Source organism: Sodalis sp. RH22, from assembly GCF_047324165.1.
Lineage (GTDB): Bacteria > Pseudomonadota > Gammaproteobacteria > Enterobacterales > Enterobacteriaceae > Acerihabitans.
This window is the reverse complement of record NZ_CP178731.1, coordinates 4,947,382-5,005,052: the sequence shown is the minus strand read 5'-3', so window position 1 is coordinate 5,005,052 and position 57,671 is coordinate 4,947,382. Positions and strand designations below refer to the sequence as shown.

The window sequence follows — 57,671 nt, the reverse complement described above, 5'->3', positions numbered from 1 at the left end:
TTTGGTCTGTCTTTCGGGCCTGTGGTATTTACGGTAACCGGTCTTATCGTGCCAGGTGACTATTTTTTATTATTTTCAGCCTTACTGAACATTTTTCTGTCTGTCCAATACATGAAATATGTAGCACCGCCTGAGGCGGTGCTTTTTTATGCCTGATAACCGGCAATCATGAAGTGCGGCAGGGTTTGGTATTGTCCGGCTTGGCAAAAAACGGGCGCTTATTGCGCCTTCATCATTTCTTTGACATCGGAACTGTTGATTTGCTGCTCGGTGCCGTTGGCGTCTTGATAACCGATCATGCCGGTTTCATCATCAACCTTTGGTTTGCCGGACGTCACGATGGTGCGCCCGTCGTTGGTGTGCATAACATAGTTGCTTGAACATGCGCTTAGCGTCAGGGCAAACAAAAAAGCGGATAGCATTGCGGCTGTTTTCTTCATCGTTATCTCCTTGCAATCTCATTTTAAAAATAAAAAATCACCACTTAATTCTGTTATTAAGCTTCCAGGCAGGCAGGTATTTTGCTTACCTGATAATAATCAGCATAACAAGCATTGTTCATTTTTCCATAAAACCGGATTAAATCCTGTCACTTATCCCCTCCAGACGGCGATAATAGGATAAGTCTGTAGTTCTGCTTTGCCGAAACAAGGTGTATGAGGTAACCATGACCGAATTTGATTTTGCCGCCTTCCGCCGTCATTTCCCCGCGCTGGATAATGACGCGGTGTATCTGGACAGCGCCGCCACCGCCCTGAAGCCCGACGCGGTCATTGATGCCACCGACGCCTTTTATCGCCATGGCACCGGCAATGTCCATCGCAGCCAGTATCCCGGCGCCGTTTCGCTTACCGCCCGTTATGAGCAGGCGCGCCTCAAGGCCGCCGCCTGGATCGGCGCTCCGGCCGCCGGCATTATCTGGACCCGGGGCGCCACCGAGGCGATTAACCTGGTGGCGCAAAGTTATGCCCGGCCGCGCCTGCGGGCGGGTGACGAAATCCTGGTCAGCGAGGCCGAGCATCACGCCAATCTCATCCCCTGGCTGATGGTGGCGCAGCAGACCGGCGCGCGGGTGGTTCGATGGCCCCTGGGACGCGATTGGCTGCCGGACCCGGCGCAACTCGCCGGGCTGCTGAACGGCAAAACCCGTATCCTGGCCGTGACACAGATGTCGAACGTCACCGGCGCCTGCCCGGATCTGGCGGGCATCACCGCCCTGGTCCGCCGCTACCCGCAGGCGGCGATCGTGCTTGACGGCGCGCAGGGTGCGGTGCACCGTCCCCCCGACGTGCGGGACGCCGATATCGATTTCTACGTTTTTTCCGGCCATAAACTGTATGGCCCGACCGGCATCGGCGTGCTGTATGGCAAAACGGCGCTGCTGGAGGACATGCCGCCCTGGCAAGGGGGCGGCAAGATGCTGACCGCGGCGGGTTTTGACGGTTTTATTCCGCAGGCGGCGCCGCTGCGTTTTGAAGCGGGCACGCCCAATATCGCCGGCGTGCTTGGACTGGGCGCCGCGCTCGACTGGCTGCGCACGCAGGATCTGGCGGCCGCGGAGGAATACAGCGCCGGGCTGGCCGGCCTCGCCGCGCAACGTCTGTCCGCCCTGCCGGGTTTTCGCGCGTTCCGCGCACCGGGTTCCAGTGTGTTATCCTTTGTGTTTGCCGGTCTTCACCATCAGGATATCGCCATGATCCTGGCGCAGGACGGCATTGCCTTGCGCGCCGGGCAGCATTGCGCCCAGCCGCTGATGGCGGCGCTGGGCGTATCCGGCACCCTGCGCGCCTCTTTTGCGCCCTATAATACCCGCCATGACGTCGACCGGCTGGTCGCGTCGGTGGAAAAAGCCGTCTCCCTGCTGAGGGATTGATTCTGATGGGGATAACGTCATGACAGAACATCAAGCGGGCAGCCATCCTTTCGGCGGCGAGATCGCTATGCGGGAATTGACGCAACGCTTTGCCGGCTGCCGGACCTGGGAAGATCGCCTGCGGCAGATTATCCTGCTGGCCAAGGCGCTGCCGCCGCTGCCGGATACGCTGAAAACGCCGGCAACGATACTGACGGGCTGCGAAAACCGCGTCTGGCTCGGCCATCAGCGGCTGCGCGACGGTACGCTGCATTTTTATGCCGACAGCGACGGGCGCATCGTCAAGGGTCTGCTGGCCGTGGTGCTGGCCGGCAGCGAAGGCCAAACGCCGGAACAACTGTCCCACCGGGATCCCCTGGCGCCGTTTGACGACCTGGGGCTGCGCGCCGAGCTGAGCGTCAGCCGCGCCGGCGGGCTGGCGGCTATCGCCGGGCGGATCAACGCCATTGCCGAGAGCTATATTAAACGCTGACGCCCCGCGCCGCCCGGGCCAGCATTTTTTTTAGCGCATGGGATACGGCGATAAACCCGAAGCTGGCGGTGACCATGGTCGCCGCGCCAAAGCCGGAGGCGCAATCCATGCGCTTGGGCCCAACGGCGGTGGCAGGCGACGCGCACACCGAGCCGTCCGGCTGCGGATAGACCAAATGCTCGGTGGAGTAGACACAGTCTATGCCCAATTTGCCTTTACTGTTTTTTACCACGTTGAAATCATGCTTGAGCCGCTCGCGCAGTTTTGCCGCCAGCGGATCCTGGATGGTTTTCGCCAGATCGGCCACCGCGATGCGGGTGGGATCGATTTGCCCGCCCGCCCCGCCCACGGTGACCACCGGAATTTTATAACGACGGCAGTATGAGAGCAGCGCCGCTTTCGGCCGCACGCTGTCAATAGCATCGATAACATAGTCGAAGCCGCGATCGAGCAGGGCCGCGACGTTGTCGGCGGTAATAAAATCATCCACGCAGGTCACCACGCATTCCGGATTGATCGAGGCGATGCGCGCGGCCATGACCTCGGTTTTCGGCTGTCCCACCTGCTCGCGCAGCGCATGGATCTGGCGGTTGGTATTGGTGACGCACACATCATCCATATCGATAAGCGTAATGGCGCCGACGCCGGTGCGCGCCAACGCCTCCGCCGCCCATGAGCCCACGCCGCCGATGCCTATCACGCAGACATGGGCGCGGAAAAACACGTCCAGCGCCTGCCGGCCATACAGGCGGGCGGTGCCACCGAACCGCTGCAGATACGCGTCTGACTGGTACGCGTGTGAAGGGTGCCCGTTCATCTTGCTAACCTTATTGGCGGTGCCAATAGCATCTAATTATCGTAGGTAACCTGTACCTGGCCGGTGCTGGCCTGGGTTGTCAGGCCCTGGCTCTCGCCCGTGAATAACGGGGCGCTGTCCTGCGACCCTTTCAATACCCATACCCGGCCGTAGTGGTTGTAATAACCCGCCGCGTGGCCGGCCTCGGCGCCGATGCCCTGGTAGATATCAAAATGCTGTCCTTTTATGGCGCCGCCCACATCCAGGGCCACCATCAGGCGCATCTCATATTTACCGGTAAATTTGCCGGCGTTGTCCAGCAGGGGTACCTCCGCCAGCAGCGTGGTGCCGGCCGGGATCAGCGAGCGATCCGACGCCACCGAGGCCTTGGCCACCAGCGGCACGGCGCTGGCGCCTTTTACCGGCGCGAAGGGAACCGGCCTGAAGAACACATAGGACGGATTCTCTTCCAGCAGTTGCCGCACCTCGGTCTCGCTGTGGCGCGAGGCCCACTGGCGAATCGCCTGCATCGACATATCCTCGCGCGCCACTTCGCCGCGATCGATCAATATCTTACCGATGCTGCGGTAGGCGTGTCCGTTTTTACCGCCATAGCCAAAAAAGGTGAGCGGCCGGCCGTCGCCGTAATCCACATAGCCGCTGCCCTGCACTTCCATCATAAAATTATCCATCAGCGAATTACTGTAGGCGATGGCCAGGTTACGGCCGTCAAGCGCGCCCGCGTAGATGGCGGCGCGGTCGGGCAGGCGGTTCCTGCCCTTGGGCGGCATGCGGTACAGCGGATACTGAAATTCGCCCTGGGGCGTATAGCGGGCCTGAATCACCGGCGTGTAATAGCCGGTGAACTGTACATTGCCGTAATTATCCACCCCTTCCATCTGGTAGGCCTTGACGCCGAACTGGCTGAGCTGGCGGGTATCCGCGCCCGCCATGGCCCAGCGCTTGACGGCGTCGAAATTGGCGCTGTTGCGGCTATACAGGCCCGCGGCGGCGTATTGCGTTTCAGCCACCTGATCGGCGTAGTCCTTGGCATTAACCGGTCGCCCCTTGGCATTGGGTTCATTGACCAGCCCGAACGGCTGGGTAAGAAGACCATCTTTATACTGTTGTCCACGATCGGTGGGGCGCGACGAACAGCCGGCCAGAATGGCGAAAATCAGGCCAATGAAAAGATAGTGTGCCCATTGTTTGTTCATAACGTTCTCATGCCGGTTCCATTTGCCTATGTATCAACGGCGAACGATAGCAAAGGCGGTTCAATAGATAAATGCATTATTGCAAAAACAACCGTCTATTTTGCTTATAAAACAGGCAAAAAAGCGCCTCTTTAAACAAAAATCATTATAGCAGGCGATTAATCGCAAAAAGGGGTTGCATCAAAGGCTGTCCGGAGTATAGTGCGCTTCCACGGACGCGGGGTGGAGCAGCCTGGTAGCTCGTCGGGCTCATAACCCGAAGGTCGTCGGTTCAAATCCGGCCCCCGCAACCAATTAAGCAGTAAAAGTCATACGTTAAGAAAAGAATTAAAAAAAAGAGTAAAAGAAGCAAGCATCTGACTGCTCACAGATGTAGTATATCGGACGCGGGGTGGAGCAGCCTGGTAGCTCGTCGGGCTCATAACCCGAAGGTCGTCGGTTCAAATCCGGCCCCCGCAACCACTTCTTGAAAAATGACAGGCTAAAGCGCTTAACCCACTCTAAGGTGGGTTTTTTGTTGTCTGCATTACGCAAAACGCGCCGCCTCACCGGCCCGAGATCACCCCACCCGCCGCAAAATACGCCTTGATGCCCGCCAGGATGGCGTGCGCCACCTGCTGCTGGAAATGCGTGGTGCGCAGGCGCCGCTCCTCTTCCACATTGCTGATAAACGCGGTCTCCACCAGGATGGAGGGAATATCGGGCGCCTTGAGCACCGCAAAACCTGCCTGATCCACGCTGCGTTTATGCAGGTGCGCGATTTTCCCCAGATGTTGCAACACCGCCTTGCCGAATTTCAGGCTGTCGTTGATGGTGGCGGTCTGCACCAAATCAAACAAGGTATGATCCAGATAGCGGTCGCCGCTTTTGCCTACCCCGCCGATATCGTCCGCGGCGTTCTGGGTTTGCGCCAGGAAACGCGCGGCGGCGCTGGTGGCCCCTTTGGTGGACAGCGCGAACACCGACGCGCCGCGTGCCGCGCGGTTGGTAAACGCGTCGGCATGAATAGAGACGAACAGATCCGCGCGCTGTTTGCGCGCTTTCGCCACCCTGACCTTCAGCGGAATAAAGACATCCTCATTGCGCGTCATATAGACTTTCATATTGGGCTCACGGTCAATCAAGGCGCGCAGGTGGCGGGCAATCTTGAGCACCACATCCTTTTCGCGGGTGCGGAACTTGCCGATGGCGCCAGGATCCTCACCGCCATGGCCGGGGTCGAGCATGATGACAACCGGCCGGTCGCGCCCGGCTTTGCCGGCGCGCGGCGCCTGGGATTCGGGCGGCAGGCTGCGCGCCAGATCGCCCTGATTGTAGTCCTCCAGCAGCGCCAGCAGCGGATCGTCTTGCAGCGCGGAACGGCTGCCGGCCCGGGGATAGAGATCCATGATGAGACGATGTTTGAACCCGGCCACCGGTGGCAGGGCCAGGAAGCGCGCCTGGACCGGCTGCTTCAGTTCGATCACCATCCTGGCGGTGCGATCGTCAAACTGGCCGGCCCGTATCCGGCTGATGTAGGGGTCCTCTTCCCTGACCAATTGACCGGCGCCCTTCAGCACCGAATTAAGCTGGGCATCCTGGATATCCACCACCAGCCGATCGGGATTGCCAAGGACAAACTGGCGATAGCGCAAGGGGGACTGGGATTCAAGCGTAATGCGGGTATAACTGGCTGCGGGCCAGATGCGCACGGCCACTACCAGCGGCGCCGCCATTCCGATGCGACTGAGCGTTAACAGCCAGGTGGCGGCGGTTGCCTGCAGCAGCCGCCTGCGCCCCTTATTATGATGTGAATCCGGCATATCGCCCCAGGATAAAAGCTAATATAATGAAAAAGCAGTCATTTTTTCGAATGGCAAAAACTTTAGCGAATCCGCCGGTATCTGTCATCCTTAAAAGGCTCTATGCTTAGTGCTTCGGGGTTTATTTTCGATTCTTTACAAACAAGAATGGGGAAAAATGCTGCTTGCCAATACCCTATTTATAGAATAAAAATACACAAAATCAGAATAATCATTCACAGAGGATTTGCCGTGAAGGAACGTAGTACTGAACTGGTCCAAGGCTTTCGTCACTCAGTTCCCTATATCAATGCCCATCGGGGCAAGACGTTTGTCGTCATGTTAGGCGGCGAAGCCATCGAACATGAAAACTTCGCCAACATCGTTAATGATATCGGCCTCCTTCACAGCCTGGGCATCCGCCTGGTGCTGGTCTACGGCGCACGGCCGCAAATCGACGCCAATCTGTCGGTGCACCACCTGGAACCTATTTACCACAAGCACACCCGCGTCACCGACGCGTCGACCCTTGAACTGGTCAAGCAGGCGGCCGGCCTGCTGCAGCTGGATATTACCGCGCGGCTGTCCATGAGCCTGAACAATACGCCGCTGCAGGGGGCGCATATTAATGTGGTCAGCGGCAATTTTATCATTGCCCAGCCGCTCGGGGTGGACGACGGGGTGGACTACTGCCACAGCGGCCGCATCCGCCGTATCGACGACGAGGCGATACATCGCCAGCTGGACAGCGGCGCTATCGTGCTGCTCGGCCCGGTGGCGGTGTCGGTAACCGGCGAGAGCTTTAACCTGACCTCGGAAGAAGTGGCCACCCAGCTGGCTATCAAACTGAAAGCGGAAAAGATTATCGGCTTTTGTTCTTCGCAAGGGGTGTGTGACGATAAGGGCGAGATAATATCCGAACTGTTTCCCAATGAGGCCCAGCTGCGTATCGACGCGCTGGAAAAAAAAGGCGATTACCATTCCGGCACGGTGCGCTTTTTGCGCGGTGCGGTGAAAGCCTGCCGCAGCGGCGTGCGCCGTTGCCATCTGATCAGCTATCAGGATGACGGCGCGCTGGTGCAGGAACTGTTCTCCCGCGAAGGCATCGGCACCCAGATCGTGATGGAAAGCGCGGAACAGGTGCGGCGCGCGACCATTAACGATATCGGCGGCATCCTGGAATTGATACGCCCGCTGGAGCAGCAGGGCATCCTGGTGCGCCGGTCCCGCGAACAGCTGGAAATGGAAATCGATAAATTCACCATTATCGAACGGGACAACCTGACCATTGCCTGCGCCGCCCTTTACCCCTTTCCGGAAGAACAGCTGGGGGAGATGGCCTGCGTGGCCGTGCATCCCGATTACCGCAGCTCGTCGCGCGGCGAAATGCTGTTGCAGCGTATTACGCAACAGGCGCGCCAGATGGGGCTGAAAAAGCTGTTTGTACTGACGACGCGCAGCATTCACTGGTTCCAGGAGCGCGGTTTTACCCCGGCGGAAGTGGAAGTGCTGCCGCAGCAGAAGCAGGCGCTGTATAACTACCATCGCCGTTCAAAAATCCTGGTGGCGGACCTCACCGGCCAGTAACCGGGCTGCGCCGGCGAGCATTCCCGGGACGCCCGCCGGCTACCGCGTGCGCCGGCAAGCCTGCCGGCGGCCTACCCCTTTAACAGCAATTCCCGCAGGCCGCTGCGCCGCTCGGTCGGCGTGGCGATGGCCTGGCTTATCACCTCGTCGTTGGCATAGACCGACAGCCGCTCGCGGGCGCGGGTAATGGCCGTATAGACCAGCTCGCGGGTTAGCACCGGCAGAAACTGGTTGGGCAGCACCAGCGCCGTATGGATAAACTCCGACCCCTGGGATTTATGCACCGTCATGGCAAAAGCGGTTTCATGATCGGGCAGACGGCTTAGCGGCACCGCCTTGATGGTGCCGTCAGGCAGCGGGAAGCAGACCCGCAGCGCCGACTGCGCATCCGGCAGCATAATACCGATATCGCCGTTATACAGTCCAAGGGACGGCGCATTGCGGGTGATCATCAGCGGCCGTCCCGCATACCCCCTGCCGGCGGCATCCGCCTGGCGCTTAATCAACCCCGCCTGGGCCAGCGCCTGTTCAATCCGCGCGTTAAGGCCGGCGACGCCGAAGGGCCCTTCGCGCAGCGCGCACAGCAGGCGGTAGCGGTCAAATGCCGCTAACACCGCGCCCGCCCCGGCGCCGTCCCGCACCAGCCGCAGGTAATCACGATAGCCCGCGACGCACCCGTCGAGCAGGCGCAGATAGTCTTCGCCGTCGCGTATCGGCGCGTAGGCCACGTCCTCATCACGCCCGGCTTTCAGCAACGCCAGCGCCCCCCGGCCATCGCCGTTGTTAACGGTATTGGCCAGACGGCCGATGCCGGATCCCGCGTCAAAGCGGTAGCTTTTACGCAGCAGGCACAGGCTGTCCCCCGTCTGGTGTCCCGCCACGGGCGTACCCGCCGGCACCTCGCAGCCGGTAAGCCGCCGCAGCTGCGCATTACGCCCGGGACTATAGCCGTTCTCCGCCAGAAAGCAGATGTCGCCCAGCACCGCCCCCGCTTCCACCGACGCCAGTTGGCAACGATCGCCTAAAAAAACCACCCGCGCCTGCGGCGGCAGCGCGGCGATCAGGCTGGCCATCATCGGCAGATCGACCATCGAGGCTTCGTCGACAATCAGGATATCCACATGCAGCGGATTATCCTGATGGTAACGCATGCGCTGGCTGTTGGGCTGCGCGCCCAGCAGCCGGTGCAGCGTCACGGCTTCCGCGGGGAACAGCCGCCGCTGCCGTTCGTCAAGGCCGAGCGCCGCCAGCGCCGCGCCAAGGGACTCGCTCAGGCGCGCCGCCGCTTTCCCGGTGGGCGCCGCTAGCTGGATACGCAGACGGGCATCGCCGCCCAGCACCACCATGGCGGCCAGCATTTTCGCCACCGTCGAGGTTTTACCGGTGCCCGGGCCGCCGGAAATCAGCGCCACCGGATGGGTGATAGCCACCGCCGCCGCCACTTTTTGCCAGTCCACCTCGTCGGCGCCGGCCGGGAAAAACCGGTCCAGCACCCGCCTGATAAGCGCTTCATCCCCAGCGGGCATGGGCCGGATGGCGTTAAAAAAATGCGCGACCCGCCGTTCATTTTGCCACATGCGCTGCAAATACAACCGGCCCTGATCTAATACCAGGGGGGTGGGCCTGGAACCGTCGCTGACCGCCGGCGACGCGTTCAGCAAACGCGGCCACTCGTCCGGCGAGGGCTTGCCGGCAAGGCGCCAGGCATGCTCGGCCAGTTGCGGATGCCGGCCGTTGAACAGGCCGCCGGGCTGCAATAGCGTCAACGGCAGGCAAACATGTCCGGCGCCGGCGTCGGCGCTCAGGCAGGCGCAAGCCAGCAGCAGCGCCGGCTCATCCGCGCTCGCCAGCATGCGGGCAAACTGGATATCCAGCGGCCGCCAAAGCCGCAGTAATTGCGCCTGCTCGATCACAACGTCCATTAAATCGCCTTATACTCGCTGGTGACCGCCGCGCCCTGGCTGAATAATGTATCCAGGCCGTCAATCAGGGCCGGTTCAGGGCGGCAGTAAAATATGCCGTTGCCGGGATTATCGGCCGCGACGCCGCGCAGGAACAGATAAAAGACTCCGCCAAAATGGCGGCGATAATCATAATCCGCCAGGCGATGGCGCAGGTAACGGTGCAACGCCAGGGTATAAAGCTGGTATTGCAGATCGTAGCGATGCTCGGCCATGGCCTGCGCCATCGCCTCGGGCGTATAGGCGGCATCGTCTTCGCCCAGCCAGTTGGATTTGTAGTCCAGCAGGTAATAACGGTCCTGCCAGCAAAAAACCAGGTCGATAAACCCCTTCAGCATTCCCCGCACCTGGGGAAAATCCAGCGGCGGGCAGCGCGCGGACAACGGATCGTAGCGTTTGCACAGCATATCCAGCGCGCCGGCGGTCACCGTGGCGTCGATCGGCAGGTAAAACTGCAGCTCCGCCTGTTTCCGCCCCGGCGCCAGCCGGGAGAGCGTAATGCCGGAGGCGCCGAGCGGCGCGTTTAATACCCGGTCCATCCACTGCCCGATAACCGGTCGCCAAATGTCGCTGATGCCGTTTTGCGCCAGTTGTCCGCTGAGCCAATCCTCATCAAGCGGCCGGGTAAAATCGAGCGATTCAAACAGGGCGTGCAGGAAGGTGCCGGGGGAGGCGCCGCGCGCAAAGGTATGGGGCGACAGCTCGGGTTCGGCGTCCTGACGGCGTTCGCCCACCGCGTCGACGTCCAGCCGGGGCAGCAGTTCCATCAGCCCCGGTCCGCCGCCGTGCTGTTGCAGGCCGGAATAACTGGTGACGCGCCAATTGTCCTGCGCGCGCGGCTGAAAGCGCCGGGCGGCGAGGCTATGCCGCGCCGTCACGGCCGGTTGCCAGGGGCGCCCCTGCGGCTGGGTAATCACGTCCAGGACGATATCCGCTGCGCACAGCTGCTCAAGCCGCGCCCGCAGGACGGCGCCGTCGCCGGGCTCGCCCTGCTGTATCAGGTAGCCCAACGCGCTTTGATGCACATCGGTATCGCCGTTTTTGGCACGGGAGCCGCGAAACAGCGGCGCGATACCGATGCAACATTGATAAATGGAACGGGTCAGCGCCACGTACAGCAGGCGCAGGTCTTCCGCCAACCGCTCTTCCTCCGCGAGCGCGAGGCTCTCCTCGGAGGCCGCCAGATCCAGCCAGGCCTGGAAATCACTGCGGTCATGGAACAAGGGGCGCTTTTGCAGACGAAAATCGGCGACAAACGGCAGGAATACCAGGGGAAATTCCAATCCCTTGGACTTATGCACCGTGGTGATCCGCACCAGATGGCGGTCGCTTTCCAGCCTCAGCTGCTGGTTATCGGCCTGGGTGTTGGGCTGTTCAATCTGCAACGCCAGCCAGCGCACCAGCGCGTGTTCGTTATCCAGCTGCGCCGAGGCTTCCTGCAGCAGTTCGGCCAGATGCAGCAGATCGGTCAGCCTGCGTTCGCCATTGACGCTGGCCAGCAGGTTCTCCGCTATCTGATGGGCGATCATCACCTGGCGCAGCATCGGCAGCACGCCGCGTTGCCGCCACAGCTGGCGATACCCGGCGAACTCATCCACCAGCGCGTCCCAGGCCTGGCCGTTGTGGTTGACGGCATCGATATCCTGGGCGTCAAGCCCCATCAGGCTGGTGGCCAGGGCGCAGCGCAGGGCGTTATCCTGGCCCGGGATCAGGATTGCCTGCAACAACCACAGCAGCTCGCGCGCCTCCGGCGTTTCATAAACGCTGTCACGATTGGACAGGTAAACCGCGGGGATCGACAATGCGCTTAACGCGTCGCGCACCAGGGAGGCTTCATTACGGTTACGCACCAGCACCGTCATGTCCGAGGCCTGCAGCGCCTCGCGTCCCTTGCGGCCGTTAAGCCAGGCGCGCCCGTCCCGTCCGGCGGTCAGCAGGTCGCTGATGGCGGCGGCGCACTGGCGCGCCATTAAATGTTGGTACTCACTTACACCGGTTCCGTCCCCCGCCAGCAGCCAGACCCGCAGCGCCGGCTGCGGCGCCTGGTCGACCATCAGCGACAGCGCGTCGTTTTCCGGGGCGGCGGCGACCGGCAAAAAGGGAATTTGCTGAAAAATAAAGGGGTTTGCGAGCGATTGGAACAGGCGGTTCACCGCGCCGATCATGGGCGGCGAGGAGCGCCAGTTGGTGCCGAGAGTATAGTGGGCGCTAACTTCGCTGCGGGCGCGCATATAGGTAAAAATATCCGCGCCGCGAAAAGCATAAATCGCCTGTTTGGGATCGCCAATCAATACCAGCCCGCAGGCCGGCTGCCCGTCATAGAGGCGGCGGAAAATGCGGTATTGCTGGGGGTCGGTATCCTGGAATTCGTCAATCATCGCCACCGGATAGCGCGCGCGCACCGACTGCGCCAGGGCGTCACCGCCCTCGCCCCGCAGCGCCTCGTCAAAACGGCTAAGCAGATCGTCAAAGCCCAGTTCACCGCGCCGGCGCTTTTCGAGTTGCAGCGCGAGGCGCATTTCATCCAGCGCCAGCACAAAAATCAGCTCGCGCAGCGTCAACGCCTCCTGGAAAAACCGGTCGATTTCGTCGAACAGGGCATGTTCGGGCGGGCTGCCCTTGATGGTTTTGGCGCGCAGTACCGATTGGCGGAAGCGTTCAAGCTCTTTTGGCACCGCATAATCATCGGTTGGCGCGGCGGCCCAGGCTGACATTTTATCCAGCCACACAGGCAGGTTTTTGCTGCTGTATGAGCGCTTATCGACGCCTGAGTCGCCCACCAGGGCCGGCAACAAACCGGCGGATTGGCGCCATGACCGCTTAAGGGCGTCGATGCGGGCGATAATGCGCTCATGCCGCGCCAGGATGGACTCGGTTTTATCCGGCGGATTGCGCACCACCGGCGCCTCGCCCTGCATATAAGGCAGCAATTCAGCCAACAGTTTTTCCGGACCGTCCCATTCCTGGTGTATGGCCTGGGCGATGGCGTAAGGCAGCGGGTAGCAATGGCGGCGCCAAAAGTCGGCGCAGACCTGGCGTCTGAGCGCCGATTCGTCTTCCACCAGGGTTTGCTGGAACAACATACCCGACTCAACGGTATTCTGGCCGAGCATGCGCTGGCAAAAGCCATGAATGGTATAAATCGCCGCTTCATCCATCTGCCGTTCGGCCGCCAGCAGTAAACGGGCGGCATGCTCCGTATCGGCGACCTGGGCCAGCAGTTCCTGAAACAGGTCGTCCTTGCCGGGTTCACTCAGGGAATGACCCCGCACGCAGGCCAGCCGCAGGCGGTGGATATTCTCCCGGATGCGTCCCCGCAGTTCCTCGGTGGCCGCCTCGGTAAAGGTCACCACCAGGATTTCTTCCACGCTGAGCGGGCGCTGATAAGCCGCCTGCTGGCCCAGCCCCAGCAGCAGGCGGAGATAAAGCGCCGCCAGCGTGTAGGTTTTCCCGGTACCCGCCGACGCCTCGATAAGGCTTGCGCCCTGCAACGGCAACGTCAGCGGATTAAGTATCTGCGCGGTCAAGGATGCTGTTTTCCTCTATTGATGAGCAAGCACGGGTAACGTCCTTTGCAGCGCCGAGGCGTTGGGATAAAGCTGCCAGCCCGCGGGCGCGGCATATTCCGCCGGAGCGTGGCCGTCGCCGCTGCCGCCAATCTGGGATAATAGCGCCAGCCCGGTCGGCGCAATTACCGCCTGATGGAAAAAATCAGCCAGCTGCGCGAGCGTCATCTGCCGCAGCGCCGCCACTACTTTAGCACGGGTATCGAAAGACAGGTTATCGCGCTCGATGTCATCGGTATATTGTCCCACTTCTTCGGCCAGCGTCTGCGGCTGCTGTAGCAATTGGCTGATAATGCCTTGCTTATACTGCTCGAAATCCGCGGGCGCCATAGCGCGCAGCCGCCGTTCCGCCTCGGGGAAAAACGCCTGGTAGCGCTGGTAAAGGTATGCGGGCTGCCGGGTGCCGCTTTGCAGCACAAAACCGATCCCGCCCTGGTCGCCGACAAATACTGGCACCATAAAAATCGCATATCCCAACTGTTCCTGGGTGCGCAACTGCTGGTAGAACCAGGACTCCACGATTTGCGCCAGCATATAGCTATTGGCCATGCCCTGTATCCGGTCATAGCCGGCGGGGACATACGCCGCGGACAATGCCGCATCAGAACTGCCGCCCTGTTTTTGCATCACGGCCAGCTGCGGCCGGGTAATCTGCACTTTGTCGGCGCGCCGCCACTGCGTACCCGTCCAACCTATCTGTTTCTTCAGCTGTGCCGACAGTTCGGTGGCCTGCTGCGGCGTCATATTGCCCACCACCAGCATATCCAGCGCGGTGGGCTTGAACAGGGTTTCGCGGTAATCAATCACATCCTGTACCGTCATGCCGTCAATCAGGGCGCGCCGCTCATCCCGTTCCACATACGGCAGGGCCGACAACACTTTGACCGGGATCATCGCCTGCGCGTACGGCTTCTCTTTTTCCGTGCCGTCCAGCTGCTGGCGATACCAGCTTTTGGCCTGTAACAGCTGATCAACCGTCGGCGTAAAGGTGGCGTAACGCTCCACCAGGCTTAATACCAGTTGCGACAGGCGCTGGGTATAACCCGAGGCTTTAATGGTCAACCCGTCGTTTTCATAGGTGGAAAAGCTGATGCCGCCCACATAGGCCTGATTGCTGAGCTCGGCCAGATCCTGGCTGGCGATATAATCGTTCAGGGAATAAAGCACCTGATTGCGGGCGGAAGCCATGACGGCGGGATTACGGAAATTGAGGGTGATATCCGCCCGCGGCACGTCGGCGAAATACCGGCTGGGCATATAACGCAGCCGCAGTCCCGGTTCGTCGATCAGCAGTTGCGGATAGGCCGGCGCCGCGGTGGCTTTGATTAATGAAAAATCGCTGGCGATATAGGGATTGAGCGCCGGCAGCGACAGCTGGATATGAGGCTGGGTCTGGCGCCATAACGTCAGCCGTTGCGCCGGGATTTTATCCACCTGGTAAGGCGCGTTGACAAAATAAGCGCTTTTGTTATGCGGCTCGTCCGGACTGATAAACCAGATGCGGGCCTTGTCCGGCGTCATGCCGTCCAGGCGCGCGGCGATGGCCTTGGGATCGTAGCGGTCCGCCACATAGGCGGAATCGAGCACGTGCTGTACCGGCACCCGCAGCATGGAGTCCACCAGCCATTCGATATAATCCATATTGCGGGTAATCACCGGGTAGCGGAAATCCTGTTCCAGCACATGGGCAATCTCATCGAAATATTGCCTCTGTATCCCTTGTTCGCGCAGGGTCTTCAGGTAACTGAAGATTGCCGCCACCACTTCATCCCGTTGCCTGAGCCCTTTATCGCTCAGGGACGTGGCGATGGCGAACACCCCGCCGTTGCGATCGACCATGGGATCGGCGCCCGCGTCTATGGCATCCGCCAGTCCCTGTTTCTGCAACCAGTCAGCCAGGGTGTTCGGACTGCGGTTGCCAATCAGGTAACTGATATAAGTATCGGTTTTACTGCGAAAAGCCTGGCTGTTATTGGTGATGGGAAACTCGATGCGCAGCATTTTCTGCGGCTGCACCGGCTGGTAGTGGATCAGGACGCCGGTCTGTTTTTTTGTCACCGCCGGTGCGGTAATCTTGGGCACCGTAGCGTGGCGGTTGGCCACGCGTCCGTAGGTGGCGGCCGCGATCCGCGCCAATTCGGGCAACGGCTGGTTGCCGTAGATCACCGCCACCATCAGGTTGGCGGAGTAATAACGATGATAAAACGCCTTCAGCGCCTGGTGCAGGTTGCTGCCCGGCTTATCGCGCAGGGTGTCGAGGTTGCCGCCGGAAAAACGCGAGCCGGGATGGGCGGGATTCATGGTTTCGGCGCGGATTTGCGCCATGCGTAAGCCGTCATTGGCGCGGGCCATGGTGAGTTCGGCATCGACCGCATGACGTTCTTTGTCGGCGTTGCCGGGATCGAGCAACGGCTCGGCGATGGCGTCCGCCAGGCGATCGATGGCTGGCTCCAGGGCGTTATTTTCCACCTCGAGGTAAAATGCGGTGCGGTAGGAGGCGGTGCTGGCGTTATGATCGCCGCCGTGCTTTTTCAGGAATTCCGCCAGGTTTTCCGGCTGTGGGTATTTTTTCGACCCCATCAGGATCATATGTTCAAGATAGTGGGCCAGGCCCAACTGGTCATCCGGGTTCTCAAGCGATCCCACCGGCACCGCGAGGGCGGACAGCGACTTCACCGCCTGCTTATCGCTGACCAGCAATACCGTCATGCCGTTGGCCAGCCTGACGGCCTGGTACTGGCGTATGTCCTTGCTGCTCTTGCGGATGGTCTCCTTTATCGGCTGCCAGCCGGCGACATCCGCTACGGCAGGCGCAATGCCCAAACAACACAACACAGCACAACTGAACAATCCCACAACCAATCTACGCATTCCACTCTCCAACAACCCTGAAGGGCCGGCCATGGCCTCTTCGCTTATTTCGCGATGTATTTACCGGCTATCGCCGGTGTTGTTAGCTTAACGTGCTTTTTTTCCCCCGTCGTGCCTTTTCGGCTTCCGCCAGATTGAGGCTGAACGGCGCCAGCAGGTAAGTTTGCGCCGCCTGGATAATCGCCTCGACATGCGGCGCGTTGAGTTGCCGCATCAGCCGCTGCAGGTAGGGGTCTTGTCCCTCGCCGGGCGTGTAGCCGTCCCCTTGCCAGGCCTGCATCAGCTTATCGCGCGCCTGGAGCTGGCAGGATTCCCCCCAATCAATGGCGCCCGTGTCGTGGTCGTAGCTTTGTGCCAGCCATGCGCCGCCGGCGCGGTGTAATAATAGCAGCGGCGTGCTCATGCCCTGGCCATAACCCGTCACCAGCGTCAGTAAAAACGCTTTCGCCTGCTCCGGCGCCAACGCGGCAAAACGCCACTGGCCCTTGGTGCCGTACATGCGGCTCTCCCCGCCGCCGCCCATGGCGCACCATGCCAGATGCTCCAGCCACAGCGCCATGCCGTCTTTCATCGATAAAACGCCCGGACGCCAGCGCAGCAAGCCGTCGCTCTGCGTCTGGGGCAGCCAGCCGCTCAGTTCGGCGTCGCCCAGCATCAGGCTTATCTCGATGCTTTGCGCCCCATCACGGCGTTGTTCGCGCACCGTTTCAGCCAGCAGGGCCATTTCATCGCGCTGTTTGGCCCAATACAGTTCGCCGAATGCGCCGTAGGGCAGGTATCCGGCCGCCCTGAAGGTACGGTAAAGCCGGTCGGGATCTTCCCCGGCGATAAGCGTATTAAGCAGTTGGTCGTTAAGCTGGTAGCGGTCCAGGCCTTCGACGACAAACGGCTCGTCGGCGGACAGCTCGGTTTCTTCCAGGCGGAAATAGACGCCCAGGCGCTGCTGGAAATAGGCGCGCACCGGGTGGCCGTAAAACCGTTTCAGCACGTCAAACGCCAGCAGGGTAACCGGCTGCGGGTCCAGCGGACGGGTAAACTCGGGATGGGGCTTGCCGCCCGCGCTGGCGGCGGGCAGCCACTCCGCGGCAAAACTTTGCTGTTCGGTATCCTTGATAAAATTCTCGGCGGCAAACGGCATGCGGCTGTGCCACTGGCACAGATGCGCGCTGACCCGGGCGGCGCTGGTGTCCACATCCACCGCCTCATCCCCCGGCAGGTAAAAACTCTGCGCGACATACTCGATCAATTCGCTGACCAGCACCGACGGATAGCGTTGACTGTTATCCTGGATAGAACGGCCGATAAAACTGATGTAAAAACGCTGCTGGGCCGACAGCAATGCTTCCAGGAACAGGTAGCGGTCATCGTCGCGGCGACTGCGGTCGCCCCGTCTCGCCTGGCCGGCCATTAAATCGAACCCCAGCGGCGGCAGCGAACGCGGATAGACGCCGTCGTTCATGCCCAGCAGGCACACAACCTTGAAAGGGATGGATCGCATGGGCATCAGCGTGCAAAAATTAATCGTGCCCGCCAGGAAGCGCTGGCTGACGCGCTGCTGATCCAGCCGGGCGGATAATTCGTCGCGCAGCAGCGTGATCGACAAGGGTTCGTCATAGGCAGCCTGCAGGCCGAATTGCAGGATCTCCTGCCATTGGGTTTCCAGCAGGGCCAGCGCGGCTTCGGTCTCGCTGTCCGGCAGGAAAAAGTCCGCCGCCAGTTCCCGGCAACAGGGCAGCCATCCGGCCAGGTCGCGCGGTTCCCGCAGGATGTCCCGCCAGCGCCTGAGCTGCGCCAGCAATTCCGCCAGATGGCCCACCAGTTCCGCAATCAGCCCGCTTGATTCGTCGTAAGGCAGAATACCGCGCCAGTCCCCGCTATGGCTGTCCATGGCGTACCCCAGCAGCATGCGCGTCAGTCCGAATTGCCAGGTATGCTGGCCGGTGGCGGGCAGCATCAGCTCGCGGATATTATCGTCGTCCAGGCCCCAGCGGATGCCCGACTCGGCGACCCATTGCCGCAGCAACTTCTGCCCGTCCTCGTTAATCGAAAAACGCGCCGCCACCGCCGGCACCTCAAGCAGCGCCAGCACCTGTTCGGCGGCGAAGCGGCTTTGCGGCAGCTCCAGCAAGGACAAAAACGCCGGCAGCGCCGGATGGATATGGCGCGCGCGCCGGTCGGAAATGGCAAACGGCAGATAGCGCCCGCTGCCGGCATGACCGAATACCGCCTGGATCGCGGGCGTATAACGATCGATATCCGCCACCATGACGATAATGTCGCGGGGCGACAGGCTGGGATCGTCGCCGATCATCGCCAGCAGCCGATCGTGCAGCACTTCCACCTCGCGCTGCGGACTGTGGCAGACATGCAGGCTGAGGGAACGATCGGAGGGCTGCAGCAGCCGTTTTGTCCGGCTGTTCTCCAGCGTCTCGCGGGTCATGCCGACCACGGCATGATCTTCCAGTTCCAGTATGTCGCGCTGCAGGGTGGATAGCAGGCCGTCGTCCGGCGGGTCGACAAAGGCGTCCACTTCCTGGACGCCCTCCAGCTGGGCCAGCAGATACAGGTTATCGCGGCCCAGTTTACCCCAGGAGGCCAGCAGAGGATTGCCGACCTGCTGTTCTCCCGCGTCGTTGAACAGCGCCCCGGCTTCCGCCGGCCGGCGGAAAAGGCCCTGTTCCCGTGGCTCCTGGTAATGGGTGCGTTTGCGGTTTTGCAACTTGGCCAGGAAGGCGTAATCGCGGATATCGCCCCAATAATAGCGGCAAGGGTTGGTGAAAAGCAGATGAATGTCGATATGGCGCCCCAGCGCCTGCAACGCCTGTAAATAGGTGGGGGGCAAGGCGGAAATGCCGCAGATAAATACGCGTTCGGGCAGGCCCGGCGGACATTCGGCCGCCTCTTCCAGCGTCTGGATAAATCGGGCGTAGAGGTTGGCGCGATGCCAGGGAGATTGCCCGGCCCGGTCGGTGAACGCCACCAGTTCCCGCCACAGCGGGGCTTGCCAGGACTGGGCGTCGCCCAGGTCCGGCACCGGCTCTGCGCGCTGCCAGCGCTCCAGCCAGTCCGGCCTGAAGACCAGGTATTGATCGAAAAGATCCGCGATACGGGCGGCAAACTGGAAACATTTACGCCGGTCGCCGTCATCCTTAAGGTACTGGCAGATCACCTCGAACCCGGGCTGCTGGCACAGCTTTGGCAGCAATGCCATCAGTTTCCAGGTCATGGCATCCTTGGAGAACGCGCTCTCCTGCGGGATATCCGGCAATACGCGGGTGAACATTTGCCAGATAAAGCTTGCCGGCAAGGGAAATTCGATATTGGCGGCAATGCCGAACCGCGCCGCCAGCGCCATCTGCATCCATTGGGCCATGCCGGAGCTTTGCACCAGGATCACCTCCGGCTGGAACGGATCGCGCAGCGGACGCCCCTCGATCAGCGCGGCGGCCAGCGCTTTAAGCAAATCCAGCTGGTTTGAATGGTACACCGTAAACATGCCGCCCCCTTTCGCCTGACCCAACGGGTGTTACTCATGCCGACACTCTAGCGGTATTCGCGCTGAAAACAAGCGTTGATCACCCGCCATCGACGGTATCACCCCCACGTCGCTTCGCATCCACGGGCAAACAAAACCATTCGCACAGCGTTGCCCGTTGCCCGCGCGCGGTTGCGACCCCGGCACTGACCCGCGTACAGCCGCCGGCCAGCGGCTGTACGACGATATCGAGCCGCCAACCGGCGGGCAGGTCCATGCTGTCAGCCAGCCTGTCCCGCAGGCTTGGCAGGCGATATCCTTCCAACGCCTGGTGGCTGAGCGTCAACGCCTGGCGGTACTGGCGCACATCCTCCTGCCGGTTCGCCAGCCGCTGCAGATAGTGCAGCATAAACAGCGCCACCAGCGAAAACAACAGTACCGCCATTAATGCTTCCGGCATGCCGTGCCCCCGCTGATGATAGCTTTTCATTACACCTCGCAAAGGATTCAGCCCGGGTGGTAGTCCAGCCAGCCCGCGGGCAGCGGCGTCAGACGCCATGATGTTGCGCCGTCCCCCAACTGCCCCGCAGGGCGCATCGCCACCACGCGGTACAGATACACCGGTTCGGCTACACCATCGCCGTGGCCGCGCAGTATCCATCTGCCGCCCGCCCCCGCCAGCAGGCAGGCCTGGAAATTTCCGCCCGGCGGCCGCAGGCATTGCCCGTCCTCCCCCCGCCAGCACTGGCCGGTTCCCCACGACAGCGCGGATTCGGCCTGATGAAAAGCGCTCAGGTAATGCTGTTCATCGGCAATCAACGCCAGGGAAGCATCCATAAAACGCTGCCACGCCGCCAGAGCCGCCATGCCGGTAAACAATACGGCCAGCAGCGCCGCCAGGGAACCGCCGCCCCGCTGCGATTGAGTATTCATCCATTACGCCCGACAACGATCCGGCTGGTCCGATAGCCGCCGCCGGGACGATCGCTTTGCACGCCGCACAGCGTGATCCGCCAGGCATGCGCCGCCACCGGTTCAAACCTGAGCCGAGTTATCCGCACCTGCCGGGGATCGTGCATATTGGCCCAGCCCGCCTCATCGCAATGCCTGACGCCGCGCTGGGTTTCCAAGGCGCCGCGATGCAAACGGTAGCCGAAGGTATCGTTGACGACGCGGCCGCCCGGCGTTCTGGCCCCGGTTGGATAAAAGGCGTAACTGACAATCAGGCAGGAATTTTCACGCTCGCCGCGTCGCTGCCCCAGCACGACGCCGGACCGTGCGCAGGGCGGCCGGCAATGACCGGCGCGGCGCAAATCTTTTTCCATGGCCAGCAGGCTGTAATCAATCTGCCGAACCAGCCTGGCCTGTTGTATGCCGCCGTGGCTGAGGCGATGCAATAGCGGCAACAGCCGCAGGCCGGCCAGCAGCAGCAGGGACACCACCGCCAGGGCGCCCAGGGTTTCCGCCAGGCCCGCCCCCCGCTGCGCCCGGTTTAGCACGGCCCGATCCCCGCCCAGCGGCCGTGTTCGCTGCACACCCTGACCCGCCCCTTGCCAGACAGGATAACCCTGATCCTGCCCGCCGGGTTACTGAGCGTCAGGTGGGCCGGCGTGGCGGTATTGCGCAGCCCCGCCAGGATAAGGTAGCCGGGCGTGGAAATTTCCAGCCGGATACTCCCGGCGGACGCCTGCCGCCGCAAGGTCATTGCCGACGCCGGCATAGGGTGCGCCTGCGCGTCCCCACGCGCCTCCAGCGACCAGTCCAGGCCGGTTCGCACCCTGATGCGATAATGATGATTGCCCCAGGCGGCCCGGCACTGTAAACGCTGCATGAAATCCGCTATCTGGCGCGCCGCGTGTTCGAGCTGGGATTTATGCTGGTAATGCCGCCAGACAAACGTGCCCGACAGCGCCAGCATCGCCGTCAAGGCCAGCACCAGCATCATTTCAATCAGGGTATAGCCCCGCTGTGACAGGTTGGGAATTTTCATGCACCGCAGGATAGCGGCTATCCATCCCGCCGCGCTACCGGGTAAGACGCAAAGTGCGACGGGCTGTCGCATGGATTTAGGGGAGAGGTGCAAACAGACAAAATATTGCGGGGAGCATAACAAAACTATGGCGCCCCACGGCGCGGCAGGCCCGTTAACCTCCCTTGCAAAGCAGACGTGTTAACGGGCGCGCAATATCAGATTGCCACGGGCGCCTTGATTGGCGGATACGGGTCGTAACCCTGGATATCAAAATCCTCAAAACGGTAGTCGAACAGCGACGCGGGCTTACGCTTGATCACCAGGCGCGGCAGTTCACGCGGCGCGCGCGTCAGCTGCAGGTCGGCCTGCTCCAGATGATTGCTGTAAAGATGGGTATCGCCGCCGGTCCAGACAAAATCCCCCACCCGCAGGTCGCACTGCTGCGCCACCATATGCACCAGCAGCGCGTAGCTGGCGATATTAAACGGCAGGCCGAGGAAAATATCGCATGAGCGCTGGTAAAGCTGGCAGGACAGCGTACCGTCCGCGACATAAAACTGGAACAAGGCATGGCAAGGTGCCAGCGCCATCCGATCCAGCTCGCCCACATTCCAGGCGGAAACGATAATGCGCCGTGAGTCGGGGTCCTGGCGCAACTGCTCGATCACCCGGCTCAGCTGATCGATCCGGCGGCCGTCCGCCGCGCCCCAGGCGCGCCATTGCTTACCGTACACCGGGCCGAGATTGCCGTCCTTATCCGCCCACTCGTCCCAAATGGACACATTGTGCTCGTGCAGATAATCCACCTGGGTATCGCCGTTGAGAAACCACAGCAGCTCATAAATGATCGAGCGCAGGTGGCAGCGTTTGGTGGTGACCAGCGGAAAACCCTGCTGCAGGTTAAAGCGCATCTGATGGCCGAAAATCGATAAGGTGCCGGTGCCGGTGCGATCGGCTTTCGGCGTGCCTTGATGCCGAACCAGGCGCATCAGTTCCAAATACTGTTTCATGTGACCTCAGGACAGTTGTTGCTGGGGGCGGCGGCGGTAGGCCCAGATAAACATAATCAGACCGGCGATAATCATCGGCAACGACAGGATTTGCCCCATGCTGATGGCATCGTCGAATAATCCGAGCTGCGCGTCGGGCTGGCGGAAAAACTCCACGATAATGCGAAACGCGCCGTACCCCATCAGAAACAGGCCGGAGACGCTGCCCAGCGGGCGCGGCTTGCGGATAAACACATTCAGGATGATAAACAGCACCACGCCTTCAAGCAGCAGCTCATAAATTTGCGAGGGATGGCGGGGCAATACGCCATACTGGTTAAACAGCGCCTGCCATTGCGGATGCGAAGGCAGCAGGGCCAGATCCTCGGCGCGCGAGCTGGGAAACAGCATCGCCCACGGGGTATCCGTCGTTACGCGCCCCCAAAGTTCGCCGTTGATAAAATTGCCCAGCCGGCCGGCGCCCAGGCCGAAGGGGATCATCGGGGCGATAAAATCCGCCACCTGGAAGAAATGGCGTTTGGTGCGGTGGGCAAACCACAGCATCACGATAATAACGCCCATCAGGCCGCCATGGAACGACATGCCGCCGTCCCATACCTTAAACAGATAAAGCGGATTCTCGAGGAACTGCGGCAGGTTATAGAACAGCACATAGCCGATGCGTCCGCCCAGGAACACGCCCAGGAACCCGGCATACAGCAGATTCTCCACTTCATCCTTGGTCCAGCCGCTGCCGGGCCGGTTGGCGCGGCGCACCGCCAGCCACATGGCAAAGACGAAACCGACCAGGTACATCAGGCCGTACCAATGGAGCGACACCGGTCCCACGGAAAAAATCACCGGGTCAAACTGCGGGAAGGCCAGATAATTCATTGTCATTCATCACCACGATTTAAGTCATTTTCACCGCGTCGGTGCGACGGGGCGGCAGGCCGTTCGGTCACGAAAAAGCGTTGCGTCGCCGTGCGCCTGGTTCGTCCGATGGCGGCATATCATAGCATAGCGGCCTAATGTTCGCGGCGGGGCGACGGAAAATTTACGCGTTTTTAATATCGGGTTGCGCCGCCGGCCGTCCTACCTGCCGCCGCGGATAAGACCGCCCAGCCCGCGGCGCTCCAGAAACGCCGCCACCTGATGACGCACATCGATGGCATTTTGCGCGGTGAGCACCCGTTCCACCAGGGTAACGGCGTCGCCGAGCTCCACATTACGCAGCAGGTATTTGATGCGGGCGACGCTGCGTCCATTCATGCTGAGGGTACGATAACCCATGCCGGCCAGCAGCAGCGCGCCCATGGGGTCGCCGGCCATTTCGCCGCACAGGCTGCAATCGAGCCCCAACAGACGGCACTCGGCGACGATTTTCACCAATACCTGCAGCATGGCCGGATGCAGGCTGTCGTACATGGCCGCCACCCGGGTATTGTTGCGATCCACCGCCAGCAGGTACTGGGTCAGGTCATTACTGCCCACCGAGACAAAATCCACCCGGTTGATCAACAGCGGCAGCATAAACACCATGGCGGGCACTTCAATCATCACCCCGATGCGCAGCGGCGGCAGCGCGTACCCCAGCATGTCCTCCACCTCGCGCCCGGCGCGGTCGATGAGGCGCCGCGCCTCGTCGATTTCGTCGACGCTTGTGATCATCGGCAGCAGGATACTGAGATTACCGGTAGCCGCGTTGGCCCGCAGCATGGCGCGCACCTGGATGAGGAAAATTTCCGGTTGATCGAGCGTGATGCGGATACCGCGCCAGCCCAGGCAGGGATTTTCCTCATTAAGCGGCGCCATATAGGGCAGTTGCTTATCCGAGCCGACATCCAGCGTGCGCAGCGTCACCGGCTTGGCCGGGAACAGCTGCAACATGCCCTGGTATTGCGCGACCTGTTCATCCTCGGACGGAAATCCGCTTTGCAGCATAAACGGAATTTCGGTGCGGTAGAGGCCGACGCCGTCCACGCGATTGCCCAGACGCTGTTCATGTCCGGCGCTCAGGCCGGCGTTAAGCATCACCTGGATGCGCTCGCCGCTTTTCATGGTCGCCGGCTGTTCCACATCGTCTTCCGCCAGGCGGCTGAGCTGTTTTTCCTCGCTGATTAAACGCTGGTACTCTTGCACCAGTACCGGTTCGGGATCCACCAGCAGCTCGCCGCGATAACCGTCCACCACCAACAGCCGCTGGTTTAGCAGCGCCGGCTGGATATCGGCGCCCATAACGGTTGGGATGCCCATGGCCCGCACCAGGATGGCGGCATGGGAATTGGCGGCGCCGTCCCTAACCACCACGCCCACCATTTTGTCCTGCGGCATCTCGGCCAGCAGTGTGGCGCTCAGCTCATCGGCCACCAGGATAAAACGCGACGGCCAGGGCGTCTCGCCCTGGATGTTATCGCCCAGATGAAACAGCAGGCGTTGCCCGAGGGCGCGTAAATCGCCGGCGCGCTCGCGCATATAGCTGTCATTCAACTGCGCGAACTGCTCGGCGAACAGCTCGATAACTTGTTTTACCGCCCATTCGGCCATGGCGCCGGCATCGATTCGCGCAAACAGCTCACGCTTTAAGCGCGCGTCGTTAAGCAAATGGGAGTAAAGATCGAAAATCGCCGCGCTGTCTTTTTGCGCATTGGCGGTGAAACGCTTGCTAAAACGGCGGAACTCCGCCGCCGCTTCGCCGAGGGCGAGCGTCAGGCGCTCGCGCTCGCGCGCGCTGTCCAGCGACGAAGCTTGAAAAACCTGATCGAGCGAAGGCTGGCTGTTGTCCACCCACCCCTGGGCTATCGCCACGCCGGGGGCGGCGGCCAGCGCGCGGATGCGCGTCTGGCGGTATTGGCCGAACAGCGCGTTGAGCTGGGATTGCGACAAAATACCGGCCATTTGCGTGGCCAGCGTCACCATAAAGGATTCTTCGCTTTCGTCGAACTGCCGATGTTCGCGCTGCTGCACCACCAATACGCCCAGCAGTTGGCGGCGGTGGATAATCGGCACGCCGAGGAAGGAGCGGAAACGCTCTTCTTTTACCGCCGGAATGTACTGGAAGCTGGGATGGTTATGGGCATCGGCCAGGTTGATGGGCTCCGCCAGGCGGCCCACCAGCCCGACGATCCCCTGGTCGAAAGCCAGCGTGATGGTGCGCCCGCGCGGTTTTTGCAAACCACGCGTGGCCATCAGGTAGTAGCAGCGGCGATCGTTATCGGCCAGATAAACCGAACAGACTTCGGTATCCATCGCCAGACAGGTCTCATTGACCAGAATTTCCAGCGTATCCGACAGGCGCGGCGCGGCGGCGACCTTTTCAACGATTTCCCGCAAGCGCGTGAGCATATTCTGCGTGGCTTAACCCCTCTTCCGTCTGTAGCCTGGGAGAGTCCGTTGCACAGCGCTTTCCTGCAACGGCATGACAATAGTAGAAAACTCTTTCATTACCCGGCGGTAAACGTCCCGCTTAAAAGAAACCACCTGGCGCACCGGGTACCAGAAACTGACCCAGCGCCAGCCGTCGAACTCAGGGGTGCCCCCGCGCTGCATATTGATATCGGCGTCCGGGCACATGAGCTGCAGCAGGAACCATTTTTGCTTCTGGCCGATACAAACCGGCTTGGTGTCCCAGCGTACCAGACGCTTCGGCAGCTTGTAACGCAACCAGTTACGGGTGGAGGCCAGTATGCGCACATCCTTACGGCTCAGCCCGACCTCTTCGTACAGTTCACGGTACATGGCCTGTTCCGCGGTTTCGCCGGGATTAATGCCGCCCTGGGGAAACTGCCATGAGTGCTGCCCATATCTCCTGGCCCATACCACCTGCCCATCACGATTACAGATCACAATACCAACATTCGGGCGGTAGCCATCATCATCGATCACCGGACTACCTCGATTACATAAAATGCAAGATAGCCTGATTGTTTCACACTCGCTCAATACGGTAAACCACTGCTTTTAAGGAATGTCCGACTTCCTGGACGTCGAATGGCGTCCGGATGCGGCATGGTTATCAACAGCCGGGGATAACTGCCGGTGCTTTTATTCACTTTTTCTGTGGATAGGTATGTGCAGAACACTGGGTTAAAGAGGGAAAACTTTTCGCCGCGCGCCGGCTTTGCAAAACGCGCCGCGGGAAAACACAATGATTTTCAATCGCCTGTTGCCGGATCCCGCCGTGGGAACGATCGTGCGGGATCCGCCTATCCACCGGTTGCGCGCGATGAGGTTAAAAAACAGACGATGATGATTTTATCCACAAATTATGCTGTAAAGCGCGGCGATATATGTACAAACCTGTAAAAAACAGGGGCGTCAAGGCTGTAAATAGTGACAGTAGTGCCAGTTTATTAGGTTTATCCCATACTTCTGTGGATAACATGGTGTAAGATCCTGTTCATTGTCGCCCGCTTCAGGTGTACAACCTCGGGCGCGCCGGCGGCAAAACGCGATCGGCGCTTAAAAAAGAGTGTGAAATCATGCTATTATTTATGGCTGATGATTAAATGCCGATCCTGGGTCGGACGGCCCCGGCGGCCGATTAGTTTTTATACAGCACGCGGATAACTGTTTATGACCCTTCCCCTCATCGCCACACCGATCCTCCCGCCGGGGGACGAAATAGAGCTATTGGCGCGCGCCAGCGCCCTGGCGGGCTATAATCTGGGTGAACTGGCGGCGCACGCGGGCCTGGTGCTGCCGGCCAACCTGAAACGTGATAAAGGCTGGATCGGCGTCTTGCTGGAACGTTACCTGGGCGCCAGCGCGGGCAGTAAACCCGAGCAGGATTTTGCCGCCATCGGGGTGGAACTGAAAACCATACCGGTCGACAGCCGCGGCCGCCCCCTGGAAACCACCTTTGTCTGTGTCGCGCCGCTGACCGGCAACAGCGGCGTCACCTGGGCGTCCAGCCATGTCAGGTATAAGCTGGCCAGGGTACTGTGGATACCGGTGGAAGGCGAACGCGCGATCCCGCTCACCCGGCGCCGTATCGGCACGCCGCTGCTGTGGAGTCCCAGCGCCGAGGAAGAATCGCTGTTGCAAAATGACTGGGAGGAATTAATGGATTTAATCGTACTCGGGCGCGTGGAACATATCACCGCGCGCCACGGCGAGGTGCTGCAGTTGAGGCCCAAGGCCGCCAATAGCCGGGCGCTGACCAGGGCAATCGGCGAATTCGGCCAGCCGATCATGACGTTACCGCGCGGGTTTTACCTGAAAAAGACCTTCACCGGGCCAATGCTGGCACGGCATTTCCTGATGTAAATGCATTTTACCTTGCCTGCTGCCCTTTGGACCTGTTTATAATATTCGTTTAAGCTTCGTTTACATTTAGGTAATGGATCACAATGTTTGATTGGATCGTGGATCCCGATGCGTGGCTGGCGCTGGGAACACTGACTGTTCTGGAAATCGTCCTTGGTATTGATAATATCATTTTTCTCTCCCTGGTCGTCGCCAAGCTGCCCGCGAGACAGCAAGCCAAAGCCCGCCGTCTGGGCCTGTTCGGCGCCATGGTCATGCGGCTTTGCCTGCTGGCGTCCATTTCGTGGGTGATTCGCCTTACCTACCCGTTGTTTACCGTTTTCGCGACCGAGGTATCGATCCGCGACCTGATATTACTGCTGGGAGGATTGTTCCTTATCTGGAAATCCTGCCGGGAGATCCACCAGGCGCTGGAAGGGGGCGAAGCCGATCAAAGCACCAATGTCAGTTCGTTTCTCGGCGCCATCACGCAAATCATGCTGCTGGATATTATCTTCAGCCTGGATTCGGTGATCACCGCCGTCGGCCTGTCCAATCACCTGTTTATCATGATGGCGGCGGTGGTGATCGCGGTAGGCGTGATGATGTTCGCCGCGCGGCCGATAGGAGAGTTCGTCGCCCGCCATCCCTCGGTCAAGATGCTGGCGCTGGCGTTCCTGATTTTAATCGGCTTTACCCTGATCCTCGAAAGCGTTGATATTCATGTACCTAAAGGCTACATTTATTTTGCGATGTTTTTCTCTATGGGCGTCGAGGCGCTGAACCTTCTCAGGAATAAGAAAGTCAGCCACGCCCGTCGTAATTGATCCAATGCTTAACATGGACATAACATGAATAAAAAAGTGGCAATCGTATCGGCGGTGTTATTCACCGTCATGCTATCGGGCTGCGCCAGTGATTATGTGATGGCGACCAAGGACGGCCGGATGATTTTGACCCAGGGCAAACCTAAACTGGATAAGTCCACCGGCCTGATTCGCTATACCGACGAGCAGGGCAATGATATGCAGATTAACGGTAATGAGGTATCGCAGATGATCGCGCGCTGAGCGTTCGGCGCCCTTGTCGGTTAAACATCCCCGCCCGCCCATTTTGCGCTTTTCCCCGCGCCCTGGCTTGGTTATAGTCTGATCGGGCGGCGCCTGTTGACGCCTGATCTTTTCAGACATTAAGGAACAAGCCTCAATGCATTATCACCGTATTCCCCATAGTTCACTAGAAGTCAGCGTTCTGGGATTGGGCACCATGACCTTTGGCGAGCAAAATACGCAGGCCGATGCCCATGCGCAGCTGGATCATGCCGTTGCCGCCGGGGTGAATCTGATCGACACGGCTGAAATGTATCCGGTGCCGCCGCGCCCCGAAACCCAGGGACTGACCGAAACCTATATCGGCAATTGGCTTAAGCAACGGGGCGGACGGGAAAAGGTGATCCTGGCCAGCAAAGTCGCCGGCCCCACGCGCGGCAATGACGCCGGCATCCGGCCCCAGCAGATACTGGATCGCAAGAATATCCGCATGGCGCTGGACGCCAGCCTGCAGCGGCTGGGCACCGATTATCTCGATCTCTACCAGGTGCACTGGCCGCAGCGCGCCACTAACTGCTTCGGCAAACTGAATTACCAGTACACCGACGAAAAACTGGCGGTAACCATACTCGAAACGCTGGAAGCGCTGGCCGAGCAGGTACGGGCGGGGAAAATCCGCTATCTCGGCATCTCCAACGAGACGCCCTGGGGCGCCATGCGTTATCTGCAGTTGGCGGAAAAGCACGATCTGCCGCGCATCGTCACGGTGCAGAATCCCTACAGCCTGTTGAACCGCAGTTTTGAAGTGGGCATGGCGGAAATCAGCCAGTTTGAAGGGCTGGAGCTGCTGGCCTATTCCAGCCTGGCCTTCGGCACGCTGACCGGTAAATACCTCAATGGCGCCAAACCGGCGGGCGCGCGCAATACGCTGTTCAGCCGCTTTACCCGCTACAGCGCGCCCCATACCCAGCAGGCGATTGCCGAATATGTGGCGCTGGCGCAGCGCTACGGCATTGACCCCGCGCAGATGGCGCTGGCGTTTGTGCGCCGGCAACCGTTTGTGGCGTCTACCCTGCTGGGCGCCACTTCCCTGGAACAGTTACAGACCAATCTCGATAGCCTGGAACTGACGTTAAACGACGAGATTATCGCCGAACTGGAATACATCCATCAGCGCTTTACCATCCCGGCGCCTTAACCCGCACGGAGCGGCGCTATCGGTCGCTCCGCGTGTCGCCACGGCTTCAGCCGGCGGTTTTGCCGGCGCGGGTGGTCAGCCACAGCAAGGCAATCGCCAGCGCGAATACGACGCCGAAGCCCACCCCGATAATCACGGCCGGCACGCCAAGCCTGACCACCAGCGAATACAGCCCCAGCATCAGCAGCATGGCGATATTCTCGCCGAAATTCTGCACCGCGATGGCATTGCCCGCGCCTACGCTCTCCTTGCCGCGCTGTTGTAGCAGCGCATTTAACGGCACGATAAAAAAGCCGCCCAGGATACCGATCAGCGCCAGCAGCAGATACGACGGCAACAAATGATGTTGCAGGCAAAGCGCCACCACCACCACGCCCATCAGGATGCCCGCCGGCATGCAGCGCCGTACCGTCTCAAGCGTGACCAGCCTGGCCGCGGCGCCGGCGCCGAACACGATGCCCACCGCCACCATGGCGTTGAGGGTGGTCGGCGTGGCGTTATCGTTAATGCCCAGCGCCACCGGCACCCAGAGCACCAGCAGGAAACGCAGGGTCACCCCGGCGCCCCAGAACAGGCTGGTGCCGATCAGGGAAAAGCGGGTGTAGCCGTCGCGCCAGAGCAGGCGGCAGGCGGTGCCGAAATGGCCCGCCATGCGCGCCGGATGCCAGGAGCTGTCCTTGCGCGCCGCGGGCAGGCGCGGGATAAACAGATTGGCCGCCACCGCCACGCCATAGGTCAGGGCGCAGACCGCCAGCGCCGTGATCAGATGCCAGTCGGCCAGTACCCCGCCGGCCACGGAACCGGTCAGGATGGCGGCAATGGTCGAGGCTTCGATCAGGCCGTTGGCCTTGACCAATTGCCCGCCCTGGGTCAATTCGCCCAGAATGCCGTATTTGGCCGGCGAGTAAGCCGCCGCGCCAATCCCCACCAGGCAATAACCGATAAACGGATTAAAACCGAAACAGATAAGCAGCGCGCCGGCAAGCTTCAGGGAATTAGCCGCCATCATCACCCGGCCCTTGGCGAAATTGTCGGCGAATTGGCCGACAAAGGGCGCCAGCACGATATAGGCGGCGACAAACAACATTTGCAGCACCGGCTGGCTCCACGCCGGATATTGCTGTTCCTTGATCAATGCAATGGTGGCGAACAGCAGCGCATTATCGCCAAACGCGGAAAAAAACTGCGCGGACATGACCGCCAGCATCGGTCGGGATAATACGCCCGCCGGAGTGGTTACAGATGGGTTCATCCCTGTGGCTCCGTGGCTTCCGCCATTTTTTTCAAGGCTACATAATCGGGCTTGCCGCTGCCGAGCAACGGCAGCGCGTCGAGGTGGCGGATATCCCGCGGCACGTAGATTTCGGCAATACCGTCCTGCCGGGCCTGCTGGAACAGCTTCTCCCGCGTCAGCGCGGCATCGGTGGTAAACAGCACCAGGCCCTCGCCCTTGGCTTTATCGTTTTTGGCGGATGCGCCGTGCCGTGCGTCCGGCGATACCTTCAGGGCCAGTTGCTCGACGCTTTCCAGGGACACCATTTCGCCGGCCAGCTTGGCAAAGCGTTTTACCCGGCCCTGGATGGCGCAAAATCCCTGGGCGTCCAGGGTGACGATATCGCCGGTGTCGTACCAGCCCTCTTCGCGCACCCCCTGTTCGTTGTCGGCCGCCGGCGTTTCCAGGATGCCGGGATGTTCCACCCGCAGGTAGCCGCGCATGATATTGGGCCCGCGCAGCTGCAGCCGCCCGCCTTGTTCAATGCCCGGCACCGCGATGATCCGCGCCTGCATGCCCGGCAGGATCTGGCCGACGGTATGAGGCTTCGCCGCCAGCGGAACATTGATCGCCACCACCGGCGCGCATTCCGTGACGCCATACCCCTCCAGAATGCGGATGCCGAACTTTTCCTGCCACAGCAAGCGGGTGTTTTCGGACAATTTTTCCGCCCCGGCGACCACATAACGCACCCGGGCGAAATCATACTGGTGGGCCAGACGGCCGTACTGCGCCAGGAAGGTGGAGGTGCCGAACAGCACGGTACAGTTCTGGTCGTAAACCAGCTCGGGAATAATACGATAATGCAGCGGGCTCGGATAAAGCAGCACCCGCGCCCCGGTGAGCAGCGGGGTCAGCAAACCGACGGTGAGGCCGAACGCATGGAACAGCGGCAGCGCCGACATAAATTTGTCACGCGGGGTGAAATCGGCCACCGTGCGGATTTGCTCGATATTGGCCAGGATGCCGTCATGGGAATGGACCACGCCTTTCGGCGTGCCTTCCGAGCCGGAGGTAAACAGCACCAGCGCGCTGTCGCCGGGCTGTTGCGCCACCTCGGCCCGGTCCGGGAACAGTAAATGCCCAAGGATCCACAGCTTATCCCGCAGCGTCACCTGATCTTTTAGATCCTCCAGATAGACCCAGCGCGCCCCGGTTACCTGTTCCGGCAGGCCGGCCAGCTTGGCTTTGTCCAGGAACTGGCGGGAAGTGACGATAGTATTGATGGTGGCGGCTTTAAGCGCGTTGTTGATGCCGCTGGCGCCGGAGGTATAGTTCAGCAACGCGGGAATGCGTCCGCGCAGACCGGCGCCGAGGATAACGGCGGCGGTAATGGTGGCGTTGGGCAGCAGCAGGCCGACATGCTCGCCGCGGGCGGTAAAACGTTCGAGAATCCGGCTGACGCCGAAGATTTTTTTCAATAATCCGCGATAACTGTCCGGACTGAAGGCGATATCCTCGATGCAGGGCTTGCCGACGCCATAGCGCCGGGCCGCCGCCAGCAGCGCCTGATACAACGTCTGCCGGGGCCGGGAGGCCATGCGCGCCTCCATCATGATGCGATGCAGGTTCTCGCCGGCCAGCCGGCGGCGATCGCGCGCCCTGGGCGCCGCGGGCATCGGCAGGGACACCGGGGCCTGCAGATGAAGGGTGATTTTGGGAAACCAGTGGCGCTTGATGATGCCGCCCATGCGGCTGAACGGCGTCAGTTCCGGCCCATCCAGCCAGACCGGCACCACCGTTGCGCCCGAACGGGACGCAACGAACGCCGCCCCATCGTAGATTTTCATCAGCGACCCGGTGACCGAAATGCGCCCCTCGGGGAAGACCACAATCGGCCGGCCGCTGCCGACATACTTGATAAGCTGTTTAATACTGAGCGGCTTGGTGGGGTCGAGCGGCAGGATATCCACATAACGTTTTACCACGCGCATATACCATACGTCGGTAATCGTGGAATAAATGGCGAATACCGGTTTTACCGGCAAAAACAGCGCCAGCAGAATACCGTCCATAAACGAGACATGATTCGGGGTAATCATGATCTTCGGCTGCTGCAATACCCGCGTATCGCCAACCAGTTCCACCCGATAAAGCAGCCGGAACAGCCGGCGCAACACAGAAAAAAGCATACCATCTCCTTATTGGTTTGCGGACCTGAAATCCGCCAGCGGCCGCTTTTGCCTGCCTTCGGCGCTAAAATTATCGCTATCCAGCCAGGCCCGCAACGCCCAGCCAACGGCCGGCCATTCGCTGTCGATAATGGAATACCAACAGGTATCGCGATTGTGTCCTTTGGCCACCACCGCCTGGCGGAAGGTGCCCTCGTATTGAAACCCCAGCCGGCGGGCCGCCTGGTTGGAAGGCTGGTTCAGGCTATGGCATTTCCATTCGCAGCGCCGGTAACCCAGGGTGTCAAAGCTATAGCTTAGCAGCAGGCTGATGGCTTCGGTGCCGCAGGGTGATCGTTTCATCAGCGGCGACCAGTTAACCCAGCCGATTTCCAGCACGCCGTTGGCCGGGTCGATGCGCATCAGCGCCACCGAGCCCGCCGCCAGCCCGGTAGCCTGGTCGATGACCGCGTAAAACAGCGGATCGCCGCTGGCCGCATTGGCGGCGATCAGGGCATCGCACGCGGCGAGGGTCGCCGGCCGGCGGCGGGAAAAGTAGGTCCAGTCGCGTTCGTCGGCGATACTGTGCCAGGCGCTGAACAGCGCCGGGCTATGGGTTAACGCCAGCGGCTCCAGGCGGCAAAAACGCCCGGCCAGGGTAATTTTTTGCGGCAGCGGACGGGACTGCCAGTCCGCAAGCCGGGCGCCGATAGGCTGGCCGTATTCATTTACCAACGTTGCCTGTTGCATAATGTGGTCCTTTTGCCTGGTAACCGGTGAAGAGAAAAAAAAGCGGCGCACAAAAGGTATTACAACCTAAAAGCGGTCATACATAAAGTCCGGGATAACAATAGCGTGCGGCGGGAACTGAAAAGCGCGGGCAAAAAAAAACCTACGCATCCGCGTAGGTTGGTGCAACTGAAATGGTTTCAACATACAGAGTATGCTGATTTCTCACCAATCAATACCTCTGGGAGTACCTACTCTATAGTCCGTCACCCGATTACACTACCGCATAATCGCAAGATTACCGCTCGAAATGAAACCAACTGTAAAATTTACCCCATCATTGATTCCATTCGGCCAGGTTATCGCCCGGACCGTCTAAAACAATGCGGTCGCGGCTGGTCACGGCCGGCGGCGGCGACGGCGTTCAGCCTTACCGCCTGCGCACTTCCACCAAGCAACCCATGGCGTTGGGGCCCTGGGTCAGCGGCGAGGTGCCGATATCCAGCGTCAGCGCATTGGGATTGCCGGACTGTTCAATACCGGCCTCATCGCCCTGCCGCCCCGGCGAAAACCAGGAGCCGGTGGCCATGAGGATAACGCCGGGCGCCACCCCGTCATTATGCCTGGCGCCCGCCAGGATCCGGCCGCGCTGGTTATACACCTCCACTATTTCGCCGTCCTGGATGCCGCGGCGGCGGGCATCGTCGGGATGAATATGGAGCGTCTCCTTGCCGGCGGTTTTATTTCCCTGGGCCAGGGGCGCGGGATCAAGCTGGCTATGCAGCCGATCTTTAGGCTGCAGGCTAATCAAATGCAGCGGATAGGTTGCGGCCAGCGCGCTGCCCAGCCATTCCGCCGGCGGCTGCCATTGCGGATGCGGGGCGAAATCGGCATAACCAAAACCGGCGATGGCGGCGCTGAACAGCTCGATGCGCCCGCTCGGCGTTTTCAGCGGATGCGCGAGCGGGTCGCGGCGAAAATCCCCCAGCAGGATAAAATCCTGCGCGGGCGCGGGCACCTTGATATGGCCTTCCCGCCAGAACTGCGCGAACGCCGGCCACGCATGGCCGGCGCGGGCGTGGGATTCGGCGCTTTGGCGGTAGAGATGCTCTATCCAGTCCTGTTCGTCCCGTCCGCCGGTAAATGCCGCGCGATAGCCCAGGCGATCGGCCAGATCGGCGAAGATATCCATATCGTTACGCGCCTGGTGCCGCGGCTCCACGGCCTTATGCATCGCCAGCACGTAACTGTCGCGCGAAGACCCGCCGATATCGTTGCGCTCAAGGGAGGTGGTCGCCGGCAGGACGATATCGGCAAGCTTCGCCGCCGGCGTCCACCAGATATCCTGCACCACCACGGTATCGGGTTTGCTCCAGCCCGCCAGCAGGCGGTTAAGCTGCTGGTGGTGATGGAAGGGATTGCCGCCCGCCCAGTGGATCATATGGATATCCGGATAGCGCCGGTCCTCGCCCTGAAAGGTGTAATGTCCGCCGGGATTGAGCAGCATATCGGCGATGCGCGCCACGGGAATGGTCAGGCCGGCGGCGGCGTTCGGCCCCAGCGGCAGGGTCGGCGCCTGGGCGTCCAGGCGCGGATTGCCCACGCCGTTCATCGAACCGTGGCCGAAGGCAAAACCGCCCCCCGGCAGGCCAACCTGCCCCAGCATGGCGGACAGGGCAATCACCATCCAATAGGGTTGTTCGCCCCGGTGCGCCCGCTGGACGGCGTAAGAACAGGTCATAAAACTGCGCACGCCGATAAGCTGGCGCGCCAGGCGTGCAATGCGCGCCTCGGGTATGCCGGTAATGGCGCTGGCCCAGGCCGGCGTTTTGCCGATGCCGTCATCCTGCCCGCGCAGATAGCCGGCCAGCTGTTGATATCCGACGCAATAGCGGGCCAGAAAGGCGTCATCCTGCGCGCCGAGGCGCTGGATTTCATAGGCCAGCGCCAGCATCAGCGCCACGTCGGTGTTCGGGCGGATGGGGATCCACTCCGCCTGGAGGAACGCCGGGCAATCATCACGGGTCGGACTGATGTTGATAACCGGCGTGCCTTTAGCCGCCAGTTGCTTCAGCCAGGGTTTCAGCGTGTGCTCGGCCGCGCCGCCCGACGAAACCTGGGCATTCTTCAGCGCCAGGCCGCCAAAGGCGATAAACAGCTGGCAGTGCGCAATCACGCTGGGCCAGGCGGTGACGCGCCCGGTTAACGGACTGAAGGTGCCGATGACATGCGGCAGGAAAAACTGCGCGGCACCCCAGCTGTAGTTGCCCGCCTGGTCTACCGCCCCGCCGCCGGCAAAATAAAAGCGCCTGACCAGCGAGCGGGCATGATGGACACGGCCGGCGGAAGACCAGCCGTAGGAGCCGGTAAAAATGCCGGACGCGCCGTAGCGATCGCGCACCCGCCGGTTCTCATCGGCAATCAGGTCCAGCGCCACATCCCAGCTGACATCGACAAAGGCTTCCCGGCCGCGCAGCGCGCCGTCGCTGCGCTCCCTTTTTTGCAGCCAGGAGCGGCGCACCGCCGGCTGGCGGATCCGCTGGTCCGAGTATAGCATCGGCGCGATGGAGTCCAGCAGCGGCGACGGGTCCGGATCGCCGGCGAAGGGCTCGCAGCCGATTAACCTGCCGTCCTCGACCACTGCGGTAAACGCCCCCCAATGGGCCAGATGGGGGAAACGTGAAATAGCCATGCTATTGGTGTCTTGTTCAGGAATTGAAACATAAAACTAACATTAATCGCCCCCCCGCCACAAAGCAGAAAATCAGTCGCGGCGATAATTTTCATTTATCCCGCAGCGATCACCAAAGCTGTGCGCCAACGCCTTGCATCGGCGGGCTTTTTCCGTAAAACTTAATAATGTAAACGATTACCCTATTGAGAGCTTGTAAGCGATATGGCCACCATAAAGGATGTAGCTAAACTGGCGGGTGTATCAGTCGCCACAGTCTCGCGCGTTATCAATAATTCACCGAAGGCCAGCGACAATTCCCGCCAGGCGGTGCTTGGCGCCATGGAAGAGCTGCAATATCATCCCAACGCCAATGCCCGGGCGCTGGCGCAGCAATCCACCGAAACGGTGGGGCTTATCGTCTCGGACGTATCCGATCCTTTTTTCGGCGCCATGGTCAAGGCGGTGGAGCAGGTAGCCTATCGCACCGGTAACTTTCTGCTGATTGGCAACGGCTACCATATCCTGGAGCAGGAACGGCAGGCCATCGAGCAGTTGATCCGCCACCGCTGCGCTGCGCTGGTGGTTCATGCGCAGATGATCCCCGAAGAGGAGCTTAACGCCCTGATGGCGCATATTCCGGGCATGGTGCTGATTAACCGTATTCTGCCGGCCTATGCCAGCCGCTGCGTGGCCCTCGACGACCGTTATGGCGCCTGGCTGGCCACCCGCCACCTGATTCAGCAGGGCCACCGGCGCATTGCGTTTATCTGTTCAAGCCATCCCATTTCCGACAGCACCGATCGATTGCAGGGCTATCTGGATGCGCTGAAGGATCATGATATCGAGGTGGATGAGAAGCTTATCGCCTACGGCGAACCCGACGAGGTGGGCGGCGAGCAGGCCATTACCAGCCTGCTGGGGCGCGGGCGTAATTTTACCGCCATCGCCTGTTACAACGATTCCATGGCCGCCGGCGCGCTGGCGGTCCTCAGCGATAACGGTATCGACGTGCCGGAGCAAATCTCGCTGGTCGGCTTTGACGATGTGCTGATTTCACGTTACCTGCGACCGCGCCTGACCACTATCCGCTATCCGGTGGTGGCGATGGCCACCCAGGCGGCGCAGCTGGCGCTGGCGCTGGCGAACGGGGACCCGCTGCCGGAGGTGACCAATACCTTCAGCCCGACCCTGGTAAGGCGTCACTCGGTCGCGCCGCCGCCTTAAGCGGCGACCGCGGATTTACCGCGCGTCCGCGCGCAGCTGATAGAGATGCACCGGCATATCGGGATATTCGATCCCGTCGCCGATATAGTCCCAGCCGTGGCGTTCATAATAGCCGGTAAAGGTGGCATACAAATACAGGGAACCGAAACCGGCCCGGCGGCTGAAATCCTGCACAAACGCCTGCAGCTGCCGTCCCAGGCCCCGCCCCCGGTATGCTTCATCGACATACAGCGCCGCCAGCCAGGGGGTGAGGTCCTGGCGGCTCAACAGATCGCTGCGCCACAGGCCCACGGTGCCCACCGGGCGGCCGTCGTCAAGGGCGATAAAGGTGATCGGCAGGCCGTCCCGGCGCATGCCATTGTCGACGATGGCGGCATAGAACCCCCGGCCGGCGCCGTGGCCGAAAGCGCGCCATAACCAGTCGGTCACCTGTTCTTTATGCCGGGCATGGTCCGCCAGCGGGGCAATCACCACCGGCATCAGACCAGTTTTCCCTGGAAAATGGGCACCGATTCAAACAAAAAGCCGTCGAATTCCGGCGCATCGGCATCGGAAATTTCCATCAGGGTGTTTTTGACGCTTTCCATATGCTGCCACATGCACTGGTAGGAGGCCATCACGTCGCGCCGGCGCAGGGCCACCAGAATATTCTGATGATCCGCCAGCCAGCGCAGCCGCAGGGAACGCGTATCTATATGGCTGTAGAGCTGCTGCCACAACGCGCTGGATTCCTGCCGCAGCCAGATGGATTTTACCGTTTCCAGCAGCATCTGGTTTTGCGTGGCGCCGGCAATCAGCTCGTGAAACAGCTTATCGTTATTCTCGCTGCGCTCGTTGGTAATGATATCGCGCTGCTCCTGCTCCAGCGTCCGGCGCAGGTTTTCAATGTCCATTTTGGTGGCCATTTTGGCGGCGAACGCGGCGATATTGCTCTCCAGAAGCTGGCGGGCCTGCAGCAGTTCAAACGGCCCCACCTCGCTTTCAAGGTAATGGGTTCCCTCGGTATCCGCGCCCGGAATGCGTATCACATATACGCCGGATCCCTGGCGGATATCCACCACCCCCTCCAGCTCCAGCATCAGCAGGGCCTCGCGGATAATGGTGCGGCTGACGCCGTAGGTTTCCGCAATATTACGCTCCGGGGGCAAACGCGTACCGATCGGGTAATGACCTGACTGGATCTTCTGCCGCAGATCCCGGCCAATTTCCTGATACTGTTTTTTTTCCTGCAACATCACACCTTCTTCCCCTCGCCCGTTAACGCGTAGCCTCAAACACGATATGCCCGCGACAGGACGGCAGGCTTGCTTCCTGCCGTTTGCCGGCGCGCGGGCTAGTGTAACAAACCCAGGGCCTGATCGAGTACTTTCGCGCCGTTTAAAGTGCCATAGGCCACCGAATCGATTACCGCGATGGGGATCTGGTATTCATCGGTCAGCTTTTTGTTTTCCGCCAGTTTAAAGCGCACCTGCGGCCCCAGCAACACGACCAGGATATCGTTGCCGAACGTTTGCAGCTCATCGCGCAGGTTTTGTTCGGGGATGGCGTAAATCTTGTATTCCAGGGAGCGGCTGGCCGCTTCCTTTTCCATTTTGGTCACCACCAGCGAGGTGGACATGCCCGCGGAACAGGCCAGGACGATACGTTTCATAGGTATTCCTCTTATTTATCTTCGTCATCGAGCGTTAACGCCAGGGTGCGGGTAGCGCTTAAGCGGGCGAACCAGGCGGCGGATTTTTTCGGCTGCCGGCGCAACTGTTGCTGCAGGTCGATTTCAATCAGACCATAGCGGTTTTTAAACGCGTTCATCGGCGAAACATTATCGGTAAACGCCCAGAGCATATAACCCAGGCAGCGCGCGCCCTCCTCCCGGGCTTTTAACGCCCAGTACAGATGTTCGGCGATAAAGTCGATGCGGTAATCATCCTGGATCACGCCGGCGGGGTCTTTAAAGCGTTCCTCATGTTCAACGCCCATGCCGTTTTCGGCGATAAACCAGGGCATATCCGGATAATCGCGGTTCATCCGCTGCGCCATGTCATAGACAATCCGGGGATGGATTTCCCAGCCGCGCGAGGGATTCATCCGCCGTCCCGGCAGCTCGAACGGCTCATAATAATATGCCGGATGGAACGGGGTATTGTCATTCCACTGGCGGCTGGGGGCCTTGACCCGATGGGGATAATAAAGATTAATCCCCACCTCATGCACCGGATAACGGCGGATAATATCCAGTTCCTGCGCGTCGTACTGCCACTCGACCCCATGGCGGCGCAGCAGTTCCATTAACTCCGGTGGATAGACGCCCAGCAGCAGCGGATCGAGGAATACCCGGTTATAAAACAGATCGTAGAGATGCGCCGCCCGCTGGTCATGGGGAGCGCTGGAACGGGCATAGGTCACCTCCGGATTAAGGATAACCCCGAGCGATCCGCCGCCGCGCCGGTAGCCTTGTTCTTCAAACAACTGTACCAGCCGGGCGGTGGCGATGATTTTATGATGGTTCCACTGCATCCATTTATGGGTATTCTGTTCATAGGGATAACGCAGGGCATCCAGGTAAACCCGGGTCTGCACCACGATCGGCTCGTTAAAGGAAAACCAGCGCTTCACCTTGCCGGCATAACGCGCGAACACTTTTTCCGCGTAACGGACAAACAGTTCCACCACCCGCTTCGACTGCCAGCCGCCATGGCGTTCCAGCAGGCAGGCAGGCAGCTCGTAATGCTCCAGGCAGATCATCGGCTCAATACCCTGCCTGATCATCTCATCAAGAAAATTATCGATATAGGCCGCATAGTCTTCATCGACAATCACCTGCTCGTGATCCACCAGGAAACGCGACCAGTTGATCGAGGTGCGGTAATGCGTCAGCCCGGCCTGCTTCATCAGCGCCACGTCTTCGGCGTAGCGATGGATAAAATCGGTGGCCACCGCCGGGCCATAGCCGTTATGCCAGACGTGGCGGTCCTGCTGGTACCACAGGTCGAGATAAGAATCCTGGCCCGGCTTCTTGCCGCTCCAGCCCTCGGTTTGCCAGGCGGACGCCGCGGCGCCCAGGATAAAATCCGCCGGGATGGCGATGCTAACCTTGCTCATGTCCGTCCTCACGATGACTTAAGGGTTTGCGCGCGGGATGCTTCGCTCATTTCCGCCGCCAGCTGCGCCTGGTCCGCGCGGCGCGACGCCACCTGGACAAAAGGCAGATAGATCAGGAACGACACCACGATGCAGCACAACTGCGTAATCACCGCGCCCATCGATCCGGCGGTGGACAGCCAGGCGTTAATCAGCGGCGGCGTGGTCCAGGGCACCATCACCACCGCCTTGTCGGCAAAACCCAGGCTGGTGGCGAAATAGCCGATGGTGCCGGTGACCAGCGGCGTAATAATAAAAGGAATGGCCAGGATCGGATTAAGCATGATCGGCATGCCGAAGATCACCGGTTCATTAATATTAAACACCGAGGGACCAAGGGATAATTTAGCGATTTCTTTCATCTCCTTGCGCTTGGATGTAAACAATACCGCCATTAATAATCCGATGGTCAGGCCGGAACCGCCGATGCTCATATACACATCCCAAAACGGCATGGTAATGATATTGGGAATATCCTTGCCCTGTTCAAACGCGGTCATATTGACGGTAATGGCGCCGAGCAATAAAGGTTCGCGAATCGGCTTAATCATTTGGTTGCCGTGAATGCCGATGACCCAGAACATCTGGGCGACGAACATCAGCACCAGGATGCCCGGCAGGCTTTGCACCACCGATTCCAGCGGCTGCTGTACCACCTTATATACCGCATCGTACAGATACATGCCGGTCACGCGCTGGAAGACGAACCCAAAGGTCGCCAGCAGCAGCACGGTAATAATGGCCGGGATCAGGGCGGTAAAAGACGCGGACACATTGGGCGGCACGGTATCCGGCATCTTGATGCGGAATTTATCCACCTTTTCCAGGCGCGAATAAACCTCCACCGATAAAATCGCCATAAACATGCCGAGGAACAGGCTCTTGGTATCCGAGAACTGCCGCGCAAGCACGTCCTTGACCACCATCATCTGGTCGCCGACCATTAACTGCAGCGTGGTCGGCGTGACGGCGATAAAACAAATTACCGCCAGCAGCCCGGGAAATAAGGTGCGGGACCCATTAAGCCGGCCCAGCTCGATACCGATTAGGAATACCGCGCCGATGGTTAAAAAATTCAGGGTGGCGTAGTTAATACTGCTCATAATAGGCTTGAGCGTCGCCAGCGGCGCGAAGAAACTAAAACTGGCGAGGCCGTTAACCGGATCGAGCACCATATTGGAGATCAACACCGAAAACGCGCCGACAATGATGACCGGCATTAAGGTAATAAACGCCGCCTTGATCGCCATAATATAGCGAAAGCTATTAAATTTAGTGGCAAACGATCCCAGAGAATCGATCATACGATCCTTAAATGACATGACACCACCTCATCATCAGTGAGTTAAGCCTATTGATATGCACGTTTGCCGGTAGCCGGCAGGTTTTATTGTGGGTTTGGCATACCAAAAACTAGCGTAACTGAATTTATTTTCTGTGATCATGCTCTCACAAGCCAACATTGGAATTCCAATATGATGAAATTACCAAATTTGGTATACCAATAGAGGTGGCGAATGGAAGATTTTGAACAAACCGTGATGGAATTGCTGATTAACGCCGGCGAAGCCCGTTCCGAGAGCATGAGCGCCATCCAGTCGGCGCGGGAACGCAACTGGGACGAGGCGCGGGAGAGGATGGACGCGGCGCGCCAGGCCTCGCGCCGCGCCCACGCCATCCAGACGCGGCTTATCGGGCTGGATGAGGGAACGGGCAAGGTGCCGGTCAATTTAATCATGGTCCACGCGCAGGATCATTTGATGACCGCCATGCTGTGCCAGGATCTGGCGCAGGAATTTATCCTGCTGCGCCGCGAGCTGGCGGACCTGGCCGCGCGCTGATCCGCACGGGCCTTAAGCCGCGCCGGCGGCGAATGGCCGGCGCGGCCTGAAGCCCGCGGCCATGTCGGTGCAGAACGGTGTTTTAATTTTTAACACTCTTTTAGCGGCCAACCGTTGGCTTCGCCGCGGGGGGAGGATATGATGCGAATCACCACTTTCTTTTAACATATAAACTACCATGTCGTTTCATTCTCCTAAAGAAGTCGCAGCAATCGCTGTGCAAACGGGCGCCACCAAAAGCCGCGCGCCGCTCCCCTATTTACTGGTGCTCGGCTGTCTGGCCGGTGCGTATATCGCGATAGGTTTTATGCTGGATATCCATGTGACCGCCAGCCTGCCCGCCGACTGGGGGTCGTTCGGCGTCTTTTTAGGGGCGGCGGTGTTCCCGGTGGGGCTGGTGCTGACGCTTATCGCCGGAGGAGAACTCCTGACCGGCAATATGATGACGCTGCCTATTGCCTGGCTGGCGCGGCAAATCTCTTTTATGTCGCTGATACGCAACTGGTTCTGGATTACCGTCGCCAACTTTGCCGGCAGCATTTTGATTGCGTGGTTTTTCGGCCACGTGCTCGGCCTGACCGAAGGCGCGTTCCTGGCCAAAACCGCGGCCACCGCCCAGGCAAAGATTTCCGCCGATTTCCTGCACGCCTTTATTTCCGGCATCGGCTGCAACTGGCTGGTGAGCCTGGCGGTATGGCTGGCATACAGCGGCAAGGATGTGGCCAGTAAGATCCTGGGTATCTGGTTCCCGATCATGGCGTTTGTCGATCTCGGCTTCCAGCACGTGGTGGCCAATATGTTCGTGATTCCGGCGGCGATTTTTGCCGGGCAGGCGACCTGGGCGCAGTACTGGGGCAACTTCCCCGGCGTGTTCCTGGGCAACGCCGCCGGCGGCGCCATCTTTGTCGCGCTGGTCTATTATATTGCCTATCGCCCCATGGCGTCCGACACCGCGGCCGCGGCGCCGTTGCCGGCGGCCGGGCGCAGCAAAGCCTGAGTTCCCGGGTACCGCCGCGCCGCCGGCGAAGACCCCGCCGTTTTGGGTTACAAGCGTTCCAGCGCCAGCAGCTCATCCAGCGTCTGGCGGCGGCGGATCAGGCGCGGGCAGCCCTGCGTGAACAAGACTTCGGGCAGCAGCGGGCGGGTATTGTAATTGGATGACATTGAGGCGCCGTAGGCGCCGGTATCATGGAACACCAGGTAATCGCCCACCCGGGCGGCGGGCAATGGCCGCGGCTCGATGCCGCCGCCGGCCAACTGGGTAAACACATCCCCCGATTCGCACAGCGGGCCGCCCACCACCGTCGCTATTTCCGCCCGGCCGTCCGGCTCGCCGCCGTCGGCCGGGATCAGCGAAATATGGTGATAGCTGCCGTACATCGCCGGGCGCATCAGATCGTTGAAACCGGCGTCCACCAGCACGAAATGGCGACTGCCCATCTCCTTGACCGCCTGCACCTGCGCCACCAGCGCGCCGGATTCCGCCACCAGGAAACGCCCCGGCTCGATTTCCAGCGTCACCGGATGGCCCAGATGGCCGCTGATTTCACGGCGCGCGGCATCCCACAGGCCGAAGTAATGCCCGGTGTTGATCGCCTCCTCGCCAAACCGGTACGGCACCGACAGCCCGCCGCCGGCGGAAATGGCGTGGACATCCTGGCCGGAGGCGATAACTTCCCGCACCATCGCCGCGCAGACCTGGCGCAAATGGTCATAATCCACGCCGGATCCGATATGCATATGCAGGCCGACGAGCTTTAAGCCGTAGCGCCGGATTTGCGCGATGGCCAGCGGCAGGTCGGCATACCAGATCCCGTGCTTGCTGTTTTCGCCGCCGGTATTGGTTTTCTGGCTATGGCCGTGGCCGAAGCCGGGGTTAATGCGCAGCCATACCGCATGCCCGGGCGAATGCCGCCCCAGTTGTTCCAGCATATCCACCGAACCGGCGTTGACCGGGATGGCGAGCTCCACCACCCGCTGCAGGGTCGGGCGGTCAAAGACATCGGCGGTGAACACCATATCAGCCGGCTGTTGTCCCGGGCGGTAGCCCGCCGCCAGCGCCCGCTCGATTTCACCCAGGGACACGGCATCGACCTTTACCCCCTGCTCGCGCATCAGGCTCAGGATATGGATGTTGGAGCAGGCCTTCTGGGCAAAACGAATCACGTCGAACTGCCGCAGCTGGCGGATGCGCTCGTTAATCACTTCGGCTTCATAGGCCCACACCGGGCCGCCGTATTGCCGGGCCAGTTGCCGCAAATTGACCGCGTTAAGCGCGCTTTGGGTGTGAAAAAGGTTATGTGGCATGGGGTTCCCGTCGGTGTTACCGCTTTGAGCCTATTTTTATCTATTACTGGCTATCGATAAAATATCTATTTTAGCGTCAGCTATTCACCTATGATATGGGTTTAGGGGCCGGGAGCGGTATTATGGCGGCAATTTCGTTGCGACATATCGATATCTTTCACGCGGTGATGACCACCGGCAATCTTACCGAGGCGGCGGCGCTGCTCCATACCTCGCAACCCACGGTCAGCCGGGAGCTGGCGCGCTTCGAGCATTTGCTGCGCATGACGCTGTTCGAGCGGATTAAAGGCCGGCTGAAACCCACCGGCGAAGGGTTGCGCCTATTTGAAGAGGTGCAGCGCTCCTATTACGGGCTGGATCGTATTGTCAGCGCCGCGCAGGCCATTCGCGAGTTCCGCCAGGCGCAGCTGTCGGTGGCCTGCCTGCCGGTGTTTTCCCAATCGCTGCTGCCGCTGGTATGCCGGGATTTTTTCGACCGTCATCCGGCGGTCAGCCTGAGCGTGGTGCCGCAGGAGTCGCCGCTGCTGGAGGAATGGCTCTCCGCCCAGCGCCACGATATCGGCCTGACGGAAAATACCTTTACCCCCGCGGGCACCGGGCGCGAGACCCTGATGACCCTTAACGAGGTGTGCGTGCTGCCCGCCGGACACCCGTTGACCCGGCGGGAGCGCCTGACCCCGCAGGATTTTCACCGTCTGCCGTATATCAGCCTGTCGGCCACCGACAGCTACCGCCAGCTGCTGGATCGGCTGTTCAGCCAGGAAGGCGTGGAGCGCGGCATGGTGGTGGAGACCCATAGCGCCGCGTCGGTGTGCGCGATGGTACGCGCCGGGGTCGGCATTTCCATTGTCAATCCGCTGACCGCGCTGGATTACGCCGTCGGCGGCGTGGTATTACGCCCCTTCAGTCATCAGGTGCCGTTCACGGTCAGCCTGATCCGGCCGCTGCACCGTCCGGCATCGGCCCTGGTCAGCCATTTTATCGATTACCTGCATACGTTTGCCGCCGCCGTTCCCGCCCGGCTGGACGCCGCGCTGGCACAGTCGTAACCCGGTCCCCGTTCATTCGCCGGGGGGGCCGCCGCCGGCCACGTTATGCGGCCACCGGCCGGCCGGGAGAACGAGCGAAGGTCAGCAGGCACACCAGCAGCCCGCACAGCGCCATCGCCGCCGCGGCCAGCGGCACCGCGGTCAGTCCCAGGCCGGTGGCGATCACCTTGCCGCCGGCCCAGGCGCCAAACGCATTGCCGATATTGAACGCGGAGATATTCAGCGTCGATACCAGGTTGGGCGCGTCGTCGCCGTGCGCCACCACGTTAATCTGCAGCGCCGGGATGGTGCTGAAGGTGGCCAGCGCCCAAAAGAACAGGGTGATTTCCGCCGGCAGCAGCGCGCGGCTGGTCCAGTAAAACATCACCGAGAACACCGCGATCAGGGCAAAACTCAGTATCAGGCTGAAGGAGACCCGCCAGTCGGCCAGACGGCCGCCAATCAGGTTGCCCAGCGTTAAACCCGCGCCGATTAAAAACAGCGTCCAGCTGACCCCCCGATCGCTGACCCCGGTCACCTGCAACAACAGCGGCGCAATATAGCTGAACAGCGTAAACATGGCGGCGGCGAAACACACCGTCATCAGCAGCGACAGTAGCAGGCGGCCATTGCGCAGCGCGGCGAATTCCCGGGCCAGGTCGGCGGGCGCCGCATCGCGCTGCGGCGGCAGACTGGCCAGCAGGGCGACAAATCCCACGATGCCCAGGAGCGAGACGCCCCAGAACGTCGCGCGCCAGCCGTACAGCTGCCCAAGCCAGGTGCCGGCGGGCACCCCCAGCACATTGGCAAGGGTCAAACCGGTAAACATCAGCGCCACCGCCGACGCCCGCCGGTGCGGCGGCACCAGCCCGGCGGCCACCACCGCGCCGATGCCAAAAAAGGCGCCGTGGCTCAGCGCCGTGATCACCCTGGCCAGCATCAGCAGACCGTAATCGTAGGACCAGGCGCACAGGGCATTGCCGATAATAAATATCACCATCAGCAGCGCCAGGCAGGTTTTGCGCGGCAGCCGGGCGGTCAGCATCGCCATGATGGGCGCACCCGCCGCCACGCCGATGGCGTAACCGCTGATAAGCCAGCCGGCGTCCGGCAGCGATACCGCCAGGCTTTCCGCCACTTGCGGCAACAGGCCCATAATGACGAATTCAGTCGTCCCGATGGCGAACGCGCTCAGCGCCAGGGCCAGAAGAGCAACAGGCATAACAGACTCCTATACATCATCCCGCCCGCGGGCCGGAAAGGTTATGTAGCGATAATGAGGACGGTACGGTAGGGAAAAGAGGGGGGCGGCCAAGGGAGCCGCAATGCGATTGCCGGGCTAATCGTTATAATATTGTTAAAATAACACGCGCCGCGGCCGGCGCCAATACCGCTGCGTGCTCAGTAGAGCGAGACCCGCTGAAAATCGCCGTCCGCCCGCACGTTCATGCCGAACCCGCAGTCGCCCGAGACGGTTTCCAGGTGCGCCGCATTAGCCGTAAAGGTCATGTTGACCTGACAGGACGACCCGTCCGCCTGCGCGTCCTGGCGATAAACGCCATGGCCGCCGTCAAGTGATTGCACCACCGAAAACTCGCCCATATTCGGGCCGTAGTACATCCCCATCACCGGCATATAAAAGCCGTTAAAGCTGATTTTCCACGCCTCGCCCTCGGGCTGTACCGAAACGGTGCTCCATACCCCTTTACCGGCGTAACGCCAGTAGGTGCCCATCGGGGTGGCGGCCAGTGCCGGGCGCAGGCGGTCAAGCACCGGCTGGATCAGCGCCAGGTTGGTGCGGGTTTTGTCGTCATCCGGCGCCAGGGAAAGCCAGGCCGCGGCCTTTAACGGCTCGCCGGCGTGGATCAGCGCCAGCGCCACGTTGTTATAGGCGGTCGCGATGGCCGCGGCGGGCAAACGGCAAAATTCACTCCAGGCGGCCTGGGCGGTAAACTCATCCACCGCGCGCGCCATATGGCCCTGCTGATAAGCCGTATTGCCCGCCTGGGCATAGTCGTCAAGGCGCGCGCAATCGGTTTTGATCTGTTCGTCTTTTGGCGTCGCATAGCTCAACGCGCTATACAATCCCAGGGCGAACGCCCCGGTTTTCAGTATCCTGTCCATCCCCTGCCCATATCGCTGCCGCCCCGTATCTCCCGCGATAATGAAGCGCCGGCGGCGATAAGTAAAGATGAAGCCGGCAAGGTGAATCCCGCCGGGCGAAAAAAACGGCCGCCGGTCAGCCGTTGCCGTCCAGTAAATCCGCATAGGCGTCGGTTACCAGCATGATTTTACCGATATGGGTGCTCCCTTCCATCAGCGCATGGGCCTCGGCGGCCTGGCGCAACGGAAAAGCCCGTTCGATCAGCGGCCGGATCTTACCCGCCGTCAGCAGCGGCCAGACCTGCTGCTGCAAGTCGGCGGCGATGGCGGCCTTGTCCGCCACCGGACGCGGCCGCAGCGTCGAGCCGGTATGGATCAGGCGCTTGGCCAGCATCTTCATCAGATTGAGCTCTTTTGCCGGGCCATCCTGTACGCCGATTTGCACGATGCGCCCGTCCATCGCCGCCGCCGCATAGTTACGCGCCACATAGTCGCCGGCAATCAGATCGACAATCACATCCGCGCCATGCCCGCCGGTCAGCCGTTCCGTCTGTGCGACAAAATCCTCGGTACGGTAGTTAATGGCATGATCGGCGCCCAGCTTGCGCGCCGCCGCGCATTTCTCTTCGGAGCCGACGGTGGTCAGCACCGTGGCGCCAAAGGCCTTCGCCAGCATAATGGTGACGGTGCCGATACCGGAGGTGCCGCCGTGCACCAGCAGGATCTCCCCTGCTTTGAGTTTACCGCGCTGGAAAACGTTAACCCAGACGGTGAAAAAGGTCTCCGGCAGCGCCGCGGCCTCCAGCAGCGACAGGCCCTGCGGCACCGGCAGCGCGTTGCTTTCATGCACCACGCAATATTCGGCGTAACCGCCGCCGGCCACCAGGCCGCACACCTCGTCGCCAACGGCAAAACGCCCGGCGCCGTCGCCCAGCGCCGCCACGACCCCCGCGAACTCAAGCCCCGGCAGCTCGGAGGCGCCCGCGGGCGGCGGATAACTGCCTTTACGCTGCAACACGTCGGGACGGTTAACGCCCGCCGCGGCAACCTTGACCAGCAGGTAGCCGGGACCGGGACGGGGTACCGGCAGCTCGGCCGCAATCAGTTGTTCGGGGCCGCCGGGCTGTTTAATCCTGACGGCTTGCATGGTGGCGGGAACGGTGGATAAAGTCATAGCTAGCGTCCTGTAACAGAGTCTTCAATCCCGGGTCGGGATAAAGAATTAACGATCCGATGCAAGATAGCCTAGCCTATTTTGCGCCGCGGCTCAGCTATCCGCCGTGCTATGTTCGCGTAATCGCGTTTCAAGTCGTGCGATCAACTGCCCCAGTTCGCGCATATCGTCGCCGTCCAGCACCGGGCCGGGTTGCCGCACCGCCGCGCTGCGGATCACCCCCCGGCGGCGCAATGTTTCCTTGCGCAGCGCCAGGCCGATGCCGTACTGGAATTCGTGGCGCAGCAGCGGCAGATAGACATCAAATACATCCTCGGCCTGCTCGGCCTTGCCTGCCTGGAACAGCGCGCAGACCCGCACCAGCATTTCCGGATAGGCGAATCCGGTCATCGCCCCGTCCGCGCCGCGCCGCATTTCCTGCGGTAAAAACAGACCGCCGTTGCCGGCCAGGATACTGATGCGCCGCAGGCCGCGCGCCGCGCTTTGTCCCCGTACCTGGCTCAGCTTGCGCAGTCCCGGCAAATCTTCATGTTTCAGCATCACCAACTGCGGCAGCGCCTCAATCAAGCGCAGGATCACCGCCACCGACGTATGCACGCCGGTGGACTGGGGAAAATCCTGCAGGCAGATGGGCACATCGCCCCCCAGCAATCCCGCCACCGTCAAATAATATTGGCTTATTTGATCGTCGGTTTTAAGATTGGCCACCGGCGCCAGCATCACGCCGGCGGCGCCCAGCTCCATGGCGGTATGGCTTAGCCGCTGTACGTGACGGTGGGACGCGTGGCTGACGCCGACCACCACCGGCACCCGCCCATTGACACGCGTCAGCACCCGGCGCATAAACAGCAGCGATTCGTCGTCCGTCAGCTTGGGCGCCTCCCCCATCATGCCGAGAATGGTGATACCGCTGACGCCCTGCTGCAAATAAAAATCGGTCAGGCGATCGGCGCTGTCCAAATCCAGCCCGCCGTCATCGGTAAAGGGGGTGGCTGAAATGATATAGACGCCGCGCGCCTGTTCATTGAGTTTATCGGTCATATCTACCCTACCTTGCTGAATAAAATGTGTCTCGTTCGCCAGGACGCGGCGGCGGAGGGCGGTCCCTCAGGCACGCGGGTCCTGGTGAAATACCATGGCGTCCCCCGGCTGGAACCCCCAGTCGACGATGTGACCGGGCGTACGCTCAAGGGTTGGGATATCCGGCGGCGCATAGGCGATAATGGTTTGTCCCAGCGAGGCGATAAACAGCTTCCAGTGCATGCCGCAAAAGGTCGCCGCCTGAATTTCGCCCCGGTGGCGCACCGCCGCCCGGCGGCCCGGGTCGCCCACCAGCAGATGTTCCGGGCGGATGCCAAGTCGGGCGCCGCCGTCCTGTTGGATAAAATTACATTCCCCCAGAAATCCGGCGACAAAAGGACTGCCCGGCCGGCGGTACAAGGTTTCCGGCGCGCCGGACTCCACAATGCCGCCGTTTTCCATGATCACGATGGTATCGGAGAGATTCATCGCCTCCTCCTGATCGTGGGTGACAAACACCACGGTCAGGCCCAGTTCCCGGTGCAGTTGTTTAATCTGCAGCTGTATGGTCTGGCGCAGGTTTTTATCCAGCGCCCCCAGCGGCTCATCCATCAGCAGGATATCCGGATTGAATACCAGCGCCCGCGCCAGCGCGGTGCGCTGCTGCTGGCCGCCGGACAGTTCCCCCGGCATGCGCGCGCGGTACTCGTCAAGGCTGACCAGCGCCAGGGCCTCCGCCACCTTGCGTTCTATATCCGCTTTGGCCATGCGCCGCATGCGCAGCGGAAAGGCGACATTTTCAAACACCGACATATGCGGAAACAGCGCGTAGTTCTGGAATACCATGCCGATATTGCGATCGGCAATCGGCGTGCTGCTGACATTTTTTCCGGCGATGTGCACGCTGCCGCGATCCGGCATTTCAAACCCGGCGATAATTTTCAGTAAGGTGGTCTTGCCGGAGCCTGAGGCGCCCAGTAAGGTGCAAAACTCGCCGCGCCGCACCGCAAGGTCCACGTTCGGCAGGGCAATGACGCCACCGTAGGTTTTGCGGATCCCCTTGAGTGCGACGTCTTTACCTTGTAGCTGTTGCATGCTTTTCTCCATGGCGACCGAACAGGCTGTGGGCGATTAAAATCAGCGCGGTGGCGGCGATCAGCACGCAGGACGCGGAAATGACCGTCGGGTCGAAGTCAAATGACAAGCCCTCATACATCAGTTTTGGCAGCGTGCGGTTGCGCAGGGTTGTCAGGAACAGCGCCATCACCACATCGTCGAACGAGGTAATAAACGCAAACACCGCCCCGCCGATGATGCCCGGCAGCAGGGCCGGCAGCATCACCCGCCGGAACATCCGCGGCCAACTCGCGCCCAGGCTGAGCGCCGCCAGCTCCAGGTTGGGATCAAAGCTTTGCAGCGCCGCGCGCAGGGTAATATAGACATAGGGGGTGGCCAGCACCGTATGGCCGATAACCAGCGCCACCGAGTTACTGATCAAGCCGCGCGGACCACACAGATAATACAGCGCCACGGCGGTGATAATCGCCGGCACCGACATCGGGATAATAAACAACGTTTCCAGCAAGCCTTTACGGCCCGGGCGCATCTTATAGACGCCCAGCGCGGCGGCGGCCCCCAGCGCCATCGAGGCGGCGGTGACCATCGCGCCGACCTTGACGCTTTGCCATAGCGCGGCCATCCATTTGGGATCCTGGAAGAAATTGCGATACCAGCGGACGCCGTATTCCGGCGGCGGAAAGGTCGGAAAGCTGCCGGTGCCGAAGCTCATCGGGATCACCACCAGGATCGGCAACAGCAGGAACGCCGCGCACAATACGCCCGCCAGCGCGCCGATACGTCCGCCGCCCGTCCGCCGGGCGCTGCTCATCTGGCTGCCCTTGCCCGCCTGGCCGCTCATGAGTTTATCCAGTCCGAACAGGCGATTGAACAGCCACAGCGCGAACAGCGTGGTCACCAGCAATACTCCCGCCAGCGCGGCGGCGATGCCCCAGTTCAGCTCATCGCTGATATTGTGCGAGATAAGCTCGGCAATCATGCGCTGCGCCGGGCCGCCCATCAGCGAAGGCGTGATGTAGTACCCCACCGCGTTCATAAACACGATAATGGCTCCCGCCACCATGCCGGGGCGCGTCAGCGGCAAAATCACCCGGGTGAATATGCCGATAGAATCGGCGCCCATGCCTTGGGCCGCCAGGATAAGCGAGTTATCCAGCGCCCGGAACGAAGCGTACAGCGGTAATACCACGAACGGCATCAATACATGGGTCATGCCGATCAGCACACCGGTAAAGTTGTAGAGAAAGGCGATCGGATGATCGATAAGGCTGGTGGTGATAAGCAGCGTATTCAGCGGCCCGTTTTGCTGCAACAGCGCGATCCAGGCCGATGTGCGCACCAGCGCGCTGGACCAGAACGGCAGCAGCACGGCAAAAAACAGCAGTTTCGACAGCGCCGGCCTGACCGATGCCATCAGATAAGCCAGCGGATAACTCATGATCACGCAGCTGCCGGTCACCACGGTGGCGATGACAAAGGTGTTTTGCAGCACGATGCGGTAGATCGGCACCTGCAGCAGGCGCAGATAATTATCCGCCGACAGCGCGCCCTGGCTGTACAAGCCCTGTTTAAGCAGGCCCAGAATCGGCCAGATAAAAAACAGCGCCAGGAAAACCAGCAGCGGCAGGGCCAGCAGGCACAGGCGGGAAAAACGCCGCGTCTCCTTGTCCCGGCCTGCCGCGCTCAGTGTTATGGTCGACATAGATTCTCCATGGGGCCGAACTTGCGCAGACCGCCGCCAGCCTGGGGCTGACTGCGGTTTTGACGATAAGCGTCGGCCGCGTTGATCCATGATAGGAATGATGTTTTCACTTTGCCTCCGCGGCTTGCACGCAACCTTGACCGCGCCGGCGCATGCTTGCCGGGGAAGGCCTCGTCCGGCATTCTTTTTGCATACTTCTGGTATACCAAGAGTAACGCTGAAATCTTATGCAAGAAGCAGACCCGAAATGCAGCGTCGGGAAAATTTCATTCTTCCCCGGCCCCGTCGGCGCGCGCAGAGCGAACATCGCCCCGCATATCATGGCGGTACGGGTATTTCTAAGCTGCATAGATATCGGTACAGACGGGGCCTGCGCCAGCCGGCGGCGTTCGTTTATGGGGCATCAGGCCCCAGGCGGGTGCAACGGGGCAAAGGATAAGGCCTTTATCGCCGCCCAGAAACCTTAATGGCACCACATTATTCAAGGGGATGACATGTCAGAAAAATTTATTGCCCGGCGTATGAAACGCGTACGCCCCTCGCCGACCGGGGCAATAGCCGATACCGTGCGCGCCATGGAGGAAGCGGGCCTTGATGTAATAAACCTGGGCCTGGGCGAGCTGGATTTCGCCACGCCGCCGGCCATCGGCCAAGCCGGGATCGACGCCATAGCGCGCGGCGACACCAAATATACCGCCGTGGCCGGCACACTGGCGCTGAGGCAGGCGATCGCCGATAAGTTCCAACGAGATAACGGGTTATCCTACCGGCCGGCGGAGATCATCGCCGGCACCGGCGCCAAGCAGCTTATTTTCAACGCCTTTATGGCCACCCTGTCGCCGGGAGATGAAGTGATTATCCCGGCGCCCTATTGGGTCTCCTATCCGGATATGGTGGCGCTGGCCGAGGGCGAGACGCGAATAGTGGCCTGTAGCGAAGCGTCGGGCTGGAAGCTACAGCCCGAGGATCTGAGGGCGGCCATTACCCCGCGCACCCGCTGGCTGGTGCTCAACTCCCCCAACAACCCCACCGGGGCGGTCTATTGCCATCAGGAACTGGCGGCGCTGGCCGCCGTGCTGGTCGATGCGCCGCAGGTACTGGTGCTATCTGATGACATCTACGAACGCCTGCGCCACCAGGACGAGCCGTTTGCCACGCTGGCGGCGGTTGAGCCGCGCCTGCGGAATCGGACGCTGACGGTTAACGGGTTATCAAAAGGGTTCTCCATGACCGGCTGGCGGCTGGGCTATGCCGGCGGGCCGGGCTGGCTGATTGCCGCCATGCAGGTGTTGCAATCGCAGAGCACCTCCAATCCCAGTTCGGTATCCCAGGCGGCGGCGCTGACCGCGCTAACCGCGCCGGATGATTTTACCGCCGGCTGGCTGGCCCGGCTTGCGGCGCGGCGGGCGATAGTCATGGCGATGATTGACCAGGTGGAGGGACTCAGCGCCCAAACTCCGCCCGGCGCCTTCTATGTCTTTGCCTGCTGCGGCGGACTGCTGGGCAAACGCGCGCCCGACGGCGCTTTGCTGGCAACCGATGGCGACGTGGCCGGCTATCTGGCGCGCAGCGCCCAGGTGGCGACGCTGCAAGGCGCGGCATTCGGCATGTCGCCCTATATCCGCATCGCCTATGCCCTCGACGACCAACGCCTGTCTGAAGCCTGCGAACGCATTAAACAGGCCTGCGCCCGGCTGCGCTAACTGATAAACAACTGGCGTGGGAACTGGGTTAACCGCTCATAGCCGCTGTCGGTAATCGCGATGGTTTCGGACATGCCGAAACCTCGCGCCAGTACATAGGTATGAAACGTCATGCCCGGGACAAAACGCCAGGCGCAGCCCGGCGCCGCTTCCAGCGGCTCGCCGCCGCTCGGTGCCAGCAGCAGGCCGACCGAATAGAAGGTTTTATTGGTGTAGGTCTCGCGCAGTCCCGCCGCCAGCACGCCCTCGCGATAGACCGCGTCCGGCACGGTGGCCGCCACGCCGGGCCGCACTTCCGCCAGCGCCGCATCCTGTATGGCAATCAACTGTTCCACCGTGCGGCGGTCCTCATCGCTGGCCTGGCCGACGCGGATTGGGCGCATAAAGCGCGCATGGTAATGCCGCACGTTGGGCGTGGTTTCAATCTGCACGATATCGCCGTGCGCCAGCACCCGATCGCTGTAACCGCCGTGCAAATGGTAAGCACGCTCCCCCGACGACATGACCCCCGGCCCCGGCAAATCACTGCCGGCGCGGATCATGGCGCTACAGATTTCCGCCGCCATGTCCCGTTCACTGACGCCGGGCCTGGCCGCCCCGATCGCCGCCGCCATGCCAGCCTCGGCCGCCCGCGCCGCCCTGCGTTGATAGCTGATTTCCGCCGGGGACTTAATAAAGCGCATCTCCGTAACCAATTGGCTTTCATCGAGCATCAGCGCATCCGGCAGACCGGCCCGGAGGCCGTTAAACCGCGCCACCGACAGCGGCCAGGCGCCCATTTCCACCGCCAGCCGGGGCGAACTGCCGAGCCGCGAGCGGATCGCCTGCACCGCGACGGCGGTTTTATCGTCGCTGTCGCTCCACATCTCCCGATCGGGGAACAGGCAGGTGCTGTCGAGATAATACGCTTCCACGTCACGGCAGATCACCGTCGGTTCACCGTTCGCCGGAATAATGGCAAACTGGAACGACGAGTAGGCGCGGGTAAAGAATCCCGTCAGCCAGGTTACGCTTTCCGGCATAAACGCCAGCAGGGCATCATAGCCTTTTGCCACCAGTTGTTGCCGTACCCGCGCCAGGCGTTGGTCATATTCCGCTTTTTCAAACCAGTAATTGGTTTCCACCATCATTGATACCCTATTTGTGAATTACTGTTGCATGGCGGTGTTGTAGGCTTCACCCGCCGCCAGGGAATGGGCCGCCCACCAGTCGATATTCATAAACAACGCGTTGGCCAGGCGTTCAGGCGTCGAGGGCAGCCGCCCCAGGCGCGATTTATCAATCAGCGGGATTGACTTAGGCGTTACCGGACCGTAGGCCACATATTGACTGAAACGCGCCTGCACCTCCGGGCGAATGATGTAGTTGAGGAATTTAACCGCCTGCGCCTTGTTGGGGGCGTCTTTGACAATCATAAAATAGCCTACCTGGGCCACTGATTGATCCCAGGCCATGGCAATCGGCAGACCGTCGTCAATGCCGGCCTGGAAACGGCCGTTCCAGCCCAGCGCCATGACCACTTCGCCGCTGCCCAGCGCCTGTACCGGCTGCGCGCCAGATGACCACCACATGGCGACATAGGGCTTGATCTGGCGGATCTTATTCAACGCGCGCTCCATGCCGGCGGGAGTATCAAGGGTTTTATACACATCGGCGGGCGCGACGCCGTCGGCCAGCAGCGCCGCTTCCAGCACGGTGTCCGGCTTATCCGGCAGCGTGCGCTTACCGGGGAATTTCTTCACGTCCCAGAAGTCGGAGAACGTTTTCGGTCCGCCGTTGGGGAAAGCCTTGGTCGAATAGCCGATTACCGTGGAAAAGATTTCCGACGGTACGCCGTAGTCGTTGCGGGCCTGGGGCAGCACATTGCTTTCATCGACCATATCCGGCGTGATTTTTTCAAACAGGCCGCTTTTCGCCCCCTGCATCAGGCTGGCGCCGCCGGCGGTCACCACGTCCCACTCGACTTTATGGGTATCCACCATCGCCTTGATACGCGCGATAACCGGATTGGTATCCTCGATAACCTCAATGCCGGTTTCCTGGGTAAAAGGTTTCATCCAGGCCGCGCGAATGCCATCCTGGTATGCGCCGCCCCAACTGGCAAACGTCATTTCATCGGCTGCGGCGGCGTTTAACGGCAGCGCCGACGCGGCAACGACAGTAACGGCGGCAAACGCGCCGAGCAGTTTTATGCGCAATCTTGTCATCACTTCTCTCCCTTCATCACTGGAAACATCGTTCCCGGCACGAAACCCTGCCCCGCGCCGGGCGATAAGCCGTTAGCTTGCGATAAACGCCGCAAAGCGGGTCAGCATGGATTTGGCCGCCGCGGCTTCGTCGGCGGTAGCGATAAGATGCCCGATATCCGCCCCGTCGCGCTCCATGGTGGCGCGGTTTTGCTCAAACCACAGCGGCGCCTGCCGCAGCGTAATTTCCGGATGGCCCTGGATACCCCAGATTGGCTGATCTTTATAACGCCAGATTTGGTTGGGGCATTGATCGCTGGCCGCGAG

At 60.9% G+C, this 57,671-nt stretch carries 48 protein-coding genes and 2 tRNA genes (1 of these 50 running past the window's edge); 15 read left to right on the top strand and 35 right to left on the bottom strand.

All coding sequences use genetic code 11. The features are described 5' to 3' along the window. Positions 1 to 218: 218 nt before the first annotated feature. On the bottom strand, positions 219 to 440 hold the full coding sequence (locus tag ACL2XN_RS22740; protein WP_410013696.1) for a YgdI/YgdR family lipoprotein: 222 nt from the start codon (positions 438 to 440) through the stop codon (positions 219 to 221). Positions 441 to 667: 227 nt separating this feature from the next. Here ACL2XN_RS22740 and csdA point away from each other — a divergent pair, with 227 nt between their 5' ends. Beyond that, on the top strand, positions 668 to 1,873 hold the full coding sequence (gene csdA / locus ACL2XN_RS22735) for a cysteine desulfurase CsdA (RefSeq protein WP_410013695.1): 1,206 nt from the start codon (positions 668 to 670) through the stop codon (positions 1,871 to 1,873). A 19-nt stretch (positions 1,874 to 1,892) separates the two neighbouring features. Then, a complete protein-coding gene (csdE, locus tag ACL2XN_RS22730; protein ID WP_410013694.1) occupies positions 1,893 to 2,345 on the top strand; it encodes a cysteine desulfurase sulfur acceptor subunit CsdE in 453 nt (150 codons plus the stop codon). Here csdE and tcdA read toward each other — a convergent pair. Together tcdA and mltA are read right to left on the bottom strand one after the other, a co-directional pair. Continuing rightward, a complete protein-coding gene (gene tcdA, locus ACL2XN_RS22725) occupies positions 2,335 to 3,162 on the bottom strand; it encodes a tRNA cyclic N6-threonylcarbamoyladenosine(37) synthase TcdA (protein ID WP_410013693.1) in 828 nt (275 codons plus the stop codon). The two genes, csdE and tcdA, sit on opposite strands and share 11 nt — an antisense overlap. 32 nt (positions 3,163 to 3,194) lie before the next feature. Next, positions 3,195 to 4,358, bottom strand: a complete 1,164-nt coding sequence (gene mltA, locus ACL2XN_RS22720; protein WP_413727747.1) for a murein transglycosylase A — start codon at positions 4,356 to 4,358, stop codon at positions 3,195 to 3,197. Between the two features lie 216 nt (positions 4,359 to 4,574). Here mltA and ACL2XN_RS22715 point away from each other — a divergent pair. Both ACL2XN_RS22715 and ACL2XN_RS22710 read left to right on the top strand, forming a co-directional pair. Continuing rightward, positions 4,575 to 4,651 (top strand) — tRNA-Met (locus tag ACL2XN_RS22715). 92 nt (positions 4,652 to 4,743) lie between these two features. Beyond that, positions 4,744 to 4,820 (top strand) — tRNA-Met (locus ACL2XN_RS22710). 83 nt (positions 4,821 to 4,903) lie between these two features. On the opposite strand, the gene amiC is transcribed toward ACL2XN_RS22710, so the two are convergent. Next, positions 4,904 to 6,160: an N-acetylmuramoyl-L-alanine amidase AmiC gene (gene amiC, locus ACL2XN_RS22705; protein WP_413729530.1), complete on the bottom strand. Its 1,257-nt coding sequence runs from the start codon at positions 6,158 to 6,160 to the stop codon at positions 4,904 to 4,906. A 231-nt stretch (positions 6,161 to 6,391) separates the two neighbouring features. On the opposite strand from amiC, the gene argA reads away from it, so the two are divergent. Next, a complete protein-coding gene (gene argA / locus ACL2XN_RS22700; RefSeq protein ID WP_413729529.1) occupies positions 6,392 to 7,726 on the top strand; it encodes an amino-acid N-acetyltransferase in 1,335 nt (444 codons plus the stop codon). Positions 7,727 to 7,797: 71 nt separating this feature from the next. On the opposite strand, the gene recD is transcribed toward argA, so the two are convergent. The 12 genes from recD to rppH all read right to left on the bottom strand — a co-directional run bounded on the left by recD (position 7,798) and on the right by rppH (position 26,445). Then, positions 7,798 to 9,648, bottom strand: a complete 1,851-nt coding sequence (gene recD / locus ACL2XN_RS22695) for an exodeoxyribonuclease V subunit alpha (protein ID WP_413729527.1) — start codon at positions 9,646 to 9,648, stop codon at positions 7,798 to 7,800. Continuing rightward, complete coding sequence (recB, locus tag ACL2XN_RS22690; protein WP_413729525.1) at positions 9,648 to 13,214, bottom strand: exodeoxyribonuclease V subunit beta; 3,567 nt, start codon at positions 13,212 to 13,214, stop codon at positions 9,648 to 9,650. The genes recD and recB overlap by 1 nt, the downstream gene beginning before the upstream one ends. Positions 13,215 to 13,229: 15 nt before the next feature. Next, entirely contained in the window at positions 13,230 to 16,124 is a 2,895-nt protein-coding gene (ptrA, locus tag ACL2XN_RS22685) for a pitrilysin (RefSeq protein ID WP_413729524.1), read from the bottom strand. Between the two features lie 82 nt (positions 16,125 to 16,206). After that, complete coding sequence (recC, locus tag ACL2XN_RS22680; protein WP_413729523.1) at positions 16,207 to 19,620, bottom strand: exodeoxyribonuclease V subunit gamma; 3,414 nt, start codon at positions 19,618 to 19,620, stop codon at positions 16,207 to 16,209. A 79-nt stretch (positions 19,621 to 19,699) separates the two neighbouring features. Then, a complete protein-coding gene (locus tag ACL2XN_RS22675; RefSeq protein WP_413729522.1) occupies positions 19,700 to 20,089 on the bottom strand; it encodes a prepilin-type N-terminal cleavage/methylation domain-containing protein in 390 nt (129 codons plus the stop codon). A gap of 17 nt (positions 20,090 to 20,106) precedes the next feature. Next, the gene (locus ACL2XN_RS22670; protein ID WP_413721343.1) at positions 20,107 to 20,532 is read right to left on the bottom strand and encodes a DUF2509 family protein; all 426 of its coding nucleotides are present in this window, start codon (positions 20,530 to 20,532) and stop codon (positions 20,107 to 20,109) included. Next, positions 20,529 to 21,134, bottom strand: a complete 606-nt coding sequence (locus ACL2XN_RS22665; RefSeq protein WP_413729521.1) for a hypothetical protein — start codon at positions 21,132 to 21,134, stop codon at positions 20,529 to 20,531. Before ACL2XN_RS22665 ends, ACL2XN_RS22670 begins: the two co-directional genes overlap by 4 nt. Beyond that, positions 21,092 to 21,589 carry a prepilin-type N-terminal cleavage/methylation domain-containing protein gene (locus ACL2XN_RS22660; protein ID WP_413729520.1) on the bottom strand — a complete coding sequence of 166 codons (498 nt, stop codon included), beginning with the start codon at positions 21,587 to 21,589 and terminating at the stop codon, positions 21,092 to 21,094. Before ACL2XN_RS22660 ends, ACL2XN_RS22665 begins: the two co-directional genes overlap by 43 nt. A gap of 197 nt (positions 21,590 to 21,786) precedes the next feature. Next, on the bottom strand, positions 21,787 to 22,581 hold the full coding sequence (gene thyA / locus ACL2XN_RS22655) for a thymidylate synthase (protein WP_413729519.1): 795 nt from the start codon (positions 22,579 to 22,581) through the stop codon (positions 21,787 to 21,789). 6 nt (positions 22,582 to 22,587) lie between these two features. Next, the gene (lgt, locus tag ACL2XN_RS22650) at positions 22,588 to 23,460 is read right to left on the bottom strand and encodes a prolipoprotein diacylglyceryl transferase (RefSeq protein WP_410013680.1); all 873 of its coding nucleotides are present in this window, start codon (positions 23,458 to 23,460) and stop codon (positions 22,588 to 22,590) included. A gap of 195 nt (positions 23,461 to 23,655) precedes the next feature. After that, the gene (ptsP, locus tag ACL2XN_RS22645) at positions 23,656 to 25,905 is read right to left on the bottom strand and encodes a phosphoenolpyruvate--protein phosphotransferase (protein WP_410013679.1); all 2,250 of its coding nucleotides are present in this window, start codon (positions 25,903 to 25,905) and stop codon (positions 23,656 to 23,658) included. A gap of 12 nt (positions 25,906 to 25,917) precedes the next feature. Next, a complete protein-coding gene (gene rppH / locus ACL2XN_RS22640) occupies positions 25,918 to 26,445 on the bottom strand; it encodes an RNA pyrophosphohydrolase (RefSeq protein ID WP_410013678.1) in 528 nt (175 codons plus the stop codon). A gap of 186 nt (positions 26,446 to 26,631) precedes the next feature. Between rppH and ACL2XN_RS22635 the strand changes: the two genes are divergently transcribed. The 5 genes from ACL2XN_RS22635 to ACL2XN_RS22615 all read left to right on the top strand — a co-directional run bounded on the left by ACL2XN_RS22635 (position 26,632) and on the right by ACL2XN_RS22615 (position 30,054). Continuing rightward, a complete protein-coding gene (locus tag ACL2XN_RS22635) occupies positions 26,632 to 26,865 on the top strand; it encodes a hypothetical protein (protein WP_413729518.1) in 234 nt (77 codons plus the stop codon). A 270-nt stretch (positions 26,866 to 27,135) separates the two neighbouring features. Next, entirely contained in the window at positions 27,136 to 27,828 is a 693-nt protein-coding gene (gene mutH / locus ACL2XN_RS22630; RefSeq protein WP_413721345.1) for a DNA mismatch repair endonuclease MutH, read from the top strand. An 83-nt stretch (positions 27,829 to 27,911) separates the two neighbouring features. Continuing rightward, complete coding sequence (locus ACL2XN_RS22625) at positions 27,912 to 28,634, top strand: TerC family protein (protein ID WP_410013676.1); 723 nt, start codon at positions 27,912 to 27,914, stop codon at positions 28,632 to 28,634. Positions 28,635 to 28,658: 24 nt separating this feature from the next. Then, positions 28,659 to 28,877 (top strand): YgdI/YgdR family lipoprotein, encoded by a 219-nt coding sequence (locus ACL2XN_RS22620; RefSeq protein ID WP_410013675.1) that lies wholly within the window; start codon positions 28,659 to 28,661, stop codon positions 28,875 to 28,877. A 136-nt stretch (positions 28,878 to 29,013) separates the two neighbouring features. Continuing rightward, positions 29,014 to 30,054 (top strand): NADP(H)-dependent aldo-keto reductase, encoded by a 1,041-nt coding sequence (locus tag ACL2XN_RS22615; protein WP_413729517.1) that lies wholly within the window; start codon positions 29,014 to 29,016, stop codon positions 30,052 to 30,054. Positions 30,055 to 30,100: 46 nt separating this feature from the next. Here ACL2XN_RS22615 and lplT read toward each other — a convergent pair whose 3' ends face one another. The 4 genes from lplT to ACL2XN_RS22595 all read right to left on the bottom strand — a co-directional run bounded on the left by lplT (position 30,101) and on the right by ACL2XN_RS22595 (position 36,859). Then, positions 30,101 to 31,306 (bottom strand): lysophospholipid transporter LplT, encoded by a 1,206-nt coding sequence (lplT, locus tag ACL2XN_RS22610; RefSeq protein ID WP_410013673.1) that lies wholly within the window; start codon positions 31,304 to 31,306, stop codon positions 30,101 to 30,103. Further along, the gene (gene aas / locus ACL2XN_RS22605; protein WP_413721348.1) at positions 31,303 to 33,459 is read right to left on the bottom strand and encodes a bifunctional acyl-ACP--phospholipid O-acyltransferase/long-chain-fatty-acid--ACP ligase; all 2,157 of its coding nucleotides are present in this window, start codon (positions 33,457 to 33,459) and stop codon (positions 31,303 to 31,305) included. The genes lplT and aas overlap by 4 nt, the downstream gene beginning before the upstream one ends. Before the next feature lie 9 nt (positions 33,460 to 33,468). Then, a complete protein-coding gene (locus tag ACL2XN_RS22600) occupies positions 33,469 to 34,188 on the bottom strand; it encodes a GNAT family N-acetyltransferase (protein ID WP_413729516.1) in 720 nt (239 codons plus the stop codon). Positions 34,189 to 34,597: 409 nt separating this feature from the next. Then, complete coding sequence (locus tag ACL2XN_RS22595; protein WP_413727739.1) at positions 34,598 to 36,859, bottom strand: molybdopterin-dependent oxidoreductase; 2,262 nt, start codon at positions 36,857 to 36,859, stop codon at positions 34,598 to 34,600. A 204-nt stretch (positions 36,860 to 37,063) separates the two neighbouring features. On the opposite strand from ACL2XN_RS22595, the gene galR reads away from it, so the two are divergent. Continuing rightward, positions 37,064 to 38,065 carry an HTH-type transcriptional regulator GalR gene (galR, locus tag ACL2XN_RS22590; protein ID WP_410013669.1) on the top strand — a complete coding sequence of 334 codons (1,002 nt, stop codon included), beginning with the start codon at positions 37,064 to 37,066 and terminating at the stop codon, positions 38,063 to 38,065. Between the two features lie 15 nt (positions 38,066 to 38,080). On the opposite strand, the gene ACL2XN_RS22585 is transcribed toward galR, so the two are convergent. From ACL2XN_RS22585 to ACL2XN_RS22565, 5 genes are all read right to left on the bottom strand, one after another. Further along, positions 38,081 to 38,545 carry a GNAT family N-acetyltransferase gene (locus ACL2XN_RS22585; protein ID WP_413721350.1) on the bottom strand — a complete coding sequence of 155 codons (465 nt, stop codon included), beginning with the start codon at positions 38,543 to 38,545 and terminating at the stop codon, positions 38,081 to 38,083. Beyond that, on the bottom strand, positions 38,545 to 39,300 hold the full coding sequence (locus ACL2XN_RS22580; RefSeq protein WP_413729515.1) for a GntR family transcriptional regulator: 756 nt from the start codon (positions 39,298 to 39,300) through the stop codon (positions 38,545 to 38,547). Before ACL2XN_RS22580 ends, ACL2XN_RS22585 begins: the two co-directional genes overlap by 1 nt. Before the next feature lie 98 nt (positions 39,301 to 39,398). Next, complete coding sequence (locus ACL2XN_RS22575; protein ID WP_413721351.1) at positions 39,399 to 39,716, bottom strand: PTS sugar transporter subunit IIB; 318 nt, start codon at positions 39,714 to 39,716, stop codon at positions 39,399 to 39,401. Between the two features lie 11 nt (positions 39,717 to 39,727). Further along, on the bottom strand, positions 39,728 to 41,164 hold the full coding sequence (locus ACL2XN_RS22570; RefSeq protein WP_413729514.1) for a glycoside hydrolase family 1 protein: 1,437 nt from the start codon (positions 41,162 to 41,164) through the stop codon (positions 39,728 to 39,730). Between the two features lie 8 nt (positions 41,165 to 41,172). Then, positions 41,173 to 42,525: a PTS sugar transporter subunit IIC gene (locus ACL2XN_RS22565; protein ID WP_410013664.1), complete on the bottom strand. Its 1,353-nt coding sequence runs from the start codon at positions 42,523 to 42,525 to the stop codon at positions 41,173 to 41,175. A 195-nt stretch (positions 42,526 to 42,720) separates the two neighbouring features. Between ACL2XN_RS22565 and ACL2XN_RS22560 the strand changes: the two genes are divergently transcribed. Together ACL2XN_RS22560 and ACL2XN_RS22555 are read left to right on the top strand one after the other, a co-directional pair. Next, positions 42,721 to 43,044 carry a PTS lactose/cellobiose transporter subunit IIA gene (locus ACL2XN_RS22560; protein WP_410013663.1) on the top strand — a complete coding sequence of 108 codons (324 nt, stop codon included), beginning with the start codon at positions 42,721 to 42,723 and terminating at the stop codon, positions 43,042 to 43,044. 178 nt (positions 43,045 to 43,222) lie between these two features. After that, entirely contained in the window at positions 43,223 to 44,041 is an 819-nt protein-coding gene (locus tag ACL2XN_RS22555) for a formate/nitrite transporter family protein (protein ID WP_410013662.1), read from the top strand. Between the two features lie 47 nt (positions 44,042 to 44,088). On the opposite strand, the gene lysA is transcribed toward ACL2XN_RS22555, so the two are convergent. Beyond that, the gene (gene lysA, locus ACL2XN_RS22550; RefSeq protein WP_413729513.1) at positions 44,089 to 45,351 is read right to left on the bottom strand and encodes a diaminopimelate decarboxylase; all 1,263 of its coding nucleotides are present in this window, start codon (positions 45,349 to 45,351) and stop codon (positions 44,089 to 44,091) included. Positions 45,352 to 45,473: 122 nt separating this feature from the next. Between lysA and ACL2XN_RS22545 the strand changes: the two genes are divergently transcribed. Beyond that, positions 45,474 to 46,400 carry a LysR family transcriptional regulator gene (locus ACL2XN_RS22545; RefSeq protein ID WP_413729512.1) on the top strand — a complete coding sequence of 309 codons (927 nt, stop codon included), beginning with the start codon at positions 45,474 to 45,476 and terminating at the stop codon, positions 46,398 to 46,400. A gap of 43 nt (positions 46,401 to 46,443) precedes the next feature. Here the strand turns inward: ACL2XN_RS22545 and ACL2XN_RS22540 are convergent, their stop codons facing one another. The 6 genes from ACL2XN_RS22540 to ACL2XN_RS22515 all read right to left on the bottom strand — a co-directional run bounded on the left by ACL2XN_RS22540 (position 46,444) and on the right by ACL2XN_RS22515 (position 53,455). Beyond that, a complete protein-coding gene (locus ACL2XN_RS22540; protein ID WP_410013659.1) occupies positions 46,444 to 47,601 on the bottom strand; it encodes an MFS transporter in 1,158 nt (385 codons plus the stop codon). Positions 47,602 to 47,780: 179 nt separating this feature from the next. Further along, complete coding sequence (locus ACL2XN_RS22535; RefSeq protein ID WP_413729511.1) at positions 47,781 to 48,503, bottom strand: tetratricopeptide repeat protein; 723 nt, start codon at positions 48,501 to 48,503, stop codon at positions 47,781 to 47,783. A 115-nt stretch (positions 48,504 to 48,618) separates the two neighbouring features. After that, entirely contained in the window at positions 48,619 to 49,656 is a 1,038-nt protein-coding gene (locus ACL2XN_RS22530) for an NAD(P)H-quinone oxidoreductase (protein WP_413729510.1), read from the bottom strand. A 93-nt stretch (positions 49,657 to 49,749) separates the two neighbouring features. Then, entirely contained in the window at positions 49,750 to 50,697 is a 948-nt protein-coding gene (locus ACL2XN_RS22525) for a dihydrodipicolinate synthase family protein (protein ID WP_413721360.1), read from the bottom strand. Positions 50,698 to 50,763: 66 nt separating this feature from the next. After that, entirely contained in the window at positions 50,764 to 51,771 is a 1,008-nt protein-coding gene (locus ACL2XN_RS22520; protein WP_413721361.1) for an ABC transporter ATP-binding protein, read from the bottom strand. Further along, the gene (locus ACL2XN_RS22515; RefSeq protein WP_413721362.1) at positions 51,752 to 53,455 is read right to left on the bottom strand and encodes an ABC transporter permease subunit; all 1,704 of its coding nucleotides are present in this window, start codon (positions 53,453 to 53,455) and stop codon (positions 51,752 to 51,754) included. The genes ACL2XN_RS22520 and ACL2XN_RS22515 overlap by 20 nt, the downstream gene beginning before the upstream one ends. A gap of 494 nt (positions 53,456 to 53,949) precedes the next feature. Between ACL2XN_RS22515 and ACL2XN_RS22510 the strand changes: the two genes are divergently transcribed. Continuing rightward, positions 53,950 to 55,158: a pyridoxal phosphate-dependent aminotransferase gene (locus tag ACL2XN_RS22510; protein ID WP_413729509.1), complete on the top strand. Its 1,209-nt coding sequence runs from the start codon at positions 53,950 to 53,952 to the stop codon at positions 55,156 to 55,158. Here ACL2XN_RS22510 and ACL2XN_RS22505 read toward each other — a convergent pair. From ACL2XN_RS22505 to ACL2XN_RS22495, 3 genes are all read right to left on the bottom strand, one after another. Then, on the bottom strand, positions 55,155 to 56,288 hold the full coding sequence (locus ACL2XN_RS22505; RefSeq protein ID WP_413729508.1) for a M24 family metallopeptidase: 1,134 nt from the start codon (positions 56,286 to 56,288) through the stop codon (positions 55,155 to 55,157). The two genes, ACL2XN_RS22510 and ACL2XN_RS22505, sit on opposite strands and share 4 nt — an antisense overlap. 18 nt (positions 56,289 to 56,306) lie before the next feature. Further along, positions 56,307 to 57,365, bottom strand: a complete 1,059-nt coding sequence (locus tag ACL2XN_RS22500) for an ABC transporter substrate-binding protein (protein WP_413721365.1) — start codon at positions 57,363 to 57,365, stop codon at positions 56,307 to 56,309. Between the two features lie 72 nt (positions 57,366 to 57,437). Continuing rightward, positions 57,438 to 57,671 carry the 3' portion of a type 1 glutamine amidotransferase gene (locus ACL2XN_RS22495; RefSeq protein ID WP_413721366.1) on the bottom strand. The gene runs 468 nt beyond the window's last position, so only the last 234 of its 702 coding nucleotides appear in the window; its start codon lies off the right edge, out of view; its stop codon occupies positions 57,438 to 57,440.

Bases quoted from the DNA above. Each gene is read 5' to 3' on its own strand.
- ACL2XN_RS22740 (WP_410013696.1), bottom strand. From the start codon at position 440: ATGAAGAAAACAGCCGCAATGCTATCCGCTTTTTTGTTTGCCCTGACG.
- csdA (WP_410013695.1), top strand. From the start codon at position 668: ATGACCGAATTTGATTTTGCCGCCTTCCGCCGTCATTTCCCCGCGCTG.
- csdE (WP_410013694.1), top strand. From the start codon at position 1,893: ATGACAGAACATCAAGCGGGCAGCCATCCTTTCGGCGGCGAGATCGCT.
- tcdA (WP_410013693.1), bottom strand. From the start codon at position 3,162: ATGAACGGGCACCCTTCACACGCGTACCAGTCAGACGCGTATCTGCAG.
- mltA (WP_413727747.1), bottom strand. From the start codon at position 4,358: ATGAACAAACAATGGGCACACTATCTTTTCATTGGCCTGATTTTCGCC.
- amiC (WP_413729530.1), bottom strand. From the start codon at position 6,160: ATGCCGGATTCACATCATAATAAGGGGCGCAGGCGGCTGCTGCAGGCA.
- recD (WP_413729527.1), bottom strand. From the start codon at position 9,648: ATGGACGTTGTGATCGAGCAGGCGCAATTACTGCGGCTTTGGCGGCCG.
- ptrA (WP_413729524.1), bottom strand. From the start codon at position 16,124: ATGCGTAGATTGGTTGTGGGATTGTTCAGTTGTGCTGTGTTGTGTTGT.
- recC (WP_413729523.1), bottom strand. From the start codon at position 19,620: ATGTTTACGGTGTACCATTCAAACCAGCTGGATTTGCTTAAAGCGCTG.
- ACL2XN_RS22675 (WP_413729522.1), bottom strand. From the start codon at position 20,089: ATGAAAAGCTATCATCAGCGGGGGCACGGCATGCCGGAAGCATTAATG.
- ACL2XN_RS22670 (WP_413721343.1), bottom strand. From the start codon at position 20,532: ATGAATACTCAATCGCAGCGGGGCGGCGGTTCCCTGGCGGCGCTGCTG.
- ACL2XN_RS22660 (WP_413729520.1), bottom strand. From the start codon at position 21,589: ATGAAAATTCCCAACCTGTCACAGCGGGGCTATACCCTGATTGAAATG.
- thyA (WP_413729519.1), bottom strand. From the start codon at position 22,581: ATGAAACAGTATTTGGAACTGATGCGCCTGGTTCGGCATCAAGGCACG.
- lgt (WP_410013680.1), bottom strand. From the start codon at position 23,460: ATGACAATGAATTATCTGGCCTTCCCGCAGTTTGACCCGGTGATTTTT.
- ptsP (WP_410013679.1), bottom strand. From the start codon at position 25,905: ATGCTCACGCGCTTGCGGGAAATCGTTGAAAAGGTCGCCGCCGCGCCG.
- mutH (WP_413721345.1), top strand. From the start codon at position 27,136: ATGACCCTTCCCCTCATCGCCACACCGATCCTCCCGCCGGGGGACGAA.
- ACL2XN_RS22625 (WP_410013676.1), top strand. From the start codon at position 27,912: ATGTTTGATTGGATCGTGGATCCCGATGCGTGGCTGGCGCTGGGAACA.
- ACL2XN_RS22620 (WP_410013675.1), top strand. From the start codon at position 28,659: ATGAATAAAAAAGTGGCAATCGTATCGGCGGTGTTATTCACCGTCATG.
- ACL2XN_RS22615 (WP_413729517.1), top strand. From the start codon at position 29,014: ATGCATTATCACCGTATTCCCCATAGTTCACTAGAAGTCAGCGTTCTG.
- lplT (WP_410013673.1), bottom strand. From the start codon at position 31,306: ATGAACCCATCTGTAACCACTCCGGCGGGCGTATTATCCCGACCGATG.
- aas (WP_413721348.1), bottom strand. From the start codon at position 33,459: ATGCTTTTTTCTGTGTTGCGCCGGCTGTTCCGGCTGCTTTATCGGGTG.
- ACL2XN_RS22600 (WP_413729516.1), bottom strand. From the start codon at position 34,188: ATGCAACAGGCAACGTTGGTAAATGAATACGGCCAGCCTATCGGCGCC.
- ACL2XN_RS22595 (WP_413727739.1), bottom strand. From the start codon at position 36,859: ATGGCTATTTCACGTTTCCCCCATCTGGCCCATTGGGGGGCGTTTACC.
- galR (WP_410013669.1), top strand. From the start codon at position 37,064: ATGGCCACCATAAAGGATGTAGCTAAACTGGCGGGTGTATCAGTCGCC.
- ACL2XN_RS22585 (WP_413721350.1), bottom strand. From the start codon at position 38,545: ATGCCGGTGGTGATTGCCCCGCTGGCGGACCATGCCCGGCATAAAGAA.
- ACL2XN_RS22580 (WP_413729515.1), bottom strand. From the start codon at position 39,300: ATGTTGCAGGAAAAAAAACAGTATCAGGAAATTGGCCGGGATCTGCGG.
- ACL2XN_RS22575 (WP_413721351.1), bottom strand. From the start codon at position 39,716: ATGAAACGTATCGTCCTGGCCTGTTCCGCGGGCATGTCCACCTCGCTG.
- ACL2XN_RS22570 (WP_413729514.1), bottom strand. From the start codon at position 41,164: ATGAGCAAGGTTAGCATCGCCATCCCGGCGGATTTTATCCTGGGCGCC.
- ACL2XN_RS22565 (WP_410013664.1), bottom strand. From the start codon at position 42,525: ATGTCATTTAAGGATCGTATGATCGATTCTCTGGGATCGTTTGCCACT.
- ACL2XN_RS22560 (WP_410013663.1), top strand. From the start codon at position 42,721: ATGGAAGATTTTGAACAAACCGTGATGGAATTGCTGATTAACGCCGGC.
- ACL2XN_RS22555 (WP_410013662.1), top strand. From the start codon at position 43,223: ATGTCGTTTCATTCTCCTAAAGAAGTCGCAGCAATCGCTGTGCAAACG.
- lysA (WP_413729513.1), bottom strand. From the start codon at position 45,351: ATGCCACATAACCTTTTTCACACCCAAAGCGCGCTTAACGCGGTCAAT.
- ACL2XN_RS22545 (WP_413729512.1), top strand. From the start codon at position 45,474: ATGGCGGCAATTTCGTTGCGACATATCGATATCTTTCACGCGGTGATG.
- ACL2XN_RS22540 (WP_410013659.1), bottom strand. From the start codon at position 47,601: ATGCCTGTTGCTCTTCTGGCCCTGGCGCTGAGCGCGTTCGCCATCGGG.
- ACL2XN_RS22535 (WP_413729511.1), bottom strand. From the start codon at position 48,503: ATGGACAGGATACTGAAAACCGGGGCGTTCGCCCTGGGATTGTATAGC.
- ACL2XN_RS22530 (WP_413729510.1), bottom strand. From the start codon at position 49,656: ATGACTTTATCCACCGTTCCCGCCACCATGCAAGCCGTCAGGATTAAA.
- ACL2XN_RS22525 (WP_413721360.1), bottom strand. From the start codon at position 50,697: ATGACCGATAAACTCAATGAACAGGCGCGCGGCGTCTATATCATTTCA.
- ACL2XN_RS22520 (WP_413721361.1), bottom strand. From the start codon at position 51,771: ATGCAACAGCTACAAGGTAAAGACGTCGCACTCAAGGGGATCCGCAAA.
- ACL2XN_RS22515 (WP_413721362.1), bottom strand. From the start codon at position 53,455: ATGTCGACCATAACACTGAGCGCGGCAGGCCGGGACAAGGAGACGCGG.
- ACL2XN_RS22510 (WP_413729509.1), top strand. From the start codon at position 53,950: ATGTCAGAAAAATTTATTGCCCGGCGTATGAAACGCGTACGCCCCTCG.
- ACL2XN_RS22505 (WP_413729508.1), bottom strand. From the start codon at position 56,288: ATGATGGTGGAAACCAATTACTGGTTTGAAAAAGCGGAATATGACCAA.
- ACL2XN_RS22500 (WP_413721365.1), bottom strand. From the start codon at position 57,365: ATGACAAGATTGCGCATAAAACTGCTCGGCGCGTTTGCCGCCGTTACT.